We start from the raw sequence: 50,949 nt of genomic DNA on the forward strand, positions 1-50,949 counted from the left end.
GCAAGAAAGCGGACTGGACTTCCGGCTACGACTCGTATTTCAACACCGGCGCGTTAGGTGATTATGCGATGCCTGATTTTGTCGATAAACAGACGGTGGACCTGGCGAGAAGCGAAGCCGACGCACAATCTTTGCAGAGAGAACTCTAAAAATGAACATCGCTAAACTTGCCCTGATTCTAAGCGTCGCTGCGTGTACCGCGTGCGTTTCCGATGCGGAGCGCTCGCGCTATTCGGGACCGCAACCGGTTCCGCACTATGACGTGCCGGCACAGGTGATTTACCGCATCGATGACCATCGGTTCATCTCGCTGGAAAACTACAGCGACTGCCACCACGGCGACACGTACTACAACGACACAAAGGAAAGTATTCGCAAGAAACTCGGTCGCAACGCAATCGAGAACTTTCAAGGCCGGTTGATTAATGCAGATCCCAATGGAAAGAACATCGTGATTCCGTCGTCTCAACCGCCGGAACGTGCTTGCAGTGACCGTGGCTGCTCAATTTCGCTGATCTATTCAACCGACAGCGGACGGACGTTTCATGGAATGGTGTACATGAAGAGTTTCGATCCGTTTAAGGATTCGAGTCGATACACAATTGCCGCTGTAAGTGACGCACTTTTTGTAGTGAAGAAAGCTCGCTTCGATGCGTACATTCGAAAGTTCCCCCTCGTCAAAGATATCGACCTAAAACGACCCTACCCCGAAGGACTGCGTGACGAGGTAGCGTGGGCTTCCGAAGAGCCACTAATGCCTACGGGACTACACTCCCCCTCCGGCGACGAGCGCTTTACCTGCGACGCCTCCATTCGCCCATCCAACCCACCTAAACCCCAATAACCCAACGACCTGTCTGCATGATCTTGTCGGCAAACAATAGATTGGACCTGGCGAGAAGCGAAGCCGACGCGCAACTCTTGCGGAGAGAACTCTAAAAATGAACATCGCTAAATTTGCCCTGATTCTATGCGTCGCCGCGTGTACCGCGTGCGTTTCCGATGCGGAGCGCTCGCGCTATTCCGCACCGCGACCGGTGCCGCACTATGACGTGCCGGCACAGGTGATTTACCGCATCGATGACCATCGGTTCATTTCGCTGGAAAACTACAGCGACTGCCACCACGGCGACACGTACTACAACGATACAAAGGAAAGCATTCGCAAGAAACTCGGTCGCAACGGAATCGAGAACTTTCAAGGCCGGTTGATTAATGCCGATCCCACTGGAAAGAACATCGTGATTCCATCGTCTCAACCACCCGAGCGCGCGTGCAGTGACCGTGGCTGCTCAATTTCGCTGATCTATTCGACCGACAGCGGACGGACGTTTCATGGAATGGTGTACGTGAAGACCTTCGATCCGTTCAACAGATCGAAGGACTACACAGTGGCCGTAACCAATGACCGATTTTACTTGGCAGAGAAAATACAAGATGACGCATACGTCTTGGAATATCCACTCGTTCAAGGTATCGACCTAAATCGACCGTATCCACCCGGTGTCCGTGGTAGCAGCTTTACAGCTTCTCGAAAACCTACTTATCTGTCTGGACTTCGCTCCCCCTCCGGCCAAGAACGCTTCACCTGAGACACATCCATTCGCCCATTCAACCCACCTAAACCCCAATGACCCAACGACCCGTTTGTTTCGGCGACTCGACCACGCACGGCGGCAAGGTGATCGAAGCCACATCGACGTTCTCGCTGGACGGAAAAAAGGTCGCGCTCAAAGGCGATCTCGTATCCTGTCCCGAGCACGGTGATAACCCGATCATCGAAGGCGGAAGCGGCTACATCGAGAACGGCCGCGCGCTGGTAGTTCACCACTGCCGCACGCAGTGCGGAAGCCTCGTCATCGCACGGGATAACGCTGGGATGACTATTGCATGAGCATGTCGTGGAAGACGCCCGACATACCGGAGCACGAGCACGGCAAGCCACCGTCCGTATGGTTGAGTGTCGTCGCTTTCATCGTTACCCTGGCCGCGGGAATCGTCTTCATGGTGCTGACATGGGAACACGGCAAGTCCGCCATCTCAGGCCCGTTCTTCGTGCAAGTGCTAATACTGCTGCTGGCATGGGGCACGGCATGCGCCTTGATGTATGTCAGGTACGAGAATTGGATCGATGAGGTTGACTGGTGGAATTACCTGTGCAAGCTGACACGCGCTCACTGGCGGTACTGGGCGCAGGCGCACCTGTCAATGGTCGGCAGTGTCGCGCTGACGCCCGAGGCAGAACTGGCCGAACGCCTGCTGGGCCTCGAAGGCAACGCGCCGGTGAATCCGGGCAAGGTCCTGCCGCTGCCCGCCGGCTTGGTGGCTACCGAGCAGTCGCGAATTGAATTCGTCCTTGAGCAACTGGTGACGCCGTTTGCCGGACATCTGTCCCGCTTCGCAGGCGTCCATGCGTTCCATATCGTTTTGCAATCCGGCAGCGAGCAGGATGAATCAGAACTGCATGCGGTGCTGCAAAAACTGAAGCTGCGCAACCTTGACCTCGTGAAGGTTCTACGAACCGAGCCGGGAACAGAGCAAGCCATGTTCGAGCAGTGGCTGTCGGGCAACGGCATGCCCGACTTCTGTCTGCTGCTCGGTTGCCAGTTGCACGAGGAAGGACAGGAGCCGTCGTGGTCCGAAGCGGCGGTTGGCATCCTGTTTGCGTCCGCTGCGATGCTTACGCGGTACGCAGACAAGCTGAAGCTCCAGGCAAGATTGTTCCGGCCGATTTCGTCGGCCTCCGATTCAGTGAACGACTCGCTGAACACACTGCTGGCGGCCGTACAGACGCCAAAGGAGCGGATCAAGCATCTCTGGCTGAGTCGTCTGCCCCGGCAGGCGCGTCACGCGACACTTGCCGCGCTCAAGGATGCCGGGCTGGAACTCCCGGCACACGACGTCGATCGTGCAATCGGAAAGCCGGGGCCTGTGAATTCGCTGTTGCTGCAAGCCCTCGCCGGGGAGATGGTGCAGCACGGCCAAGGCACGCAACTGGTTGCTTTGCCAGACTCGGAGGGCGTCATGCTCAATCTCGTCGGAGTCCAGACCGCACCAGTTCCAAAGGTCGAACCGGTCTACTTCGGAGGCCTCAGTCTGTCGGTTTCGGTCGGCGCCAGCTGCACCTTTGTAGCGCTGCTCTTCATGCTGGAGGCTGTCGGCGCGCGCAGTGGATGGTTCTGGTGCGTGCTTGTCGGCTTTTTGCTGTTGATCCCCATCCAGTTTGGCGTCTCGATACTGAAGCGGCGCCTCATGGAGGATGATTTCTACCAGCGCCTGCATGCTCAAACGACGCAGACGAGCACATGAGGGCGCGTCAGATATGAAACCGGGTCTTGACTATCCACCGGGTAGATATTTTTTGTTGTTCCGGCTGATCGATCCTACATTGCGCCTGATCTGGCTCGGCATGTTGTTATCAACTGCCTGAGCATTGGGCGTCGGTTGGCTGGCGGCACTCGACACTGGATTGCCCATCTTTCTGCAGGCAGGATTGGTCATGCTGGGTGCGACTCTCGGCGATATCGGCGCAGAATTGAACCATCAGTGGCGCTATTACATGGTTCGCAAGCTATACATCGAGGATATCGTCGATGGACTTTGCCTCGATCGTGGAACGGCCATAAACGAACCCAATGCGTGGAGATGGTATCGCCAGCGAGGTGCGCCTTGGCGCATCGATCCCAATCGCGAGCGACCCCGTGTGCGAGTGGTGGTGGCGCTGGCACGACTGGAAGACATCAAGCGGGCGTTTCGCGACTGAGGCGAGCGAAACGACGCCTTGAGATCGAGCGCGTTCGATCGGCGTGTTGCGTTCTCGATGTAGAGAAAATGATCGGATTCCAGCCAACCGAGCCGATCGGCGATGACAATTCGGCCTCAGGAGATGCCGAATCAAGCCGACAGTTACGTCACTCAACGACATGCGTCACGTCTACCAAGCGGTGTTGCGCACTGGGTGCGCATTTGCCGCCGGTTTGCCTCACATGTGCCTCAAAAGCAAAGAAGAAACTTTATCCCTTGAAGATCAAATTGTGGAAAGACTGCAGATAAAGGCTGACATGCGACGGTCTTTGCTTGCACTGTCCTCTTCGGGACGAACTCACGCTCCTTACACGGCATTTCACGCTGGGCGTTTCCAGCACCTAAGACCGTTCGATACGCTTGTCTCTTAAGCGCATCGAAACGGCGCAGCGCAAAGGTCTCAAGTCACCGGCGCCGGATTAAACAAAACCAGCGCATTGTGCAGCTTCAACTTCTCCGCGCAAGTCTGCTTGCGTCCGCTCGCGACTTCGAGCATCAGCCTGAACAACTCCCAACCCACGTCTTCGATGGAAGACTCGCCGGTCGCGATCGTCCCGGCGTTGATGTCCATCAGATCGTGCCAGCGGCGCGCGAGATCGGAGCGCGTCGCGACCTTGATCACCGGCACTTCCGCGAGGCTGTAAGGCGTGCCGCGACCGGTGGTAAATACATGCAGGTTGATCCCCGCCGCCACCTGCAGCGTGCCGCAAATAAAGTCGCTAGCAGGCGTGGCAGCGTAAATCAGCCCCTTCTGCCTGACTTTCTCCCCCGGCGACAACACGCCCGAAATCGCCGAATTGCCCGACTTGATGATCGACCCCATCGCCTTCTCGACGATGTTCGACAGTCCGCCCTTCTTGTTTCCAGGCGTCGTGTTCGCGCTGCGATCGGCGCTGCCGCGCTTCAGGTAATCGTCATACCACTGCATCTCGCGGATGATCGCCGCCGCCACGTCCGGATTCGCCGCACGGCTCGTCAACTGATCGACGCCATCGCGCACTTCCGTGACCTCGGAGAACATCACGGTCGCGCCCGCGCGCACGAGCAGATCGGTGGCAAAACCCACCGCCGGATTCGCCGTCAGCCCTGAAAACGCATCGCTGCCGCCGCACTGCACGCCGATCACGAGGTCAGATGCCGGACACGTCTCGCGACGGCGGTTGTTCAATCGTCTGAGGTGATGTTCGGCCATCTTCATGATCGACTCGATCATCGACTGGAAGCCGACGTGCTCCTCGTCCTGCAGCACGACGACGTCGCCGTTCGCATCGGCGCCGGAATCGCCGATGTCGGCGACGTCGTCCGCAGCGGTCGTCGCGATCGGGATCGTTCCCGGCGGCATCAGGCGCTCGGGCTGCAGCTTCTCGCAGCCGAGGCTCACCATCATCACCTCGCCGCCGAAGTTCGGATTCAGGCTGATGTTGCGCACGGTGCGGATCGGCACCATCGCGTCGGGCGCGTCGATCGCGACGCCGCAGCCGTACGTGTGGCCGAGGCTCACGACATCGTCGACATTCGGAAAGCGCGGCAGCAACTCGCTCTTGATGCGCGCGACCGCGTGTTGCACGACGTCGGCGACGCACTGCACGGTCGTCGTGATCGCGAGGATGTTGCGCGACCCGACGGTGCCGTCCGCGTTGCGATAGCCCTCGAATGTGAAGCCTTCGAGCGGCGCCATCTCGGGCGCCTTCACGGTCGCGATCGGCAAGCCTTCCAGTCCCGGCGGGCTCGGCATGCGGATCACGTGCTCGTTGATCCAGCTTCCTTTCAGCAGGTTCTTCAGCGCGTAGCCGATCACCACGTTATAGCGAATGACTTCGTCGCCCTCGGCGAGATCCTTCAGCGCAACCTTGTGCCCCTGCGGCACGCGCTCTCGCAGCACCAGGCCGTCGGCGAACGTGGCGCCTTCGGGCAGCCCGCCGTCGTTGACGACGATCGCGACGTTGTCTTGCGGGTGAACGCGAATGTAAAGAGGAGACTGTTCCATGTGACCGGTCCTTGATTGTTCGTCCGACAGCTTTGCCATGTCGTTATCATACGTCATCCTACAACTATGCGTTTTGTGATCGACGTAAGCATTTACCCTTAAATACCGGCTCAAACCTACATTCACGGTTGTACGAGTCGATTGTACGTTGTACGATGACGTATCAGCTAGGCACCCAATTCACCCCGCCGCACTTGGACATTCAACCATGACGACACCGCAAGAACTCAAGCAAATCGTTTCCGAAGGCCTGCTCTCCTTCCCGATCACCGATTTCGACGCCAACGGCGATTTCCGCGCCGACACCTACGCTGAACGCCTCGAATGGCTCGCCCCTTACGGCGCGACGGCGCTGTTCGCGGCAGGCGGCACGGGCGAATTCTTCTCGCTGACGAAGAGCGACTACTCGAACGTGATCCGCACGGCGACCGAAACCTGCAAGGGCAAGGTGCCAATCCTGGCGGGCGCGGGCGGTCCGACGCGCGTCGCGATTGAATACGCGAAGGAAGCCGAACGCCTCGGCGCGAACGGCATCCTGCTGATGCCGCATTACCTGACCGAAGCGTCGCAGGAAGGTATCGCGGCGCACGCGGAAGAGGTTTGCAAGGCGGTCCCGAATATCGGCGTAATCATCTATAACCGCGCGAATTCGAAACTGAACGCGGACATGCTGGAACGCCTCGCGGACCGCTGCCCGAACCTGATCGGCTTCAAGGACGGCGTGGGCGAAATCGAATCGATGGTGACGATCCGCCGCCGTCTGGGCGACCGTTTCTCTTACCTCGGTGGCCTGCCGACCGCGGAAGTCTACGCAGCGGCCTACAAGGCGCTCGGCGTGCCGGTGTATTCGTCGGCGGTGTTCAACTTCATCCCGAAGACGGCGATGGACTTCTACCGCGCGATCGCCGCCGATGATCATGCGACCGTCGGCAAGCTGATCGACGAATTCTTCCTGCCGTACCTCGCGATCCGCAATCGCCGTGCGGGCTACGCGGTCAGCATCGTAAAGGCGGGCGCGAAGCTCGTCGGTCACGATGCGGGCCCGGTGCGCGCCCCGCTGACCGACCTGAACGACGAAGAACTGGCGCAACTCGACGTGCTCATCAAGAAGCTCGGCGCCCAGTAAGTAGTCAAGCGGCGCCGGCATCCGCCGTCGCCGCTCATTACGATTTTCGGAGACAAACCCGCCATGCAGACGACCCACGTTGCCAGCGCCGCCGGCGTAGCGAAACGCACGAGCGTTCGCTATTCGATCCTGCTGATGATCTTCCTCATCACGACGTTCAACTACGCGGACCGCGCGACGCTTTCGGTGACGGGCTCCGCGATGCGCGGCGAGTTCGGCTTCGACGCGATCAAGATGGGCTACATCTTCTCCGCGTTCAGTTGGGCGTACGTGCTCTCGCAACTGCCGGCGGGCTGGCTCCTCGACCGCTTCGGCGCGCGCCGCGTCTATGCGGCGAGCATCTTCCTGTGGTCGCTCTTCACGCTGCTGCAAAGCGCGATCGGCCTCGCGGGCAGCGCGGCCGCGGCGGTCACCACGCTGTTCGTGCTGCGCTTTTTGATGGGGGCGGCCGAATCGCCGGCGTTTCCGGCAAACGCGAAGGTCGTCGCGAGCTGGTTTCCGACGGCCGAGCGCGGCACGGCATCGGCGATCTTCAACTCGGCGCAGTATTTCGCGGCCGTCGTATTCACGCCGCTGATGGCGTGGGTCACGCACCGCTTCGGCTGGCATCAGGTGTACATCATGATGGGCGTCGCGGGGCTGCTGCTCGCGCTGACGTGGCTCAAGGTGATGAAGAACCCCGCCGATCATCCGCGCGTGAACAAGGCGGAACTCGATCACATCGAACAGGGCGGCGGCGTCATTACGGCGAAGAAATCGGCGTTTCCGTCGGCGACGGCGCAACCGCGCAGCACCGCGAGCTGGTCGCTCGTGCGCCAGTTGCTCGGCAACCGCATGCTGCTCGGCGTCTATCTCGCGCAGTACTGCATCAACGTGCTGACGTACTTCTTCCTTACGTGGTTCCCGATTTATCTCGTGCAGGCGCGCGGCATGACGATCCTGCAGGCGGGCCTGATCGCCTCGCTGCCCGCGATCTGCGGCTTCACGGGCGGCGTGCTCGGCGGCGTGATCTCGGACGGATTGATCCGGCGCGGTTTTTCGCTCACCGTCGCGCGCAAGTTGCCCATCGTGGGCGGGATGCTGCTGTCGTCGTGCATCATCGGCTGCAATTATGTTTCGACCGACTGGATCGTCGTCGCACTGATGTCGCTCGCGTTCTTCGGCAAGGGCATCGGCGCGCTCGGCTGGGCCGTCGTCGCCGATACGTCGCCGAAGGAAGCCATCGGCCTCTCGGGATCGATCTTCAACATGTTCGGCAACGTCGCGGGCATCGTGACGCCGATCGTGATCGGCTATCTCGTCGCGACGAGCGGCGGCTCGTTCAACGGCGCGCTCGTCTTCGTCGGCATCAATGCGCTGCTCACGGTTTTCAGCTATCTCGTGATCGTAAAAGACATCAAGCGCGTCGAACTCCGTCCGGTGGCGCAGTGAACGGAACGCGTCTGATGACTTACGACTGCTCGCGCCGCGCGCCAATCGCGGCGTGCTCCACGGGCAAATCCGGGTCCGGCCAGTCGTCAGACAACGCTATAATGAATCGACCTATCTCACCGCAATCACCGATTCAAGGAGCGTTCTGATGGCTGCCCAATTCACCGTCGCCGCGCCGCGCCGCGCGCGCAATCTCGCGGAGTCCGTCGTGACTTACGTGAAGGAGCAGATTGCGGCCGAGGCGCTCAAGCCCGGCGACAAGCTGCCGACCGAATCGGAACTGATGGTCGGGCTCGGCGTGAGCCGCACCGTTGTGCGCGAAGGCATTTCGCGGCTGCAGGCAAGCCTGGTGATCGAGACGCGCCACGGCATCGGCAGCTTCGTGCTGGAGCCGAGTCGCGAAAGGCTCGGCATCGAGATGGTGCCCGCCACCACTTTGCGCGACGTGCTTTCCGTGCTTGAACTGCGCATCAGCCTCGAAACCGAGAGCGCCGGACTCGCCGCGCAGCGCGCGCAGGCCGAGGACCTCGCGCGCATGCGCCAGGCGCTCAACGCGATCGAGCAGACGAGCCGCATGGGCGGCGACAGCGTCGCGGCCGACTTGCAATTTCACATCTCGGTCGCGAAGGCGACCGGCAACCGCTATTTCGTCGACATCCTCACGCAGATGGGCAGCGCGCTGATTCCGCGCAACCGCATCGATTCGGCCGGCATCGCGCATTCCGATCCGAAGGCGTATGTCGCGCTCGTCAATCTGGAACACGAAAGCATCCTCGATGCAATCTCGCGCCACGACGCCGAAGGCGCACGCGCCGCGATGCGCATGCATCTGTCGAATAGCCGTGAGCGTCTGCGCCGCGCGAACGAGCTGACCGAAGCAAAAACCTAAGCGAAGACGCAAGCGCACCCTTTCGTGCGATGGCCCCGGCGGCACCCCTTTATCAGGAGAAACACATGCAAAAGGCAGGATTCATCGGACTCGGGATCATGGGCAAGCCCATGGCGGCCAACCTTCGCAAGAACGGCGTCGAACTGGCCGCGTTCACCCGCAGCGGCGTGCCCGACGAGCTCACGCAAGAAGGCGTGGTCGCCTGCGACAGCCCGGCGGCGGTCGCATCGCAAGCGGACGTGATCTTCATCATGGTGCCGGATACGCCGGACGTCGAGCGCGTGCTGTTCGGCGAGAACGGCGTCGCGGAGAACCTGCGCGCGGGGCAGATCGTCGTCGATATGAGCTCGATTTCGCCGATGGCCACGCGCGACTTCGCGGCCCGCGTGCGCGAGCGCGGCGCTGAATACATGGACGCGCCTGTGTCCGGCGGCGAAGTCGGCGCGAAGGCCGGTTCGCTGACGATCATGGTCGGCGGCTCGCAGGCGAGCTTCGACACCGTCAAGCCGCTCTTCGACATGATGGGCAAGAATATCTCGCTGATCGGCGAAGTCGGCGCGGGGCAGGTCTGCAAGGTGGCGAACCAGGTGATCGTCGCGGCGACCATCGAGGCGGTCGGCGAGGCGTTGCTGCTTGCGTCGAAAGCGGGCGTCGATGCCGAGAAGGTGCGCACGGCACTGATGGGCGGCTTCGCGTCGTCGCGGATTCTCGAAGTGCACGGCGAACGGATGACGAAGCGCACGTTCAACCCGGGCTTCCGCATCGAGTTGCATCAGAAGGACTTGAATCTGGCGCTTTCGACCGCGCAGGCGCTCGGCGTGTCGTTGCCGAATACGGCGACGTGTCAGCAGCTCTTCAACGCGTGCTCGGCGAACGGCGGCAAGGCGTGGGATCACTCGGCAATGGTCCGCGCGCTCGAAATCATGGCGAATCATGAGATCGGGCAAGAGGCGAAGTAAGGTTTTTTTGAGAGGCTTCTGGCAGTGCGAACGCTCTCTCAGCGGACGCTAATGTGTAAGGGCGGGGACTCAGGTCTTCGCCCTTGGCGTTTTGCTTCACGCCCTAAGGGTTCCGCCGCCAACTCGAAAAACGGCCAAAACGGACGGTGGGCCTCGAATTAACCTCACTACAATCGAAATCGACGCATTTTTCTCAAGATATCAATAAACAACTCGAAATCGAGCTATTTTTTAGCGCTTTCAGCCTGATTGAAAGCCTCCCGTACGACACTTTCGATACGGTCGAGAACGCACTTCGGCACGTGGACATACATTTGGATTTTGATGATAGTTATCGAAATTGATCAACTTCCATCGTCCTCCGTAGACCGCCTCCAGTCCAACGTCCGAGCAAGCCGGTTTCACTCCCCGGGTGTACCATTCCAGCCCTGCTGTCCCCGGCCGATGCATCGATCACGCGCTCGAGTTTAAAAAGCGCATCGCAACGATGATCATGTGCGGCCGCCCCATCGCCGCCGAGTCTCGCATCAAAGCGCGGCGCCGAACCGAACGCACGAGAAACATGACGCCCACTCAGCCTGCTTCAAAACGCGCCTTCGTCATTGCCGCAGTCATGGCATCGATGGCGATGGTCGCCATCGAAGCGACCATCGTCTCCACCGCGATGCCGCAAATCGTCTCGCAGATCGGCGACATCCATCTCTATAGCTGGGTCTTTTCGTCGTTCCTGCTTGCGCAGACTGCGATGACCGTCATCTTCGGCAAGCTCGCCGACCTCTACGGCCGCAAGCCGATCATCCTGTGCGGCATCGCGATCTTTCTCGTCGGCTCGGTGCTCGCCGGCTTCGCCTGGTCGATGCCCGCGATGATCGCGTTCCGGCTGATCCAGGGTATCGGCGCGGGCGCGATCCAGCCGGTGACGCTGACGATCGTCGCGGATCTCTATCCGGCGCGCGAGCGCGGCAAGGTGCAGGGCTATCTCGCGAGCGTCTGGGCGATTTCCGCCGTGCTCGGGCCCATGGTCGGCGGCATGATCATCCACCAGTGGTCGTGGGCGTGGATCTTCTGGCTGAACGTGCCGATCGGGCTCGCGTCGGCGGCGGGTTTCATCGTGTATCTGCGCGAAGCGCCGCGCAGCGCGAGACCGTCGATCGACGTCCTCGGTGCGATCCTGTTCACCGTGGCGATCGGCGCGTTCATGATGTCGCTGACGTACTGGGGCACGTCGAACGGCGAGGAGGCGGCGTTGTCGGGCATCGCGTGCGTCGTTTTCGCGGTGCTCTTCGTACTGCAGGAACGGCGTGCCGCCGAGCCGATGATCTCGTTCGGCCTGTGGAGCCGGCGGCCGATCGCGGCGGCGAACGCGGCGACGGTGGCGAGCGGCATGGTCCTGATGGGCGCGACGACCTTCCTGCCGATGTACGTGCAGGGCGTGCTCGGCCGATCGCCCGTGATCGCGGGCCTCGCGCTCACGATGATGATGGTCGGCTGGCCGACCGGCGCGACGATCGCCGCCCGTTCGTTCCATCGCTTCGGGCTGCGGTCGATTCTCGTCGCGGGGAGCGTATTCGTGCCGCTCGGCGTGCTGTTCTTCGCGCTCCTGACGCCGCATTCGTCGCCGGTGCTGGCCGGGCTCGGCTCGCTGGTGGCGGGTTTTGGCATGGGGTTATCGAGCGTGAGTTCGCTCGTGCTGATCCAGGAAATCGTCGATACGGATCAGCGAGGCAGCGCCACGGCATCGAACCTGTTTTCGCGCAATCTCGGCAGCACGCTCGGCGCGACGGCATTCGGCGCGGCGCTCAATTACGGCCTGAGCCATTCGACGCTCAGCAAGGCGATCACGTCCGACCAACTGCGCCAGCTTCTCGACGCGCGGCGACTCGCGGAAGTCAGCGAGCCTGTCGTGCGGTTAGTGCTGCATGCGTCGCTGCATTTGACGTTCTGGGCGATGCTCGCGATTGCGGTCCTGATCGTGCTGTTCTCGACGTTCGTGCCACACGTCGCGCTCCGGCGCGGGCCGGCGCCGGCGCTGGAGCCGGTGAAGGAGTAAGCCTGCTTTCTTGAAGTGGTGGTCGCACCGCCAGGCGCGTCCTCGTACTCGCCTGCGTCGATCGCGGCTCGACGCGCCGCCATTCGAAGCGCGACGGCGTCAGAACGCAGACGCCAAAGCCGCGCTGTTCGAACGATCTTCTGCTACGCGCCGTATTGCAGCTTCGGATACCAGTCCGTGCCGCGTCCGCCGGGCGTCATGTCGAGCACGGTCCAGAGCGGCATCGCGTCGGGCGCGCCGCGCGGGTCCTGGCCGGGATCGGCGGTCTCCGGTCCCATTTCGTCGCCCCAGGTGTGACGCACCACCCCGTTCGATCGAACGAAGACATTGAAACCTGCGTTGTCGCCGTGCTCGGGGTCTTCGTCGGCGTAGTCGCGGTTGAACGTGTTGCCGCCCGACGAGTACAGCCGCAGGAATCGCCAGCCGCGCTCCTTCTTGAAGACGGCGAGGCGCTCGATAGGCGATCGCGCGATCACCGCGAACGCCACTCGCTGGAGGATATCGGGCATCTCGCCGTCGAGCGACGCAAGAAACGACGTGCACATCGGGCACGACCGCTGGCGCTGCGGGCCGAACATCCAGTTGTAGGTGACGAGCGTGTGGTGCCCGCCGAACATTTGCGACAGCGTCACGGGGCCGCTTTCGCTTTCGAACCGGTAATCCTGCGGCACCTCGCCGCCCGGCGGCAGCGCGCGGCGCAATTCGGCCACGCGCTCGATGTGGCGCCGCAATTCGATTTCCTCTGCGAGCAGCGCGTTGCGCGCGGTGCGGTACTGCGGGTTTTCGCCGGGAAAGCGGCGTGGCGACTGCGCCAGTTGTTCGGCGGGTATCAACTGCTGTGGGTCTGCGGATGGCATCGATCGTCTCCTTGCTCGGTGAAAGTGAAACTGCTCACCTTTCACGACGATCGGAACGCCCGCAAATCGACAGCGCCGACCCGCTTATTAAAACATCATGCGGGAGTAGAATTTGCTGATCAAAGCCCGTGCCACGACACCCCTATTCCGATGAAACCGACTTCCGACAACGAGCGAACCCGCTGGCGTCCTTCCCCGCTGCTGCTCAATGTGCTCACCGCGCTCATCGGCATCGTCACGTTGCTCGCGGGGATCGGCTGGCTCGTCTATACGTGGATCGTCCACCTCGAAGTGCCCTATTTCGCGATACCGCTCGTCTTGACCGTGCCGGTGATCGCGGCGGTGGCGTTCCGCAATTGCTGGGATTAGCTTCCGGCCGCCTCAGATGCGATACAACGCGCTCGCGTTGTCGTGAAAGAGCGCGAGCCGCTCGCGTGGCGGACGATCCGCCACCATCGCCTTGAAGCCGCCGCAGAGTTCATCCAGCGTCACGACCACGCTATCCACCGGAAAATTGCTCGCGAACATGCAGCGCTCCCAGCCGAAGATGGCGAGCGCGTCGCGCACCACCGGCCCGTTGCGCTCGACGCTCCAGCGCACGCCAGCCTCGCCAAGCCCCGATATCTTCAGCCACACATTCGGACACGCTGCCAAGGCTTCAAGCGCCGCGCGCCATCCTGCAAGCCCTTCGTCGCTGCGATCGGCGGGCAGTCCCGTATGGTTCACGATCATCGCGACGTCGGGAAAATCGCGCGCCAGTTCCGCCGCTTCGCCGAAGTGCCACCACGGCGCCTGCAACTCGAACATCAGGCCGCTTTGCTCCAGCAACGCATAGCCGCTGCGCCATCGCTCGCAACGCATCGAACCCGGCGCCGCGAACGATGTCGTGTGCTCGCTTCGCGGCATCGCCTTAGGTTTGTGGCGAACGCTGCGCACGAGCGGCATCGACTTGAACTCGTCGAGCACACCTTTGACATCGTCGCGATCGAGCCACACCTGCCCGACGATCGCGTTCGGAAAGCCGCTGCGCTCGCTGAGCGCTGAAGCCCAGCGCGCTTCGCCGAGCGGATCGCGCGGGTCCCACTCGCCTTCCATCATCACCGTCTTCACCACGCGATGCGAGCCCGCCTGCGCGAAGTAATCCTCCGGCAGGAAATCGCGGCAAATCGATTCGTAATCGCCGTAGCGAAACGCGATGCGCGGACGGTCGCACAGCCAAGGGTGATAGTTCTGCCGCAAATCCCAGAAGTGATGATGGGCATCGACGATCGGCAAATCCGCATCGTCGCCGGTGGCGAGAAAGCGCTCGCGCAGCGCGTCGATCGGCGCCTGCATGGCGTCAGCGCAGCCGGGCGGACGCCATCTGCGTCACGATGTCAAACGCCTTTTGCGTCGCGCCGACGTCCGCGCGCCCCTCGCCGTGGATGTCGAACGCGGTGCCGTGCGCGGGCGTCGCGATCGGCACGGGCAAGCCGCCGTGCACCGTCACGCCGCGCCAGAAGCCCATCAGCTTCATCGCGATCTGGCCCTGGTCGTGATACATCGTGACGACGCCGTCGAACGCCTTCTGGTCGCGTGCGCGCACGAAGATCGTATCGGCGGGGAACGGGCCCAGCGCGTCGTAGCCGAGCTTCTGCGCCTCCTCGACGGCCGGCGCGATCACGTCGATTTCCTCGCGACCGAAAGCGCCGTTGTCGCCATTGTGCGGATTGAAGCCGCACACCGCGATGCGCGGCTTAGCGTTGCCCGCCCGCTTCAGGCCGTCGTGGATCAGCCGCACCGCGCCGATGATCCGCTCGGGCGTGAGTCTCGCGCTCACGTCCTTCAACGCGATGTGCGAAGTGACGCGCGACGTCCACAATTCATCGAGCACGTTGAACTCGCAGAAGCTGCCTTCGTAGCCGAGCTGGCGCGCGAACCATTCCATCTCGTCGCCGGTTTCCATGCCGGCCATGTGCAGCGACGTCTTGTTGACGGGGGCGAAGAGCATCGCCTGCGTGCGGTTCGCCTGGGTCAGCGCGAGCGCCTGCTTGAACGCTTCGAGGCTGTAACGGCCACCGCGCTCTGTCGATGCCGCGCGCTCGTAGGGCGCGTCGTCGGGCAGGCGGAAGTCGATGAGCGAGGGGACGCCGCTATCGGTCGCAGCGGCGTTCGCGTCATCGACGACGGTGTAGTCGAAGCGCTGGCCCGCGATCTCCATGCCGCGTTCGAGTTCGCGCCGGTCGCCGATGATCAGCAGATCGGCGCGCGCGCGATTTTCGGGCCGCGCGAGAAGCCGCGCGATCAGTTCGGGGCCGATGCCGGCCGGGTCGCCGAGGAGGACTGCAATGCGTGGTTTCATCGTGTTTGCCTTGATTCAGAGTTCAATGCGTACGGCGCAGATCGATCGCGATCGAGCCGACGATATAGACGAGCGCGCAAGCGCTGTAAAACTGCAGCACGACATCGAACGAGCCAGTGCGCTGCAGGATGAAGCCGGTGATCAACGGAATCGAAATCCCGCCAACGCTGCCCGCGCAATTCATGCACGCACCGAGCAATCCGACGCGCCGCGGACTCGCGAGCAGCGACGGCAGGCTCCAGTAGAGGCTGCCCCACATCAGCACGAAGGCGGCGCCGCACAGCACGGCGACGGCCATCACCGCCGACGTGATCGACGGCAACGTCCAGAATACGGCAAGCGTCGTGAGGCCGGAGACGGTGATCATGCCCTTCACCACCTTGCCGCGCGAGAAGCCGTGATTGCAGAGCGCGTCGCAGAGGAAGCCGCCCGCGAGCGAACCGAGCGCGCCCGAAAGAAAGATGAAGAACGTAGACGTGCCGATCTGCTGGAGGGAGAGGCCGCGGGCCTGCGTCAGGTAGCTCGGTCCCCACGTGAGCAAGCCGAAGAAGATCATTGCCCAGCTCATCCGGCCGACGCACATGGCGACCGCCGAGCGCACTGGGAACGCGGGTTCATCCTCGATGGCGCCAGCGCTAGCACTCGCAAGCGACGGCGCCCCACCGCGGATATGGTCCAGCTCCGCCGCGTTCACGCCGGGGTGCTTCGCCGGATCGTCGCGCAGGTAGCGCCACGCGAGCCAGCCGCACGCGATCGTCGCGAGCCCTGCCGCGATGAACGCCATGCGCCACGAGCCGAAAATCAGGATCAGGTTCGAGATCGCGAGGCCGCCGATCGCAGCGCCGAGCGGCGAGCCCGCGTCCATCAGCACAGCGCCGCGCGCCCGCTCATGTCGCGAGAGCCATAGCGCGTTGAGCTTGCTGCCGGCCGGAAAGAGCGGTGCTTCCGCGCCGCCGAGCCCGACACGCAGGAACAGCATCGACAGGCCGCCGGACGCGAAGCCGAGCAGCGTCTGGAACAGGCCCCAGAGCACGGTTGCACTCGCCACGACGCGGCGCGGCCCGAAGCGGTCGATCAGCCAGCCGCCCGGGATCTGCAACAGCGCATACGACCAGAAGAAGCTCGACAGGACGAGACCCTGCATCGCCGGCGACAGCGCGAACTCCTTCGCGATGGTGGGCATCGCGATCGAAAGCGAGATGCGGTCGACGAGATTCACCAGCGTGATGAGGAACACGACGCCGAAAATGCGCCATCGCACGCTGGTCGCACGTTCTGCGTGGACGCCGGGTGCGGCGCGTGCTTCCATTTGCGTTTGCATGACTGTCTCCTGATTATCGTGTTGTACGCGCAGGAAAAGCGCTCTATTCGATGATGTCGAAGTCGGCGAGATGCTTGTCTGAAAGGGTGATGCCGAGGCCCGGCGTCTCGTCCGAAAGTTGCAGATAGCCGTTCTCCGGCTGCGGCTCGCCGTCGAAGATGTAGTAGAAAAGCTCGTTGCCCACTTCGACGTCGAACACCGGGAAGAACTCGGACATCGGGCTTGCCGTGCTCGCCATCGTCAGGTGATAGTTGTGCATCTGGCCCGCGTGCGGGATCACCGGCACCGACCATGCCTCGGCCATCGCGTTGATCTTGCGCGCCGCCGTGATGCCGCCGACGCGGTTCGTGTCGTACTGGATCACGTCCACCGCGCGGCGTTCGAGCAGGTCCTTGAAGCCGTAGCTCGTGTATTCGTGTTCGCCGCCCGACACCGGGATGATGTTCATCTTCTTGAGTTCCTGATAACCCTCGACGTCATCACCGATCACGGGCTCCTCGATCCAGCGCGGATTGAACTCCGCGAGACGCGGCAGCATGCGGCGCGCGTATTCGAGCGTCCAGCCCATGTAGCACTCGAGCATGATGTCGATGTCGTCGCCCGCGAGTTCGCGCAGCAGGCGCACCTGTTCGAGGTTCTTCGCCATGCCCTTCGGACCGTCCTTCGGACCGTAGCCGAAGCGCATCTTGATCGCGGTGAAGCCCTGGTCGAGATAGCCTTGCGCCTCGCCGAGGAACGCGTCGCGGTCGTCGTTGTTGTAAAGCTTCGACGCGTAGCACCAGATCTTCTCTTTCGTGCGGCCGCCGAGCAGCTTGAACACCGGCTTCTTCGCGGCCTTGCCCATGATGTCCCACAGGGCGATATCGACCGCCGAGATCGCCGCCATGCCGATGCCCTTGCGACCCCAAGCGAGCGTGCGGCGATACATCTTCTGCCAGATGTATTCGTTGTCGAACGGGTCTTCGCCGATCGCGATCGGCGTCAGGTATTCGTCGACGATCTGCTTCGCGATGCGTGGCGCGAGCGCGCAATTGCCGATGCCGATCGTGCCGTCGTCGCATTCGATTTCGACGACGAGCCAGCCGTGAAAGCGGAACGAGCCCATCGCATCGCCGCGTTCATAGAGGATGTCGACGGCGTTCGTGCAAAAGTGCGCCTGCGGCGGCACGACCTTGCCTTTCCATTCGTAGACGCGCGTGCGGACGTGCTTGATCTTCATGTTCGTTCTCTCCTCGGTGATGGGCGGTATGCGTGTGGGAGCGCTGCGCGAAGGCTCGCGCCGCTGGATTGTGTGACGTTGTCTCCTGCCTGCAGGCTTCCCCTGGCGGGAGCCGTGCGTCGTTTTGATAGCTCGTAGTGTGCGAAAATATGCGATAACTGACCATTGAATAATTCGAATCGCTCGATTCCCTGGAGTTATCGCTCGAATGATCGCGCCCGCTTCAAGCATCCGCAAACGCCTGCGCCTGCGCCATCTGCAATTGATGGTCGCGCTTTCCGAAACCGAATCGCTTAGAAGCGCCGCCGACGAACTCGCGATGACGCAGCCCGCCGCGACGAAAGCCCTGAAGGAACTGGAGGACACGGTCGGCGTGTCGCTCTTCGTGCGGCACGCGCGCGGCATGGAGCCGACCATCTACGGCGAAGCGGTGATGCGCTATGCGCGCGTCGTGTTCGAGGATCTCGACGAACTGCGCGAGGAGCTTGCCGCGATCGAGGCCGGCGATATCGGCAAGGTGCGCATCGGCGCGGTGATGGCGCCCGCGCCGGATCTGCTGACGCGGGTGATCGTCGGGTTGAAGGAGGCGCATCCGCGGCTGCAGATCAGCGTGCAGATCGATACGAGCGACGTGCTCGTGCAGGCGTTGCAGCAGGATCAACTGGATATCGTGGTCGGGCGCATTCCGTATGGGTTTCCCGCGCTCGATCTGAGCTTCGAGACGTTGTCGGAGGAGGCGCTGTCGATCGTCGCGCGGCCGGATCATCCGGTGGCGGGCGCAGCGGTGCGGCCGAAACTTGCTGATCTCGCGCATTATCCGTGGATCGTGCAGCCGCATCCGAGCCCGATGCGGCAGGTCATCGATCAGACCTTTCGCGAGTCGCGCGTCGCGCCGCCGGTGAGCACGGTGGAGACCTCGTCGATCCTCACCACGCTCTCGCTTTTGCGCGACTCGGACATGCTCGCCGTGCTGCCGAGTTCGGTCGCGCAGTACTACGCGGCGCTCGACACGATCGTGTCGCTGCCCACGCCGCTGCGCGGGCGGCTCGCGCCGTACGGGCTGATCCTGCGCAAGAACCGCCGGATTACGCCGGCGACACAGCTCGTCATCGATGCGATACGGGCGGCTTGAAACACGTCAATGACCGAGCCGTTCCGCGAGTTCGAGGTCCGGCTCGCGCGCGACCTCCGTCGACCCGATACCCGGATCGAGCGGAATATCCGGCCGCATGAAGAACGTCATCCCGATGCCGATCGCGAGCAGACCGAGCGAGCCGGCGAACGGCAGCGTCCAGCTTCCCGTGTGATCGACGACGAAGCCGAACACGATCGGCGAGAAGATGCCCGCGATGGCCGATCCCGCATTGACGAGCCCGCTTGCGATGCCGACGTGCTTCGGCGTGACGTCCATCGGCACGGCCCAGATCGGGCCGATCGTCATCTCTAGGAAGAAGAACGACAGGCTCATCGACGCCGCCATGATCGGCAGCGACTTCACGAACAACACGGGCGCGAGGAACACGAGCGCGCCGAGGAACGCGACGATGATCATGTTGCGCCGCGCCTTCACCACGCTGCCCGTGCGCCTGAGGATGCGGTCGCTCAGCACGCCGCCCGCCGTGTTGCCGACCACGCCCGAGAGAAACACGCCCGCTGAAAACAGCGCCGAGCTCTTGAGGTCGAGGCCGCGTCCGTGCATGAAGAAGGTCGGCAGCCAGGTGAAGAACAACCAGCCGGTCCAGCCGTAGCAGAAGTAGACGATCATCGTCGGCCCGATGCGCTTGAGGAGCCGCTTCCACGGTGTCGGCTCGCGCGTCTTTTCGATCACGACCTTGCCCGCGGGCGGCAATTCCGCTTCCTCATCGGCGGTCATGTGGCGATGCTTGCGCGGATTGTCGGCGAAGTACCACGCGTAGACGACGACCCACACCGCCGTCAGCACGCCGACGAGAATGAACGACGCGCGCCACGAAGCGAACGCGACGATCAGCGCGATCAGCGGCGGCGTGACCGCGTTGCCGAGCCGCGAGAACGAATGCGTGAGGCCCTGCACGAAGCCGCGCTTGCTCGCGGGGAACCAATTCGTGAGCGCTCGGGCCTGTGCGGGCAGCGCCGCGCCCTCGCCTACGCCGAGCAGCATGCGCGCGCAGAAGAGCGACACGACGCCGCCCGCGAAACCGGTCGCGACCGTCGCGACGATCCAGATCGATGCGCAGACCATCAGCGTCACCTTCGCGCCGAAGCGGTCGCTGACCCAGCCGCCGATCACCTGGCAGATCGCGTAGGTGTAGGCGAATGCCGCGAACACGAGGCCGACGTCGGTATTGGTGAGATGCAGGTCGTCGCGGATCACGCCGGCCGCCGCCGACAGGTTTACGCGATCCAGGTACATGATGAACGACATCGCGCACATGATCGCGAGTATCGAACGGCTGACCTTCGGTCGTCGGAACATCGTCTCCTCCTTGCGCCTCGGGGCGCTTGTTGATCTTCGATCTGGTCAAACGTCGTAGGGAAGGGACCGAAAATCCCGCTCCGTGGAGGCAAAGTCTCTTCAATTCAGCGATATCCGTCTATTGAATTTACTTGATGGGGCGATTCGCTGTGGTTATCGCTCGGGGGTCCGCGATGTGCGTTTGCCTGCCTCGCGGATTACCATGACGCATCGCGACATGTGAAGGCCGTGCCTCATGACTCCCTCCTCCGAGAACCTTGCCCGACAGTGCGCGATCATCGAAGCGTTGCGCGTCTCGACTGACTTCGACGCCGAGACCGAACGCGAGCGCCGCGTGCGTTTTCTCGCCGATTACCTCGCGTCGCAGAACCTGCGCGCTTATGTGCTCGGCATCAGCGGCGGTGTCGATTCGAGCGCGGCGGGGCGGCTCGCGCAACTCGCCGTCGAGCGGCTGCGCACGGGCGGCTACGATGCGCGCTTCGTCGCGATGCGCCTGCCCTACAGCGAGCAGCGCGACGAAAGCGACGCGCAGCGCGCACTCGCGTTCATCCGGCCGGACGAGACGCTCGTGGTCGACGTGAAGCCGACGTCGGACGGCATGCTTGCTTCGCTGCTGGAAGGTGGCTTGTCTTTCATCGACGACGCCAGCCAGGACTTCGTGCTCGGCAACATCAAGGCGCGCCAGCGGATGATCGCGCAATACGCGGCGGCGTCGGCGCGGCGCGGGTTGGTGATCGGTACGGATCACGCGGCGGAATCGGTGATGGGCTTTTTCACGAAGTTCGGCGATGGCGGCGCGGATCTCCTGCCGCTCTACGGGCTGAACAAGCGGCGCGTGCGGGCGCTCGCCGCGCACATGGGCGCCGACGAAGCGATTTGGCGCAAGGTGCCGACCGCCGATCTCGAAACGCTCACGCCGCAAAAGCCCGACGAGGACAGTTACGGCATCGCGTACGAAGACATCGACGATTTTCTCGAAGGCAAGCCGGTCAGCGACGAGGTCTACGCGACGATCTTTCGCTTCTACGATTCGACGCGACACAAGCGCGCCCTGCCAGTAACCATTTACGGATGATCGGGCGTTCGGGTCTGCAGATTGCGGTCGAGGTGAACTACTCTCGCCGAGACGCATATGACTGATCCTTGCCGCCCCGCACTACGCTCGACTGTTTCAAAGGCCTGAGCGTGCTCGCCATTGTCATCCCCGCGCATAACGAGGCCGCCTGCATCGGCGCGTGTCTTGCGGCTGCTCGAGCGGCGGCGACTCATCACGCGCTGCTGGGCGAGGCCTCGCGCGTGATCGTCGTGTCCGACGCCTGCACCGACGACACCAGCGCCCTCTCACGCGCGGCAGGCGCGGATACTCTGGAAGTGGCGACGCGCAATGTCGGTTTTGCCCGCGCCGAAGGGGCACGCTTCGCGCTCGCGCTCGGCGCGCGCTGGCTCGCCTTCACCGACGCCGACAGCCTCGTCGCGCCCGACTGGCTCGCCAAGCAGCTCGAATGCGCGTCGGATGCTGTATGCGGCGTGGTGAGCGTCGAGGATTGGGGTTGCCATCATCCGCAGGTCAGCGAGCAGCTTCGCGAGCACTTCGCGCTCAGCTATTCCCGCGAAGATGGCCATCGCCACGTGCACGGCGCGAACTTCGGCGTGTCGTCGGAAGCGTATTTGCGCGCGGGGGGGTTCGCCGCGATGCACAGCGGCGAGGACTCGGCGCTCGTCGCCGCGCTGATCGCGAGCGGCGCAAGCGTCGCGTGGAGCGTCGGGCCGCGCGTGGTGACGAGTTCACGCACCGACTTCAGGGCGCCCGGCGGCTTCGGCGCGATTTTGCTCGATGTCACGCGGTCGTATGAGGCGGGGGAGCCGGTTGGTGGGTTAAGTCGGCAAGATTTGCCGTTGTTGCGGTGAGCTGGATCGATTGTGCAACGGGTTGCTGCACGAATTCCGGTGCGCACTTTCGCCTCAGTTCATCGCCCCGTCACCAACTCCAGCGGCGTCGCGATGTAAGGCGACAAATCCCGCTGTTTCCTCCCTTCCGCTAACGCTTTCAACGCGACGTCGATCCCGAAAACCGCCTGCTTCGCCGCAAACTGCTCGACGGTCGCGAGCACCGATCCATCCGCGAGCAACGGGCGAACCTGATCGATATTGTTGTACCCCGTCACATAGACCCTTCCCTTCTTCCCCATCGCCCGCACGACCGCCGCCGCCCCGATCGCGATATTGTCGTTCGCGCACAGCAGCGCGCGGATCTCCGGATGCGCGTTCAGCATCGCCAGCCCGTGCACCCGGCCGCTGCCGACGCTCCAGTCGCCCGACTCGACCGCGACGATCCGCACCCCCGCCGCCTCCAGCGCCTCCCGGAACCCCACCGTACGGTCCCTCGAATTGCGATCGGCGGCAGCGCCTTCGATGACCCCGACCTCGTCCCCACGCGTCAGCCGCTGCGCCAGATACTGCGCCACGAGCCGCGCGCCCCGGCGGCTATCGGGCCCGACAAACGGAATGGATACGTTCGCCGCGTCTTGCGCGGCATCGTCGAAAGGATTGTCGATCGCGATCACGATGATCCCCGCCGCGATCGCCTTCGCGACGACCGGGACGATCGCGGTCGAGTCCGTCGGCGCGATGACGATCGCGTTCGTCTTCGCGCCAATCAACTCATCGACGATACGAATTTGCTGCGCCGTGCCGCCTTCCGTCGCGGTACCGCTCGCCGTGAGGTCGAGTTGCGACGCGTAGTGGCGCTGGTAGTTCTTCGCGCCATCGAGCATCGCGACCACGAACGGATCGTCGAGCGACTTCATGACGAGGGCGACGTCGAACTTGCGGTCGGCAAACGCTCGGGCGCGCGGCACGATACCGATCCCGAGCGCCGCGATGGCAGACGCGGCGAGCACGCGGCGGCGAAGAATGCATGTCATGTGGGGGCCGTATTGTCGTACTTCGCCTGCCAGACGCAAAAGCTCACTGTCCCACCCCGCAACAGCGGTGTTCCATTCTGCAACAGCAGTGCAACACCCGCGTCAGGCGTCCCCATCGCCCGCCGGCCGCCCGGCCGAGACCCTGCGATAAATCGTATTGCGCGAGATTCCCAGCGTGCGCGCCGCCGCCGACACGTTGCCGTGGTGCTTCGCCAGCGCCGCCGTGATCGCGGCGGCGGTGAACGCGTGAAGGTCCGAATCGGCGGCGACGGGCGTCGTCGCGCAAGTTTCCGCAGACGCGGCGACCCGTCCCCGGTCGATGTCGTCGAGAAAATCGTCGGGCAGGTGTTCGATGCGAATTTCGCCGTCCGCATCGACCATTGCGGCTGCCGTGCGCAGCAGGTTGCCGAGCTGCCGGAAATTGCCCGGCCAGCGGCATTGCTCGAAAAGACGCATCACGTCGGGCGCAATCGACAAAGGCGCGCCGCACGACTCCGTTTGCAGCATCCGCTCGACCACGGCGTGCAAATCGGAGCGTTCGCGCAGCGGCGGCAGCTTCACGACGAGTCCGTTCAGCCTGTAATACAGGTCCTCGCGGAACCGGTTCGCGGCGATCATTTCGCGCAAGTCGCAATGCGTCGCGCAGATGATCGCGATATCGACCGGTATTGATTTCGCCGACCCGAGCGGATTCACGAGCCGTTCCTGCAACACGCGCAGCAGGCGCACTTGCAGCGGATACGGCATGTCGCCGATTTCATCGAGAAAGAGCGTGCCGCCGTTTGCCTGTAAGAGCTTGCCGGTCGCGCCCTTGCGCCGCGCGCCCGTAAAGGCGCCTTCCTCGTAGCCGAAAAGCTCGGATTCGATCAGCGTCTCCGGAATCGACGCGCAATTCACCGCGACGAACGACCCCGACGCACGCGGCGAATCGTGGTGGATCGCCTGCGCGAGCAACTCCTTGCCGGTGCCGGTTTCGCCGGAAATCAGGATCGGGATGTCGCGGTCGATCACCTTGCGGACCTTCGCGATCACCGCCGCGACGCGCGCGTCGCCGGTATCGAGCCGGGCGAGGCCGCCACCTTTCACACTGCTCGCAGGCGCCGATGCAGCCGGACGCGGCGCGGCTTGCGGCGCGCGCACCGTGGCGCCCGAGGCCACCGTTTCGCGCCGATACTCGACGTTCGCGCTGACGACGATCCCGTCGGGGAGGCACAACGAGATGGGCCGGCCGTGGCTGCTGCGCATGCGGTCGATCAGTTGCGACACAGTCGTGCCAAACAGCGACGACATCGTGTGCGCGCGCAGCGCCGCGAGCGGCAGGCCGAGCTGGAACTGCGCGCTGCGATTCGCCGACAGGAACCGCCCGTCGCACGTGAACGCGACCATGCCTTCCATCAGCGTGCCGAGAAACTCGGCGCGTCCGTGAAAACCGATGCGCAGCGTTTCCCCGAACGTGCTCGCGAACAGATGGTTTTCGATCATTTGCACCGACATTTTCGCGAGCGCCATCGTGTGCTGGTGATAGCTGCGGTGATCGCCGGTCACGTCGAGCACGCCGATCAGCTCGCCGTACGGATCGAGGATCGGCACGCTGGAGCAGGTCAGGAAGCGGTTCGCGGCGAGGTAATGCTGCTCGCCGTGCACGACCATCGGGCTCCGTTCGGCGATTGCCGTGCCGATCGCGTTCGTGCCCTGCCGGTCCTCGGCCCAGTTGGCGCCCGGCCGCAGCGCGACTTTCTCGGCGCGGCGCAAGAATTCGTCGTCGCCTGTGGAATGCAGGACGAGCCCTTGCGCATCTGTCAGCACGATCATGCTTTGCGTGTTGACGATCTGCTCCTGCAACGTCGCCATCACGGGCAGCGCGTGCACGCAGAGCACGCGGTTCTGCTCGAGCTTCAGGCTCAGCTCGGCGATGGGCAGGATATCGTAGTCGGGCGCGCCGGACGTCGTCAGCCCGAAGGCCTCCGAGCGCTGATGCGATGTGCAGATCAAAGGCGCAAGCCACGCGGACTCACCCAGCGCGGCGACGTGATGGCCGGCATCGTTATGCATTGTCTCCTCCAGCTTTCTGGATTTCGGTCTGGCGCCAAAATCGTCTGAAAGCAATCAAAAGCAAGTTGCACGCCATCGGGCGGTGGGTGCGGTCGGGCTTTGGCTCGTCTTGCGTGGGGATTGCGTTGTGCTCGAGGCAGTGTAGCGCGCCGGGTGGGATGGCGCGATCGGGGTAAAAACCCGTCAGCGCGTGTCGGCGCGCCGCCAACAGTCGGCGGTGAGTGTTGGCACAGGCACGCCACATTCGGTCTGCACCGATTTTCCAGCGAACCTGAATACTGAGCAAAATCAATCGCTTACGGATCGTCACTAAATTGGCACGGCCTGTGCACTGTCTGTCGCAAGCCGGCCTTATGTCTGAATCGCACCGGCAGCCATATCGCCGGGAGTTCACATGCCGCTTGCTCGACTGTTCCGCTGTTTGCTCCTGCTCCTGCCCCTGGCCGCGCCCCTTACGGCAAACGCGACGGCGGCGCACAGCGAATCGTCTGCAAGTCCGCTGGAAGTCGGCATCCGCCGCCTGAATGCCGCCACCTGGTGGGAAGCGAACCGCAAGATCCGCCCGGAACTTGCGCAAGTCGGCGACATGATGTTTCTCCTGCCCCTCGCCGATGAAAAACTCCAGCCGTCATCCGATGCCATCGGCCGCGTGCAGCGCCTGCGCGATGCGCTGCGCACGCATCTGACGCGGCGCCCCGCTGGCTGGAATCTGCTCGTCGCGCAAGTCCGTGATCAGCGCGCAAAAGCCGGCGACGCCGCCGCGGCGCTGCTCGCAAATTCGCTGATCAACGAGATGCGCTACCGCGACGGCACCGACGGCACGTACTACGCGCCAGCGCGCTTTTTTGCGGAAAGCGGCGTGTGCAAGGATTTCGCGGTCGCGAAGTATTTGCTGCTGCGCGATGCGGGCGTCGAGATCGCCCGGCTGCGGCTCGTGTCGCTCGCGCCGCGCTACAACAACACGCCGGACGACTGGCATGTGATCCTCGTCGTCCAGGCCGAAGGGCAGAGCGAGCCGCTCGCGCTTGATTCGCCGTCGTCGGCGCCTGCCCGGCGTCCCGGCGAAGCGAGCGCGGAAAGCGGCCCGTCGGCGCTGCTCGGCGCGATCCTCGCCGGCCGCAAGCCCGCCGATGCCGTGTTGCGCGCGCCGTCGGGTCCCCTGCTCGCAACGCTAAGCCGCTCGGGCCAGGCCGAACGCCCGCTCGCGACGGTGTTCAACGAGCAAGGTAGCCGCTCCTTCGAACGCGATGCCCCCGGCGCCGCGCCCCGGCCTTCGGGTGCGGCGCGCAACGCCCGCCCGACGTATGTCGATGGCCTGGGCCAGCCGTGGCGCGTGGACGGTTCCGGCACATTCCCGAAGTGGCGCGTCGCCACCGACGGTAACCCGACGCTCCTGCGCGTGGCGTCACGCTGATCGCGCTGATCGCGCTAATCGCGCCCTCAGACCGAGCGACGGATCTCCGCCACGCCGAACGCCGCGAGCGCGAACCCCGCGACCCGGTCGATCAGACGCCGCACGCGCGCGCCGAGCGCATGGCGCGCGCCCGACACCATCGCGACCAGCACGCACCACCACGCGATCGAGCCGCAGAACACGCCGAGCACCGTCGTCAGCGCGATGCCGGACGAGAACGGCCCGCGCGGCGCAAGTGTCGCGAACAGGGCGGCGAACATGATGATCGTCTGCGGATTGGTGAGCGTGAGCAACAGCGAGCTGGCGAACGCGCGCGCCGTGCCGGCGGACGCGCCGTTCACGGCGGCGGCATCGTCGGCGGGTTTTTGCAGGAACGTGCGGATGCCCAGATAAAGCAGAAAGAGCCCCGCGACGAGATGCAGCGGCTTGTCGTAGGCGAGCATGAATTGCGAGACGCTGACCATCCCGAGCGCGGCGACGAGCCCGTAGATCGCATCGCCGCACGCGATGCCGAAGCCGATCGCAAGCCCCGCGCGCGGCCCTTCGGCGAGCGTGCGGCGGATGCACAGCATGCCCATCGGTCCGACGGGCGCGGCGACTGCGAGCCCGACGCCCGCAGCGGTGAAAAAGAGACCTGCACCGGGCATGGGCGCTCCTGATAGTTCTTATTGATGATCGCGGCGCTCAGGCCGCGTCCGGCTCGATGCCGAGTTCCTTCGCCATCCGCTCGACCATCGCCTGCAAGCGGTCCATTTTCGCGGAAAGCTGCTTCTGCTCGCTGCGCAGTGCATCGATTTCTGCGAACGAAGCGGCGGCATCGTCGGAAGAGGATGAAGCCGAAGCGGCGGCGCGTTCGCGCAGTTCCTCGATGTTCACCTCGCCGCACAGCAGATGCATCCAGCGGCTCTCGCGCTCGCCCGGCACGCGCGGTAGCTTGATCACGTACGGCGGCTCGCGCTCGGCGAGTTCGTCGAGAAAGCTCTCGACCGACGAGACATCGGCGAAACCGTGCAGGCGCGTCGTAGCGGTGCGCAGTTCGGCGGCCGTCTGCGGGCCGCGCAGCAGCAGCGCCGTGAGCAGCGCGACCGCCTGGCTCGGCACGCCGAGCACGCGGCCCATGTTGTGCTCGAAGCGCGGCACGCGGCTGCTGCTGCCTTCCAGCACGAGGCTCACACGCTTGAGACTGTCGATGGCGGCGACCACGTCGCTCTCGGTCACGTTCATCACGGGCGAACGCGCCGTCTTCTGGTTGCAGCCGGACGTCAGCGAGTTCAGCGAGAGCGGATAGGTATCGGGGACGGTGAGCTGCTTCTCGACCAGCACCCCGACGACGCGCCCTTCGAGCGGTGTCAGCGGGCGGATCGCGCGGGGGGAATAAGTGTCGGCGGTGGAGTTCATGTCGGTTCGATACGGGCGGGGCTGCGGGCTAATATGATAGCCGTCGCAGACGGGAAAGCGGCTCTGGAAAGTACCGGGTTGGGCGATTGGATGTGCGGCGGATCGATGGTCTGCTTCTTCGTGGCTTGGTCGTCTGATACCGCGTCGCGTTGCGCGGGTTGTGGCCGCACGCGATGCTCGGAGGGTCTGCCTCGCCGGGACCCGCGTCCGTCGCGCTGGATGCGGCGTCGCGCGATGCCGGAAGGCCCAGCGCCGAGGCAAATCAGCCCCCGGCGCGACGAAGTTCATGCAGAAGCCCTTTTCCGCCCGGGATTACGCCGAGCCACCAGTGAACCTCAGGACTCCGCCCTTGGCCGTCGAGGGCGCCATTCGGCGCGGGGGCGGCAACGTCGCCGATCAGTGCTCGGTGCCCGATGCCGTCGTTTTCCGCGGCCGACGCGCACGCGACGCCGATTTGCGCGCGGGCTTGGCGGCTTGCGCAGGGGCGGCGTCGGCGTCGCTGGACTGCGGCACTTCGGCTGCCGCCGAAGCGGATGCGGCCGGCTGTGCCGCCGCGTCCGGTGCGTGCGACGTCTCGTCCGAGCGCGCGGCGGCCTTTTTCGCCGCCGTCTTGCGTCCACGACGCGCCGCCGCTGGTTTCTTCGCCTTCTTCGGCTCCTCGGCGGGTCCCGCTTCTCCCGGCGACACCTCCCGTTCCTCGCCCTCCTGCGCAGCAAACACCCAACGCTCGTCGGCCTGCGCTACCTGAGGCTCTTCCTCTTGCTCCTCGAAAACCCAAGGCTCCGCACGCGCAACCCGAGGCTCTTCTTCCGCCGCGAAGACCCAAGGCTCCTCCGTCTCCGGTTCGGGCAGATCGGTCCAAGCCTGCATCGTGTCGGTTTCATCTACTGGCTGGGGCGTATCACTCTCAGCCGCGACCGGCTCTGGAACGACCTTCGCCTGCTGCCGCCCATCCCGCCCCTTGCGCCGATTACCGCGCTGTTCTGCTTGCGGCTGCGCGCCGCCCTCGTCTTCGAACGTCGCGGCCCTCGGTGCTTCCGTGTTCCCATCGCGCCCGTTTCGCCGATTACCGCGCTGCTCCTGCGCACCGCCCTCGTCCTCCGCCCGGGGCACGTCCGCCCGCCCGCCGCGCCCTTTCCGCCGATTCCCGCCCTGCTCCGCCCTCGCCGCCGCGGCATCCTCGACATCCGCAGCCGCCTGGCGCGCCGGCTCCGTTCCGCCCCCGCGATAGACGAAAGCGCCCGACTTCTCATCCCGCCCCACTTCGAGCAGCCCGCGCGCCTGCGCCTCGTCGAGCAGATTCCCGAATGCACGGAAGCCAAAATACGATTCGCTGAAATCCGGCTTGCGCCGCTTGATCGCGCTCTTGAGCACCGACGCCCAGATCTTCCCGCTCTCGCCGCGCTCCGACGCGAGCGCGTCATACGTCTCGACGGCGATCGCGATCGCCTGCGCCTTGCGTGCTTCGATCTCGTGCTTCTGCTGGCGGTTTTCGTCGCCGGTGCGCTTGGCGCGCGCGTTCGCATCGCTGGCTTCGCGCGCCGCGCTCGCCTCGCGTTTGGCGATCGCGCGCTGCTGCTCGCGCACGAGGTCGTCGTAGAAGATGAATTCGTCGCAATTGGCGACGAGCAGATCGGACGTCGAATTCTTCACGCCCACGCCGATCACCTTCTTCGCGTTCTCGCGCAGCTTCGAGACGAGCGGCGAGAAATCCGAATCCCCGCTGATGATGACGAACGTATCGACGTGCGACTTCGTGTAACAAAGATCGAGCGCATCGACGACGAGCCGGATATCCGCCGAATTCTTCCCCGATTGACGCACGTGCGGAATCTCGATCAGCTCGAAACTCGCCTCGTGCATCGACGCCTTGAAGGTCTTGTAGCGATCCCAGTCGCAATAGGCTTTCTTCACAACGATGCTGCCCTTCAGCAGCAGCCGCTCCAGCACTGGCTTGATGTCGAATTTGTCGTACTTCGCGTCGCGCACGCCGAGCGCCACGTTTTCGAAGTCGCAAAACAGCGCCATGCTGACGCTTTCCTGAGGTGAGGGCATGAGTTCTCCAGCCGTGGGCCGCGCTGCCGCCGCAAGTGCCCGATTTGTGTCTGCGCCATGCGCCGCACGGATCGAACCCGGGCGCCGCGCATCTTGAAATTGCGCTCATGATAGCCCCTTGCGCATGTCGCGCTGAGCGGGCGCCGCGTCGGTGGAGCGGTGATGACGTGTATCATCGCGTCCATCCCGCATTTTTTCCGCCTTTTCCGCGCGTCGCGCGGCGGCCTTCGCGTGTTTGCTCCGCACCGGGCAGCGAGCCTGCCTCGCGCGAGCGCGCCGGGCGGACGAACCCACGTTTTCATCGACACCATGCCAGTCTCCGAACTCAAACGGCGCCGCACGTTCGCGGTCATTTCCCACCCCGACGCGGGCAAGACGACGCTCACCGAAAAACTGCTGCTGTTTTCGGGCGCGATCCAGATCGCCGGCACCGTGAAGGGCCGCAAGAGCAATCGTTACGCGACCTCCGACTGGATGGACATCGAAAAGCAGCGCGGCATTTCGGTCGCGAGCTCGGTGATGCAGTTCGAATACGGCGGGGCCGTCATCAACCTGCTCGACACCCCGGGCCACGAGGACTTTTCGGAAGACACCTATCGCGTACTGACGGCCGTCGATGCCGCCGTGATGGTGATCGACGGCGCGAACGGCGTCGAAGCGCAGACGCTCAAGCTGCTCGAAGTCTGCCGAGCGCGCCGCACGCCGATTCTCACGTTCATCAACAAGCTCGACCGCGAAGTGCGCCAGCCGCTCGAACTGCTCGACGAAATCGAGCAGCATCTGGGCGTCGCCGCCGTCCCGTTCACCTGGCCGATCGGCATGGGCAAAGACTTCCAGGGCGTCTACGACATCCAGCGCGATCAGGTGCGTCTGTTCCGTCCGGGCCAGGACAAGGCCGGCGGGGAAGTCGAAACCCTGCAGGCGCTCGGCGACGAAGAGGGCGAACGCCGCTTCGGCCCGGCCTGGGCGCGGGCGAAGGAAGAAATCGACCTGATTACGGGCGCCACGCACGCGCTCGATCGCGCGGCATTTCTCCAGGGCCAGCAGTCGCCGGTGCTGTTCGGCTCGGCAATCAACAATTTCGGCGTGAAGGAGATTCTCGACGCGCTCGTCGACCTCGCGCCGCCGCCGTCGATGCGCATGACCGTCCAGCGTCCGGTGCTGCCGGAAGAGCCGAAGTTCACGGGCGTCGTGTTCAAGGTGCAGGCGAACATGGATCTGGCGCACCGTGACCGCGTCGCGTTCATCCGCGTGTGTTCGGGCCGCTTCGAGCGCGGCATGGCGCTGAAAGTGACGCGCTCGGGCAAGACTTTTCGCGCGAATAACGTGGTGACGTTCCTGTCGCAGCGGCGCGAGACGGTGAGCGAGGCGTATCCGGGCGACATCATCGGCATCCCCAATCACGGCACGCTGCGCCTGGGCGATACGCTCACCGAAGGCGAGGAACTCCAGTTCACCGGCCTGCCGTTCTTCGCGCCGGAAATCTTCCAGACGGTGGAAGTCGTCGATCCGATGCGCGCGAAGCAACTCGGCGAGGCGCTCAACCAGTTCGGCGACGAAGGCGCGATCCAGGTGTTTCGCCCGGTGCTCGGCGGCTCGATCATTCTCGGCGCGGTCGGGCAGTTGCAGTTCGAAGTCGTGTCGCATCGGCTCGCGGCTGAATACAAGGTCGACGTGCGGATCATGCCGGCGCGTTATCGGATGTCCCGCTGGGTGACCTGCGACGACGCCGCCGAGCTGCGCCGCTTCACTGATGCGTATTCGGCGCGCATCGCGCTGGATGCATCGAATGCGCCGACCTACCTTGCGTCGCATATCTCGGAAATCGAGGTCGCGCAGAAGGCGTGGCCGAAGATCGTGTTCAACGAGTTGCGCGAGCACTCGGGCGCGCCGTTCCGCAAGGCGATGTAAGAGACTCGTTCACCGGAAAAACGGGGGAAGCGGCTAGGAAAGCGCTTCCCCCGTCAGCTTTTGAAGTGCAACGAATCGAGCAATTCGGACAGTCCGAGCCAAAGAATCTGCACGCCGATGCAGAAGATCACGAAGGCGAAGAGCCGCATCGCGACCTGCGTGCCGACGGTGCCGAGCAGCCGTTCGAGGTGTCCCGAAAAGCGCACGCACACAAAGATGCTCGCGCACAGGATGACGAGCGCGACGCCTACGCCGATCAGATGCACGGGCAGCAGCCCCTCGCGCGGCGAGCCGGTCCCGAGGGCGATCGCCACGGCGATGGCGCCCGGCCCGACGGTGATCGGCAGCGTCAGCGGATAGAACGACTTCGCGCGTATCGATGCGCTGCGGTTCGGCGTGGGCGTCGGCTCGGCGTCCTGTTCGTCGGGCGCCTGGAGCAGGTTCCAGCCCGCCATCGCGATGACGATGCCGCCCGCGACGCGCAGCACCGGAATCGAAATCCCGAAGAACGACAGGACATAAGCGCCCACCGAGAGCGACGCGAGCAGGATCGCGAAACTGTTGATCGAGATGCGGCGCGCGATTTCGCTGCGCTCGGCTTCGGTCGCGTGCGGGACCATGCTCAGGACGATCAGCGCGGTGGCCGGCGGATTGATGATCGGAAAGAGTCCGGCGACGATCACGAGGACCGTCTTCGTGAATTCGTTGAGCATGCGGTTTTTCCTTGTTTTGCGTTTGTTCGACGCCCGTTGAGGCCCACGTATCAAGCCACCCGCACGATCATCCTCTGCACCCGCTTCCCCGACGACGCGCTCGTCTCGTCCTTATCGAACAAAACGACCGCGCCGGCCGGCAACGCGTCGAGCACGATCTGCTTGTCGAACGCGGCATACAGCCGTCCGGCCGAATCCCGCTGCGACGCTTGCTCCGTGACCCGCCAGCTCAGAAAAATCGTCCCGCCCGGCTTTAGCAGCGCGAGGAGATTCCGAACGGCCCAGCCAATCACTTCCGGCTCCAGATGCATGACAACCGTCTCGCAAAGCACATTCTCATACCTTCCCCGCTCGACGCCCTCCAACTCGGGCAGCGTGGCCAGTTCGAAAGAAAGTGATGGATACGCCCGCCGCGCCTCGTCGAGCAGACTTTCGGAAGCATCGAAACCGCGCGCATCGAAACCGTTCGCCGCGAGCCACGCCATATCGCGACCCGCTCCGCAGCCGATATCCGCCGTCGGCCCCGGACGGAAAAAGCGAGTCAACAGCGCGTACATGTCGTGCGGCGCGGGCTGCTCGCGCCATTGCCGGGCGTAGCCGGACGCATCGGCGCCATAAGCCTGAAGGGTGCGCGTATCCATCTCGTAATGTCCTTTCAAAACAAAACCGATACCGCCGACAAGCAATATAGCCGCGCCTCCCCGCCGACGCCCACATCGATAGCTTGCTAACGAATTTATCTCAAAATATAATGCGCGCCATGCAAAATTCCGACGCATTGCGCCTCGCCGTGAGCAGCACGCTCGTCATGGCGGCCCGTCAGTGGCGCCGCGCGAGCCACGGCCTGCTCGCCGCCTACAACGTCTCCGAGGCGTGCGCGGCGCCGCTTTTGATCGCCGGACGCCTCGGCGCGAGCGTGCGCCAAGTGACGCTCGCGGAGCACGTGGGGATCGAAGGGCCGTCGCTCGTGCGCCTGCTCGACCAGCTCTGCGCCGCCGGCCTGATGCGCCGCGACGAAGACCCCGACGACCGCCGCGCGAAAACGATCTCGCTCACCGACAAAGGCCGCGCGATCACCGCGACCATCGAAAAGGAACTGACCGGGCTGCGCGCCGAAGTCCTCGAAGGCGTGAGCCGCGCCGATCTCGAAGCGACGCTGCGCGTGCTGAACCTGTTCAACGCATCGAAACGCGTCGCGACACCCAAGCGCGCCGCCGCCGCCCGCGACGACAGCGCAGCCGCTTCCAAACGCCCGGGCACCGCACCATGACGCTCCCGTCCGCGCGCGACTGGCTGTTTTCGCTCAAGACGTTCACCGCAGCGATGCTGGCGCTCTACATCGCGCTGCGGCTCGAATTGCCACGTCCGTACTGGGCGATGGCGACGGTCTATATCGTGTCGAATCCGTTCGTGGGCGCGACGCGTTCGAAGGCGCTCTACCGCGCGCTCGGGACGATGCTCGGCGCGGCGGCGGCGGTGCTTTTCGTGCCGCCGTTTGTGGAATCGCCGTATATCTTCAGCTTCGTCGTCGCGATGTGGACGGGCACGCTGCTCTATCTCGCGATTTCCGACCGCACCGCGCGCAGCTACGTCTTCATGCTGGCGGGCTACACGCTGCCGCTGATCGCGCTGCCCGCCGTGACGAACCCGACCGGCGTCTTCGATCTCGCCATCACGCGGACCGAGGAGATCCTGCTCGGCATCGTGTGCGCGAGCGTCGTGGGCGGCGCGGTGTTTCCGAACCGGCTCGCGCCGTCGCTCGTCGAGCGCACCGACGCCTGGTTCCGCGACGCCGCGTTCTACGTGAAGGAGACGCTCTCCGGCCGCATCGCGGGACAGGCGATTTCGGCGAGCCGCCAGCGGCTGGCGACGATGGTCAATCAGCTCGAATTCCTGCTGAGCCAGCTCGCGTACGACCACACGCGCCCCGATATCCTCGTGCGCGCGCACGCCTTGCGCGGACGGATGCAGTTGCTGCTGCCGATCGTCTCCGCGCTCGCCGATCCGCTGATCGCGCTGCTCGGCGGCGCGCATGCGCGGCCGGCGGGGCTGGAGGCGCTGCTCGCGGACGTCGTTAGATGGTTCGACGCCCCGCTCTCCCAGGACGACGATGCCGGCGCCGACCGTCTGCGCGAACGTATCGCCGCGCTCGAACCGCAGGCGGCCGAACTCACGACGTGGGAAGGCGCGCTGCTTTCGAGTGCGCTCTGGCGGCTGCGGCAGGTGGTTGACGTGTGGCAGGACTGTCGCGCGTTGCGCTCGCTGATCGCGCGCGAGGCAGGCGTGTGGCGTCCGCGCTTTCGGCACTGGCGGCTCGGCGGCTCGGAGCGCTATTTCGATCGCGGCATGCTGCTGTTTTCGGCGGGATCGGCGGTGGCGGCGATTTTCGTCGCTTCGAGTGTGTGGATCAGCTCGGGCTGGCAGGACGGCGCGGCGGCGGTATCGCTCGCGGCGGTCGCATGCTGCTTTTTCGCCGCGCTCGACGAACCCGCGCCGCAGGTCTTCGCGTTCTTTGTTTGGACGTGCGCGAGCGTCGTGCTGGCGGGACTCTACCTCTTCGTGATCTTGCCGAACGTGCACGATTTCGCGATGCTCGTCGTTATGTTCGCGGTGCCGTTCATTATTGTCGGCACGCTGATTCCGCGCCCGCAGTTCAATCTCGCGACGATGCTCGTCGCTGTCAACACGGCGTCGTTCATCAGCATCCAGAGCGCGTACGAGGCCAATTTCCTGACGTTCCTGAACAGCAATCTCGCAGGGCCGGCGGGGCTGTTGTTCGCGTTCATCTGGACGCGCGTGACGCGTCCGTTCGGCGCCGAGCTCGCGGCCGCGCGGCTGATGCGATCGAGTTGGCAGGACGTGGCGCTCGCCACCGCGACGCCGCCCGGCGGCGATCAGCGCAACCTCGCCGCGCGCATGCTCGACCGGCTGATGCAGTTGATCCCGCGCCTCGCCGCCACCGACGACCATCGCCATCCGTCGATCGAGAGTTTTCGCGACTTGCGCGTCGCGTTCAATGCGCTCGATTTGTTGCGCGTGCGGCGGCGTGCGGGCGATGAGGTGGGGGCGTCGATCGATAGCGTGCTTTTCGGCGTGCGCGAGCATTACAACCGCTGCGCCGCGCGTCGAGCGCGGCAGCCGGTGCCGGAGAGTTTGCAAGCGGCGATCGATGCGGCGATGGCGCGGGTTTCGCGGGCGGAGGTGCGCGGGGAGACTGTGGCGCCATCACCGGACGAACCTCCAGCACCCGCAGCGCCTGCTCGACCTTCGGCGCCCTCCGTGCCTGCCGCGCCTGCCGAGCCTGCCGAGGCTGCCGCACCTGCCGAGCCTGCCGCACCTGCCGCGCCTGCCGCGCCTGCCGAGCCCGCCGCCCCTGCCGCACCTGCCGCACCTGCCGCACCCCCGCCCCTCCCCACCCGCTACCTCCGCGACGCACTCCACGCGCTCGTCGGCATGAGACTGTCGCTGTTCCCGCAACTGAGCGGCGTGTCCGGCCCCGGTCGTCCGGAGGCGCAGGCATGACCCGCTCGCGCAAAAGCCAAAGCACAAGGACCGCCCGATGATCGGCGAAATCGATATCTTCGGCGTCTTCGTGCCGGCCGTGCTCGTGCTGATGCTCGTCGCCTATCTGGTCAATCTCGCGATCCGCACGGTCCTCACGCGTACCGGCTTCTACCGCTTTGTCTGGCATCGCTCGATCTTCGATCTTGGCATTTACGTGCTCGTGCTCGGCGCTGTCGTCGTTCTTTCCCACCGGTTCATGACGTGAATAAAACCTGGCTCTCCGTTGGACGCATCCTTCTTACGCTCGTCGTCGTGGCGGCTGCGGCATTCGTGCTGTGGCGCCTCGTCGGCTATTACATGTTCGCGCCCTGGACGCGCGACGGCCACGTGCGCGCCGATGTCGTACAGGTCGCGCCGGACGTCGGCGGACTGATCGTGCAGGTCGATGTCGTCGATAACCAGGCGGTCACACGCGGCCAGACGCTCTTCGTGATCGATCAGGCGCGCTACGCGCTCGCGCTTCGTCAGGCGCAAGCGACCGCGCAGCAGCGTCGCGCGACGCTCGACCAGGCGCGCCGCGAGGACGCGCGCAACCGCACGCTCGGCGATCTCGTCGCGCGCGAGGCGACCGAGGAGACGCGCGCCCGCGTGCAGCAGGCGGAAGCGGCGCTCGCCGACGCGGAAGTCGCCATCGATACCGCGCGGCTGAACCTGCAGCGCACGACGATCGTGAGCCCCGTCGACGGCTATCTGAACGACCGCGCGCCGCGTGCCGGCGAATATGTGACGGCGAGCCGGCCGGTGTTGTCGGTGGTGGACATGCACTCGTTTCGCGTCGATGGCTACTTCGAGGAGACGAAGCTGCGCGGCATCGATATCGGGCAGCCGGTGGATATCGAGGTGCTGGGCGAGCCGGGCGTGCTGCGCGGGCACGTGCAGAGCATCGTCGCGGGGATCGAGGACCGTGACCGCACGCAGGGGTCGAACCTGCTGCCGAACGTGAATCCGGCGTTTAGCTGGGTGCGGCTGGCGCAGCGGATTCCGGTGCGCGTCGCGCTCGATGAGGTGCCGGCGGATTTCAGGATGATCGCGGGACGGACGGCGACTGTGTCGGTGCGGGGACTTGCGCCTTCGTTGAGCGGCGGGCGGGGTGCTTCGGCGGTCGTGGTGGCGAGTTCCGCTAGTTCTGTCGGGTCGGCGGGTTCTGCTGGTTCTGCTGGTTCTGCTGGTTCTGCTGGTTCTGCTGGTTCTGCTGGTTCTGCTGGTTCTGCGGGTTCTGCGGGTTCTGCGGGTTCTGCGGGTTCTGCGGGTTCTGCGGGTTCTGCGGGTTCTGCGGGATCGGCTGGCCCGTCCGGCTCAGTGGGTTCACCGGGTCCGGGTGGCTCGACGGGCTCAACGGGTTCGGCTGGCTCGGCAAGTTCGGCAAGTTCGACCGGCTCGACGGCTTCGCCAAGCCCATCGGCTCCGGCCAGCGCATCGGCCGCCCACGCCACCTCAGCCCAACCCTCCCCGGATCTCAAGCGATGAACGCCCCGCGCGCCCTCGCCCTCCTGCCGCTGGTGTGCGCGCTCGCCGCGTGCATCACGGTTGGCCCGGACTACAAGCTGCCGCCGGACGCAGCGATCAACGCGCCGCTCGCCAACGCCCCGCTCGACGGCGCCGGCAACAAGGTCGTCGCCCAGCAGCAAGCCGTCCCGCCAATCTGGTGGCGCCTCTACGACGACCCCGTCCTCGACAGCCTCGTCCAGCAGGCGATGCAATCCAACACCGATTTACGCGTCGCAGCGGCGAACCTCGCGCGCTCCCGCGAGGCGCTCGGCGTCGCAGAAGCCCAGGGCGGCTTCTCCGGCAGCGCGTCGGCGGCCGTCAAGCGGGCGCAGGAATCGGGCGAGCAATTCCTGATCTTCGAAAAGCTGCCGGTCGCGAACGAAGGCGACATCGGCATCAGCGTGGCGTACGAAATCGACCTCTTCGGCACGTTGCGGCGCGGCGTCGAGGCAGCCGAGGCGGACCACGAGGCCGTGCAGGCCGCCGCCGACCTCGCGCGCATCACCGTGGTCGCGGACGTCGTGCGCGCCTATGTCGAAAACTGCTCGGCCGCCGAGGAACTGGCGATCGCGCAGCAATCGCTCGACTTGCAGAAAAAGCGCGTCGCGCTCACGCGCCGCCTGCGCGACGCAGGCCGCGGCAACACGCCCGACGTGACGCGCGGCCAGACGCAGGTCGAGACGCTCAACGCCGACATCCCACGCTACCGGGCGCGCCGCCGCATCGCGCAATACCGGCTCGCGATGCTGCTCGCCCGCGCACCCGCCGACCTGCCACCGGCCGTGCTTGCGTGCCACGAGACGCCGCGCATCAAGAACGCGCTCCCCGTCGGCGACGGAGCCGCGCTCCTCAAGCGCCGTCCCGACGTGCGCGAAGCCGAGCGGCGCCTTGCGGCATCGACGGCGCGCATCGGCGTCGCGACCGGCGCGCTCTATCCGACGGTCGCGATCGGCGCGTCGGCGGGCCTGACCGGCCTGGCGGGCGACCTCGGCAAGCCGGAGACGCAGCGCTGGGGCTTCGGCCCGCTGATCAGCTGGCAGTTTCCCGCGAACGGCGCGCGCGGCCGCGTGCGCGAGGCTCGCGCGGGTGCCGACGTGGCGCTCGCCCGCTTCGACGGCGTCGTGCTCAACGCGTTGCGCGAGGCGCAGAGCAGCCTCGCGACCTACGCCGCCGACTACGAGCGGATGGAGTCGCTGCGCGCAGCGCAGAAGTCGGCAGTGCAGTCGGCGAACGAGACGCATCGCTTCTACATCGCCGGGCGCGAGTCGTTCATCGCCGATCTCGACGCCACCCGCACGCTGACGTCGACCAACGCGCAGCTCGCCGCGGCCGAAGGACAAGTGGCGCTCGATCAGGTCAACCTGTTCCGCGCGCTCGGCGGCGGCTGGGAAACGCCGACGGCCTCGGCGGCATCGAAAGAATCCCCCGCCGTCGCGCGCAAATAATTTGTCAACGTTTGTGTATAGTCACGCGTTGTTAGAGCGTCGTGTAAGCGGAGTGAAATAGCGCGCGAAGCGTGCACCACAAAGCTGCAGGGCACTTGAGCGTCCCTTTCGAAAGTAACGTTTCCACAGCCCTACACCGCTTGATAAAAGGAGTTTCGAATGAAACGAACAAAGAGCATCGCAGTAGTTGGCGCGTTGGCATTTGCACTCTCGGCGCCGGTTTTTGCACAAGGCGGCGGTTCGAACAGCGAAGGCGGCAAGCCGTCCGGTCCGGATTCGGGCCTCGCGGCATCGGCACCGCATCACGCGAAGCACAAGGAAAAGGGCACGGGCGGCACGACGCTGCATCAGGAAAACAAGGCGAACAAACTGAAGGGCGCATCGGCGGCGAAGGCAGCCTCCGCGCTCGGCACCAATGACAAGGGCGCACCGCAGTAAGTTTTCGATCCTTGCAAAAAAACCGGCCGTTCGATTTCTCGAACGGCCGGTTTTTATTGGGCGTCCGCTTTGGCCTCAACGCACGCGCTGTATCGATGGCGACTTCCACCGGTCGTTCAGCAGTTCCGGCTTTGGCCAGTAATAACGCATCGTCACCATGAACGACCCGTTCGGCGCCGGCAGCCAGTTCGCTTCCTTCGCCTTGCCCGGCGACGTACTCTGCACATACACCGTCAGCCCGCCGTCCTTGTCCTTCTTGAGATTCGCCAGCATCGGCGAGTTGATCAGGTAGCGGTTCATCGGGTTCTTCACGAGCAATTGACTCGGCAGGGCGTACATCGTCATTGACCAGAACGCGTTCACCGGCGGCAGCTTGCCCTTCGCGAACCTCAGGACGTAGCGGTGCTTGCTGCCGTCGAGCGGCTCGCCCGACGCATCCTTCTCCAGCACCGGATACAGCGCCTCCTCGCGCGAATTCGCCCCGATGCCCACCTGCGTCCCCGTCGCGCGCGCGACGTAGTCGTTCTTCAGATACTCGCGTGTCCCGAAAAGCGTGTCGGTCTTGCCGTTGAGCGTGGCGCGCTTCGCATCGATCGCCTTTTGCCCGTCTTCCATGCCGCCGCGAAACGCGGCCTTCTGCTCGTCCGACAGCGCGCCCGGATCGAAGTGCCTGCCCGGCACGATGCCAATCTGCTCGAAGCGGCGCCGCAAGTCGGCTTCGGCCGGGTTGACGGGCGCGAACTGCAGCAGGAACGCGAGGCGATCGAAGAATTCGAGCGACGTCCGCGCGCTGGCGGGCGCGAGCGGCGCCGGCCACTGCACGTCGGGCGCGGCAGGTGGCGGCGTGCTCGACGTGAACGCGGAAAGCGTCTGCACCTTGTAGCCGGACTGGATGCGCTTGACGTTGTCGAGATCGGCGGGATTGAAAAGCTGCGTGCGCCCGACGACGTTCACCAGTTGCGTCTCCGTGCGAATCACCTGCGTGATGCCGGGCGGCATCGTGCCGTTCCAGCCCGGCCCGGCAATCAGGTAGTTGCCGCCGCGGTTGCCCGTCGTACGCGTGCCGATGTAGGCAAAATTGAACGTGTACAGGTCCATCAACTGGAAGACGAAGTAGCGCTTCGGCTCCATCGGCGGGATCGTGATGACGACGGGTTCCGCCCGCAGATCGAGGCCCGCGAACGAGTACGGCGTGTCGGAGTTGGGCGTGACGAAGGCAGTGTCGTCGGGGGTGAAGACGCGCGAGATGTTGAGGATCGTGTTGAACGGGCCGCGGTATTGCGGGCCGCTCTTGTCGAGGGAATACGCGTAGATGACGGCGTAATCGTCGACCATCGGCGTGCCGTAGATGTACGCGTCCTTCGCGATCGAGCGGATGTCGGCGGCGTTTGCCGTGACGGGCGGGCTTTTCGGCGCCGTGCGGCAGGCGGAAAGGGCGAACGCGACGCCCAGAAGCGCCACGAAACATGCTCGTTTGATGGACATTGCGCGTCTCTCTGATAGCCGCGCGGACGCTCGCGCGGCGTGGATGGGATCGAGCTTCCCTTCTTAGATATCAGATCGGCCGCGCTATGGGTAGGCGCCTTTCAGCAGACGAATCCGCTCACGTCGATCCCGCCATCGAAGGCGACGTCCGCGCGCCCGCCTGATACGCGCTTGGGCAAACGCCGAACTGCCGCCGAAAAATGCGGGTGAAGTACGAAAGGTCGTTGAAGCCGACCGAATACGCCACTTCCTTTACGAGTGCCCCAGGATGCGCAAGCCGCTCGCACGCGCGCTCCATCCGAAATCCCAGCAGATACTGGCCGAAGCTCACGCCGTGTTCCTGCCGAAACGTGCGGCAAAACTGCGACGGACTCAACTGGCAGATCGCCGCGACATGATCGAGCGCGATCCGGCCGTCGAAATTCGCGCGGACGTAAGCGATCGCGGGCTGCGTCTTCTGCCGCTCGCGTGGTTCGAAGGCAGGCAGCGGCACGCTGCGCTCGGCGGCGCGCGACGGCGTGTCGCTCGCGCGCGTCAGCGCCGCGAGCGCCAGGATGCTGCGGCACAGTTCGCGCAGCGGCACAGGCTTGATCAGCAGGTCCCAGACGCGCAGGCGCAGCGCCCACATCGCGATCGCCATCGAATTGCGCCCCGCGATCACGAGCACGGGCAGCGCCGGATAGTCGCGACGCACGCGGGTGAGTGCGTCGATGCCCTGCGCGTTCGGCTCGTCGAATTCGAAGCACACGAAGGCGGGTGTGCGGCACCGGATGGTATCGGCGACGCGCGCGGGCTCGTCGACGCGATGGATGTCGAACGCTCCGTCGAGCGATTCCGCAAGCGATGCCTGCGCGTTGGCCGTCAAATCTACCCACACGAAACGATAGTACGGTGATGCACTTGCTGGATCGAATGAATGTGACATGGATGGTTCGCTCCTTGTCGCCACAAGCCTTCGGCCCGGTCACGATGTTCCGTGTATCGCGGTGGCTTCGTGGGATGCGTCCAATGTCGTTCATCCTGAAAATTCGGAATACCCTGATTGCGCGGGGGACGGTGCCCCCGCTTGCGGGGTCATACGCCAAGCGCGCGCCGCGCACTTTGTGTATCGTCTGCGTGTTCCGCGAGAGGCGGTTTTCTACGAGAGTGCATGCGATGCTGACAATCTGGGGCCGGGCGAACTCGGTCAATGTGCAGAAGGTGCTGTGGTGCTGCGAAGAACTGGGATTGCCGTTCAAGCGTATCGACGCTGGCATGCAGTTCGGCCGCAACGACCAGCCCGACTACCTCGCGATGAACCCGACCGGGCGCATCCCGACGCTCGTCGACGGCGATTTCGTGCTGTGGGAATCGAATTCGATCATCCGATATCTTGCGCTGCAATATGGATCGGAGAGCACACTCTATCCCGCCGATCCGAAGCTGCGCGCGAGTGTCGACCGCTGGCTCGACTGGACGATCACGACGCTGCAGCCGGCCGAGCGCCCGGTGTTCTGGGGCTACGTGCGCACGCCGGCGCCACAACGCGATACCGCACGCCTCGCCGCCGATAGCGCCGTCGTCGCGAACCTCTGGCGCATCATCGATACGCAACTGCAAGGCCGCGACCATCTCGAAGGCGACAGCTTCACACTCGCCGATCTCGTGCTCGGCGCGTATGCACGGCGCTGGTACGGCCTCGACGAATTGCACGACCGGCCACGGCTCGCGAACCTCGAACGCTGGTACGCGCGCATCGGCGAACGCAAGGGCTTCCTGCAATACATCGCCGCGCCGCTCAGCTGAATTCCACGATAAATCGCTCCCATGACCATCACCCTGCACACCTGGAACACGCCGAACGGCCGCAAGATCAGCGTCGCGCTCGAAGAAATGGAACTGCCTTACACCGTGAAAACGGTCAACATTTCGAAGGGCGAGCAGCACGCCGCCGACTTCCTGCGCATCAGCCCGAACAACCGCATCCCGGCGATCGTCGATCCGGACGGCCCCGGCGGCCAGCCGATCAGCGTCTTCGAATCGGGCGCGATCCTGCTTTATCTCGGCGAGAAAACGGGCAAATTCCTTCCGGCGAGCCTGCGCGACCGCGTGCCCGTCCTCGAATGGCTGATGTGGCAGATGGGCGGCTTCGGCCCGATGCCGGGACAAGTTCACCACTTCCGCCTGGTCGAGTCGGAGAGTGACCGGCGTTATGGCCTGAAGCGCTATTCGGATGAGACGCGCCGCCTCTACGGCGTGCTCGACCGGCGCCTCGGAGAAGTGGAATACGTGGCGGGCGATCTCTCGGTGGCGGATTTCGCGATTCTTGGCTGGGCGTGGCGACACGAGCGCCATCAAGTCTCCCTCGATGATTTCCCCAACGTGAAGCGCTGGTACGAAGCCCTTCTCGCGCGACCGGCCGTGCAGCGCGGCTTCGCTGCGAAACTCGACGACGCGGCCTGATCTCGGCCGTTGCGGCGGCAGCTACACTTGACGTGTCCCCGCGCTGCCTGTCGGCGCGGCCGTCCTTGCAAGCGCAACCGGGCGTTCGCTCTCGGCACATGGTCAACGACCTCTGGTACAAGAATGCGATCGTGTATTGCCTGTCTGTCGGCACCTTCATGGATGCGAACGGCGACGGCATCGGCGATTTTCAGGGCCTGGTGCGACGGCTCGATTACCTGCAAGGGCTCGGCATCACCACGATCTGGCTGATGCCGTTCCAGCCTTCCCCCTGCCGCGACAACGGCTACGACATCTCCGATTACTACAGCGTCGATCCCCGCTACGGCACGCTCGGCGACTTCACCGAATTCACGCATGCATGCCGCCAGCGCGGCCTGCGCGTGATGATCGATCTGGTCGTGAATCACACGTCGGATCAGCATCCGTGGTTCAAGGAAGCGCGGCGCGACCCGGAGTCGAAATATCGCGAATGGTACGTGTGGTCGAAGAAAAAACCCGCCAACGCGAAGGACGGCGTGGTTTTCCCCGGCGTGCAGAAATCGACGTGGACCTACGACAAGGAAGCACGGATGTGGTACTTCCACCGCTTCTACGACTTCCAGCCGGACCTCAATACCGCGAATCCGTACGTGCAGGCCGAGTTGCTCAAGATCATGGGCTTCTGGATCCAGCTTGGCGTCTCGGGGTTTCGCATGGACGCGGTGCCGTTCGTCATCGCGACCAAGGGCGCCGACGTCAAGAAGCCCGTCGAGCAGTACGACATGCTGCGCATGTTCCGCGAGTTCCTGCAGTGGCGCGAGGGCGAGGCGATCATCCTCGCCGAGGCGAACGTCTTGCCGCACACCGACATGAAGTACTTCGGCGAAGCGGGCGAGCGGCTGCAGATGATGTTCAACTTCCAGGTCAACCAGAACACGTTCTACGCGCTCGCGAGCGCCGATACCGGGCCGCTCAAGGACGCGCTCCTCGCCACGAAATCGCGCGCGGCGACCGCGCAGTGGGGCGTGTTCCTGCGCAATCACGACGAACTCGACCTCGGGCGGCTCTCGCCTACGCAGCGCGAAGCGGTCTTCGCCGCGTTCGGCCCCGAGCCCGGCATGCAGCTCTACGAGCGCGGCATCCGCCGCCGTCTCGCGCCGATGCTCGACGGCGACCGGCATCGGCTGGAACACGCTTACAGCCTGATGCTGACACTGCCGGGCACGCCCGTCGTGCGCTACGGCGACGAAATCGGCATGGGCGACGATCTGCGTTTGCCCGAACGCGAATGCGCGCGCACGCCGATGCAATGGTCGACCGAACCGCAAGGCGGCTTTACGAAGAGCGCGCGGCCGGTGTCGCGCGTGATATCGGGCGGGCCGTACGGATTTGAGCGCGTCAATGTTGCGAGCCAGCGGCGCGATCCGAACTCGTTCCTGAACTGGATGGAGCGCATGATCCGCATGCGCAAGGAAGTGCCCGAAATAAGCTGGGGCGATTTCGCGATCCTGCGCGTCTCGCGCGAGGACGTGCTCGCGCTGCGTTACGACTGGCGCAACAACTCGGTCGTGTGCCTGCACAACTTCAGCTCGGCGGCGTGCACGGTGAAGTTCCGCGTCGGCGCGTCGGCGGGGGATTCGAGCGCGCTCGTCAACCTGCTCTCCGACGATCACAGCCACGCCGACTCCGGCGGACGCCACACAGTGGTGCTCGAACCGTACGGGTATCGGTGGTACCGGGTGGGCGGGCTCGACTATTTGCTCAAGCGCAGCGAAGTTTGATTATTGCAGACACTTCGCTCTAAATCTGTTGGCTCTACAGCAACATATACGGCTTTTCATAAGCACATAAAATCGCTGAAATGGCCACCCGATAAGGCCCCGCCAAGTTTGGCACGCTAGATGCAATGGATGTTTGTTGCCAACATCGGCCAAGCGAGGTGTGTCGTGTCCAGCATCGAACAGCAAGCAGGCGGAAGCGCTCCGCTGCGTTTCAAGGTGACTCCCGGCGCGATCTGGCTGTGCGTGCGCGCCGCCGGTCCGGTCGTCGCGCGCTGGCTCCCGCTCGGACTGCGCGCAACGAAATGGCTCGCCGCCTCCCCCGCCGACTGGTCAGGCTGGCTCTTCCATTGGGCCTGCATCGCGTTCGGCATCCCGTTCTGCTACATGGTCGCGACCGCCGTCCTGACGCCGCAGCTCTTCATCCCGCCCATCGACGCGCCGCAATCGCTCGTCAAGCGCGGCTACAGCGCGCCGTTCCTCGCGCAGCGCATCACGTCGAGCATGGACGAGATCGGCCGCCAGGCGACGGTATCGATCCCGCACGAAGTCATTACCGGCAACGACGAGCAGCCCGAGATCCAGGTGCCGGGACAGGAGCTGTCGTATACATCGACGGTGTATTTCCTGAAGAAGGTCGTGAAGCGGCCGGACGTCGCCGTGCACGTCGGGATCACGGAGCAAGGCGATTCGTATGTCGCGCATGTACAGGTCGAAGGCGGCGCGTTTCACAATCGCCAGGGCACGGTCAAGGCGGCATCGCGCGACGACATCGACACGTTCATCCGCGACATCGGCACCGAAGCGATGCGTCTCGCCGAGCCGAACATGCTCGCGAGCTATCTGTTCTCGTCGGTCGAGAAAGGCGGCTGCGATCGCGACAAATGCGACTTCCGGCAAGTCGAAAGCATCTACGACGACGTCCTCAAGCTGCCCGTGCCCGAACAGGCCGAGTGGGCGCTCGCGGGCAAGGGTCTGATCCTTCTGACGAAAGGCTACTGGAAGTCCGCCGAGGAGCAAAGCCGCCAGGCCCTCGCGATGCACGCGCATTCCGCCGTGCTGCGCGCGAACCTCGCGGTGGCGCTCGAGCAGCAGCAAAAGCACGACGAGGCGCTGAAGGAGTATCGCGCGAGCGCAACGTCCAAGTCGCGCACGGCGGAAACGCTGCGTCTCTGGGGCGATGCGCTCCTGCACGCGAACCGTCCGGACGAGGCCCTGAAGCGTTTCGCCGAAGCGGCGCGCATGCGGCCGGATTTCACCGACAACCTGCACGACTGGGGCGAAGCGCTCGTTCAACTCGGCCGCTATGACGAAGCGATCGAGAAGCTCTCGCGCGCGGCGGCGCTCAATCCGGAGTTGGCGCCGTCGTATATCGAGTGGGGTCGCGCGCTCGAAGGCAAGGGTGATCTGCGCGGGGCGGCGTACAAGTACGCGCAGGCCGCCGATCTCGATCCGCACAATCAGTCGGCGCGCGATTCGCTTGCTGCGGTGCGGGCGAAGGAAGCGGGCGATGCGGGCAAGGCGACCGTGCGGGCGCGGCCGGCTCCGCTGCCGCAGGAGGGGATCATCAGCGTGAGCGCCGTTTCGGCTGATCTCGAGTAAGCCGGCAACGTTCGTTTAAAAGGCCGCTGCGGAGCGATCCGCAGCGGCCTTTTTGCGCCCGGGTCAAAGCGCGCCGCTGTCAACCACGCGTAGTATTGAGCGAATCTTCCAAAACACAAAAGATGGGGACGCGACATGAACACCGGCATGTATGAAGAAGGACTCGACAAGACCGCCGCGAACTTCGCGGTCCTGACGCCGCTCACGTTCATCGAGCGCGCGGCGTCCGTGTATCCGCAGCGGCCCGCCATCGCGCACGGCGCCGTGCGCCGCACCTGGGCCGAAACCTACGCGCGCACGCGGCGCCTCGCGTCGGCCTTGAAAGCGCGCGGCATAGGCGAGGGCGACACCGTCGCCGCGATGCTGCCGAACATCCCTGAAATGGTCGAGGCGCACTTCGGCGTGCCGATGCTGGGTGCCGTCCTCAACACGCTCAACACGCGGCTCGACGCGAACACGCTCGCGTTCATGCTCAATCACGGCGAAGCAAAGGCCGTGCTGGTCGATCGCGAATTCTCCGGCGTGATGCGCGAGGCGCTGGCACAGGCCGATCACCCGATCCTCGTGATCGATATCGACGACAGCGAGTACACCGGCCCCGGCGAGCGCATCGGCGAAATCGACTACGAGAGCCTGCTCGCGAGCGGCGATCCGGAATTCGCGTGGTCGCCGCCATCGGACGAGTGGAACGCGATCTGCCTGAATTACACCTCGGGGACGACGGGCAATCCGAAGGGCGTCGTCTATCACCATCGCGGTGCGTATACGAACGCGGTCAGCAACATCCTCGAATGGGACATGCCCAAGCACGCTGTCTATCTGTGGACGCTGCCGATGTTCCACTGCAACGGCTGGTGCTTTCCGTGGACCGTCGCGGCGCGCGCGGGCGTGAACGTGTGTCTGCGGCGCGTCGACGCGAAGACTATCTTCGATCTGATCCGCAGCGAAGGCGTCACGCATTATTGCGGCGCGCCGATCGTGCAGAACCTGCTCGTCAACGCGCCCGAGGAGATCAAGCAAGGCATCACGCAGCGCGTGCACGCGATGGTCGCCGGCGCCGCGCCGCCTGCCGCGATGATCGAAGGGATGGAGCGGCTCGGATTCGAGCTGACGCACGTCTACGGGCTGACCGAGGTGTACGGCCCGGCGGCCGTGTGCGCGCAGCAGGCCGAGTGGAGCACGCTCGACATCGGCGAGCGCGCGCGGCTGAATGCGCGGCAGGGCGTGCGCTATCACCTGCAGGACGCGGTCCGCGTGCTCGATCCGCTGACGATGGAACCCGTCCCCGCCGATGGCGAGACGATCGGCGAGATCATGTTTCGCGGCAACATCACGATGAAGGGCTATCTGAAGAACGCGGCGGCCACGCAAGAGGCGTTTCGCGGCGGCTGGTTCCATACGGGCGATCTCGCGGTCGCCTACCCCGACGGCTACGTGCGCATCAAGGACCGCAGCAAGGACATCATCATCTCGGGCGGCGAGAACATTTCGAGCATCGAAGTGGAGGACGTGCTGTACCGGCATCCGGCGGTGCTGGCGGTGGCCGTCGTCGCGAAGCCCGACGCGCGCTGGGGCGAGACGCCCTGCGCCTTCGTCGAGCTGAAAGCGGGCGCCACGGTAAGCGCCGCCGATCTCATCGCGCATTGCAAGAACCATCTGGCGGGCTTCAAGGTGCCGCGCGCGATCGAGTTCTGCGAGTTGCCGAAGACATCGACGGGCAAGATCCAGAAGTTCGAGTTGCGCAAGCGCGCGGGGTCGGTGACGGCCATCGACGTCTGACGGAGCGGCCGCATGAACGAAGCAATTTTGCTCACCGAGCGCGACGCGTACGGCCTGCCCGGCGTCGTGCGTCTCACGATGAACCGTCCCGCCGCGTTCAACGCGCTATCCGAAGCCATGCTCGACGCGTTGCAGCGCAGTCTCGATGAGATCGCTTCGTCGGAGGCGCGCGTCGTCGTGATCGCGGGTGCGGGGCGGGCGTTTTGCGCGGGGCACGACCTGAAGGAGATGCGCGCGGAGCCGTCGCTCGATTATTACCGCGCGCTCTTCGCGCGCTGCTCGCGGATGATGCTCACGATCCAGCGCATGCCGCAGCCGGTGATCGCGCGTGTACACGGCATAGCGACGGCGGCGGGCTGTCAGCTCGTCGCGATGTGCGATCTCGCCGTGGCCGCGAGCGACGCGCGTTTCGCCGTATCGGGCGTGAACTTCGGCCTCTTTTGTGCGACGCCGAGCGTGCCGCTCACGCGCAACGTGTCGCGCAAGGCAGCGTTCGAAATGCTCGTGACCGGCGATTTCATCGATGCGTCGACTGCGCGCGAGCGCGGCCTCGTCAATCGCGTCGCGGCGCCCGATCAACTCGACGATGCCACGCGTGCGCTCGCGGCAAGCATCTGCGAGAAGCCGCGCGCGGCCATCGCGGCGGGCAAGGGAGTGTTCTACCGGCAACTGGAAACAGGCATGGAAGCCGCGTATCAGCTCGCCGGCGACACGATGGCGTGCAACATGATGGAGGACGCCGCGCTCGAAGGCACGCAGGCGTTCATCGAGAAGCGCGCGCCACGGTGGCGCGACGGCAAGCCGTAGTCAGGTTTTCAGCACGACTCGAAAGCGCGCGGCGCCGCTCATCATGCGGTCGTAGGCTTCGGCCGCTTGCGCGAGCGGGAATTCCTCGATCATCGGCTTGATGCCCGAGAGCGCGCTGAACGCGAGCGTGTCCTCCGAATCCGCCGACGTGCCCGACGGCCAGCCCTGCACCGAGTGGCGCCCCATGATGAACTGCGCGATCGGCACCTCGACAGGCTCTTGCGAAATCCCGACCATGATCAGCTTGCCGTTGAGGCCGAGGCCGCCGAGCGTCGCGCTCATCGCCTTGCCGCTCGTCGCGGTCGCGAGGATCACTTTCGCGCCGCCGAGCGCGGTCAGCGCTTCCGCGACGTTCTCGGAGCTGCTGTCGATATAGCGGTGCGCGCCGAGTTCCTTCGCGAGCGGCTCCTTGTCCTTGCCGCGCGCGATCGCCACGGTGTGAAAGCCCATCTTCTTCGCGAACTGCACGCCGAGGTGCCCGAGCCCGCCGATGCCAAGAATCGCGACAACGTCGCCCGCGCGCGCGCCGCTGTTGCGCAGTGCGTTGAAGGTGGTGATGCCGGCGCAGAGAAGCGGGGCGGCATCGACGTCCGAGAGATCGTCGGGGATGCGCGCGAGCGCTTGCACGGGCGCGGCCATGTATTCCGCGTAACCGCCGTCGTAGCTGATGCCCGGCACGAGCGCGGTCTTGCAAAGCACGAAGTCGCCTCGCCGACAATGCTCGCAATGGCCGCAGTGTCCGCCATGCCAGCCGACGCCCACGCGCTGCCCGACCTTCCACTCTTCGACGTCAGGTCCGATCGCATCGATGACGCCCGCGATCTCGTGTCCCGGCACGCGCGGAAATTGCAGGCCAGGCCACTGGCCTTCCTTCGTCAGTGAATCGCTGTGGCAGATACCGCACGCCTGCACCTTGATGAGGACGTGTCCGGGGCCTGGCTCGGGCACGTCCTTTTCGACGACTTCCAGCGGGCCGCCGGCCTCGCTCACTTGCACCGCCTTCATCTTTCTCATCGCTTGTCTCCGAGTGATAGATGCGTTTTGCAATCTACCACTACGGAAATTTTCAGGCAGCGACCGCTACGCGTGCTCGACGGGATGCTGTTCGAGCCATGCCCATTCGGTGTCGTCGAAAAGACGCGAGCGCGTCAGAAATCGCAGACCTGTGGGCCGCTCCAGCGAAAACATGCCGCCATTGCCCTTCACGCAATCGATGATCAACTGCGTGTGCTC

At 64.6% G+C, this 50,949-nt stretch carries 45 protein-coding genes and 1 pseudogene; 28 read left to right on the plus strand and 18 right to left on the minus strand.

Annotated elements, in window-relative coordinates; all coding sequences use genetic code 11:
* Nucleotides 1–151 precede the first annotated feature (151 nt).
* The 5 genes from AWB67_RS24720 to AWB67_RS24735 all read left to right on the plus strand — a co-directional run bounded on the left by AWB67_RS24720 (nucleotide 152) and on the right by AWB67_RS24735 (nucleotide 3,763).
* On the plus strand, nucleotides 152–844 hold the full coding sequence (locus tag AWB67_RS24720; RefSeq protein ID WP_087658854.1) for a T6SS immunity protein Tli3 family protein: 693 nt from the start codon (nucleotides 152–154) through the stop codon (nucleotides 842–844).
* 97 nt (nucleotides 845–941) lie between these two features.
* Entirely contained in the window at nucleotides 942–1,592 is a 651-nt protein-coding gene (locus AWB67_RS39665) for a T6SS immunity protein Tli3 family protein (protein WP_125477659.1), read from the plus strand.
* Between the two features lie 38 nt (nucleotides 1,593–1,630).
* Nucleotides 1,631–1,894, plus strand: coding sequence for a PAAR domain-containing protein (locus tag AWB67_RS24725; RefSeq protein WP_087658855.1), 264 nt, complete (start codon nucleotides 1,631–1,633; stop codon nucleotides 1,892–1,894).
* On the plus strand, nucleotides 1,891–3,309 hold the full coding sequence (locus tag AWB67_RS24730; protein WP_087658856.1) for a KPHS_23130 family T6SS system protein: 1,419 nt from the start codon (nucleotides 1,891–1,893) through the stop codon (nucleotides 3,307–3,309). Before AWB67_RS24725 ends, AWB67_RS24730 begins: the two co-directional genes overlap by 4 nt.
* Nucleotides 3,310–3,499: 190 nt before the next feature.
* Nucleotides 3,500–3,763, plus strand: a complete 264-nt coding sequence (locus AWB67_RS24735) for a hypothetical protein (protein WP_087658857.1) — start codon at nucleotides 3,500–3,502, stop codon at nucleotides 3,761–3,763.
* A 441-nt stretch (nucleotides 3,764–4,204) separates the two neighbouring features.
* Here AWB67_RS24735 and garD read toward each other — a convergent pair whose 3' ends face one another.
* Nucleotides 4,205–5,791 (minus strand): galactarate dehydratase, encoded by a 1,587-nt coding sequence (garD, locus tag AWB67_RS24740; protein ID WP_087658858.1) that lies wholly within the window; start codon nucleotides 5,789–5,791, stop codon nucleotides 4,205–4,207.
* A gap of 208 nt (nucleotides 5,792–5,999) precedes the next feature.
* Here garD and kdgD point away from each other — a divergent pair, with 208 nt between their 5' ends.
* From kdgD to AWB67_RS24765, 5 genes are all read left to right on the plus strand, one after another.
* A complete protein-coding gene (kdgD, locus tag AWB67_RS24745; protein WP_087658859.1) occupies nucleotides 6,000–6,917 on the plus strand; it encodes a 5-dehydro-4-deoxyglucarate dehydratase in 918 nt (305 codons plus the stop codon).
* A gap of 63 nt (nucleotides 6,918–6,980) precedes the next feature.
* The gene (locus AWB67_RS24750) at nucleotides 6,981–8,348 is read left to right on the plus strand and encodes an MFS transporter (protein WP_087658860.1); all 1,368 of its coding nucleotides are present in this window, start codon (nucleotides 6,981–6,983) and stop codon (nucleotides 8,346–8,348) included.
* Between the two features lie 148 nt (nucleotides 8,349–8,496).
* Nucleotides 8,497–9,237 carry a FadR/GntR family transcriptional regulator gene (locus AWB67_RS24755; RefSeq protein ID WP_087658861.1) on the plus strand — a complete coding sequence of 247 codons (741 nt, stop codon included), beginning with the start codon at nucleotides 8,497–8,499 and terminating at the stop codon, nucleotides 9,235–9,237.
* A 29-nt stretch (nucleotides 9,238–9,266) separates the two neighbouring features.
* Nucleotides 9,267–10,196 (plus strand): 2-hydroxy-3-oxopropionate reductase, encoded by a 930-nt coding sequence (locus AWB67_RS24760; protein ID WP_087658862.1) that lies wholly within the window; start codon nucleotides 9,267–9,269, stop codon nucleotides 10,194–10,196.
* Between the two features lie 562 nt (nucleotides 10,197–10,758).
* Nucleotides 10,759–12,246 (plus strand): MDR family MFS transporter, encoded by a 1,488-nt coding sequence (locus AWB67_RS24765; protein ID WP_235025295.1) that lies wholly within the window; start codon nucleotides 10,759–10,761, stop codon nucleotides 12,244–12,246.
* A gap of 143 nt (nucleotides 12,247–12,389) precedes the next feature.
* On the opposite strand, the gene AWB67_RS24770 is transcribed toward AWB67_RS24765, so the two are convergent.
* Nucleotides 12,390–13,103, minus strand: a complete 714-nt coding sequence (locus AWB67_RS24770) for a DUF899 family protein (RefSeq protein WP_087658864.1) — start codon at nucleotides 13,101–13,103, stop codon at nucleotides 12,390–12,392.
* 150 nt (nucleotides 13,104–13,253) lie between these two features.
* Here AWB67_RS24770 and AWB67_RS24775 point away from each other — a divergent pair, with 150 nt between their 5' ends.
* On the plus strand, nucleotides 13,254–13,472 hold the full coding sequence (locus tag AWB67_RS24775; RefSeq protein WP_087658865.1) for a hypothetical protein: 219 nt from the start codon (nucleotides 13,254–13,256) through the stop codon (nucleotides 13,470–13,472).
* A 12-nt stretch (nucleotides 13,473–13,484) separates the two neighbouring features.
* Here AWB67_RS24775 and AWB67_RS24780 read toward each other — a convergent pair whose 3' ends face one another.
* The 4 genes from AWB67_RS24780 to AWB67_RS24795 are packed head-to-tail and all read right to left on the minus strand — an operon-like array spanning nucleotide 13,485 to nucleotide 17,984.
* Entirely contained in the window at nucleotides 13,485–14,438 is a 954-nt protein-coding gene (locus tag AWB67_RS24780) for an amidohydrolase family protein (RefSeq protein WP_087658866.1), read from the minus strand.
* Between the two features lie 4 nt (nucleotides 14,439–14,442).
* Nucleotides 14,443–15,444 carry a 4-hydroxythreonine-4-phosphate dehydrogenase PdxA gene (locus tag AWB67_RS24785; RefSeq protein WP_087658867.1) on the minus strand — a complete coding sequence of 334 codons (1,002 nt, stop codon included), beginning with the start codon at nucleotides 15,442–15,444 and terminating at the stop codon, nucleotides 14,443–14,445.
* Nucleotides 15,445–15,466: 22 nt separating this feature from the next.
* The gene (locus AWB67_RS24790; protein ID WP_235025296.1) at nucleotides 15,467–16,765 is read right to left on the minus strand and encodes an MFS transporter; all 1,299 of its coding nucleotides are present in this window, start codon (nucleotides 16,763–16,765) and stop codon (nucleotides 15,467–15,469) included.
* Between the two features lie 43 nt (nucleotides 16,766–16,808).
* Complete coding sequence (locus AWB67_RS24795) at nucleotides 16,809–17,984, minus strand: L-rhamnonate dehydratase (protein WP_087658868.1); 1,176 nt, start codon at nucleotides 17,982–17,984, stop codon at nucleotides 16,809–16,811.
* Between the two features lie 208 nt (nucleotides 17,985–18,192).
* Between AWB67_RS24795 and AWB67_RS24800 the strand changes: the two genes are divergently transcribed.
* A complete protein-coding gene (locus AWB67_RS24800; RefSeq protein ID WP_087658869.1) occupies nucleotides 18,193–19,116 on the plus strand; it encodes a LysR substrate-binding domain-containing protein in 924 nt (307 codons plus the stop codon).
* 6 nt (nucleotides 19,117–19,122) lie between these two features.
* Here the strand turns inward: AWB67_RS24800 and AWB67_RS24805 are convergent, their stop codons facing one another.
* Nucleotides 19,123–20,439: an MFS transporter gene (locus AWB67_RS24805; protein WP_143328420.1), complete on the minus strand. Its 1,317-nt coding sequence runs from the start codon at nucleotides 20,437–20,439 to the stop codon at nucleotides 19,123–19,125.
* Between the two features lie 235 nt (nucleotides 20,440–20,674).
* Between AWB67_RS24805 and nadE the strand changes: the two genes are divergently transcribed.
* Entirely contained in the window at nucleotides 20,675–21,514 is an 840-nt protein-coding gene (gene nadE, locus AWB67_RS24810) for an NAD(+) synthase (protein ID WP_087658870.1), read from the plus strand.
* A 110-nt stretch (nucleotides 21,515–21,624) separates the two neighbouring features.
* A complete protein-coding gene (locus AWB67_RS24815) occupies nucleotides 21,625–22,347 on the plus strand; it encodes a glycosyltransferase family 2 protein (RefSeq protein WP_087658893.1) in 723 nt (240 codons plus the stop codon).
* Between the two features lie 59 nt (nucleotides 22,348–22,406).
* Here AWB67_RS24815 and AWB67_RS24820 read toward each other — a convergent pair whose 3' ends face one another.
* Together AWB67_RS24820 and AWB67_RS24825 are read right to left on the minus strand one after the other, a co-directional pair.
* The gene (locus tag AWB67_RS24820; protein ID WP_087658871.1) at nucleotides 22,407–23,363 is read right to left on the minus strand and encodes a substrate-binding domain-containing protein; all 957 of its coding nucleotides are present in this window, start codon (nucleotides 23,361–23,363) and stop codon (nucleotides 22,407–22,409) included.
* Between the two features lie 102 nt (nucleotides 23,364–23,465).
* On the minus strand, nucleotides 23,466–25,415 hold the full coding sequence (locus tag AWB67_RS24825) for a sigma-54-dependent Fis family transcriptional regulator (protein WP_087658872.1): 1,950 nt from the start codon (nucleotides 25,413–25,415) through the stop codon (nucleotides 23,466–23,468).
* A gap of 394 nt (nucleotides 25,416–25,809) precedes the next feature.
* Between AWB67_RS24825 and AWB67_RS24830 the strand changes: the two genes are divergently transcribed.
* On the plus strand, nucleotides 25,810–26,829 hold the full coding sequence (locus tag AWB67_RS24830) for a transglutaminase-like domain-containing protein (RefSeq protein WP_087658873.1): 1,020 nt from the start codon (nucleotides 25,810–25,812) through the stop codon (nucleotides 26,827–26,829).
* A gap of 26 nt (nucleotides 26,830–26,855) precedes the next feature.
* Here AWB67_RS24830 and AWB67_RS24835 read toward each other — a convergent pair whose 3' ends face one another.
* From AWB67_RS24835 to AWB67_RS24845, 3 genes are all read right to left on the minus strand, one after another.
* Nucleotides 26,856–27,476, minus strand: a complete 621-nt coding sequence (locus AWB67_RS24835; protein WP_087658874.1) for a LysE family translocator — start codon at nucleotides 27,474–27,476, stop codon at nucleotides 26,856–26,858.
* Nucleotides 27,477–27,513: 37 nt separating this feature from the next.
* Nucleotides 27,514–28,227 carry a YceH family protein gene (locus AWB67_RS24840; protein ID WP_087658875.1) on the minus strand — a complete coding sequence of 238 codons (714 nt, stop codon included), beginning with the start codon at nucleotides 28,225–28,227 and terminating at the stop codon, nucleotides 27,514–27,516.
* Between the two features lie 396 nt (nucleotides 28,228–28,623).
* On the minus strand, nucleotides 28,624–30,282 hold the full coding sequence (locus AWB67_RS24845) for an NYN domain-containing protein (RefSeq protein WP_087658876.1): 1,659 nt from the start codon (nucleotides 30,280–30,282) through the stop codon (nucleotides 28,624–28,626).
* A 309-nt stretch (nucleotides 30,283–30,591) separates the two neighbouring features.
* Here AWB67_RS24845 and AWB67_RS24850 point away from each other — a divergent pair, with 309 nt between their 5' ends.
* On the plus strand, nucleotides 30,592–32,193 hold the full coding sequence (locus AWB67_RS24850) for a peptide chain release factor 3 (protein WP_087658894.1): 1,602 nt from the start codon (nucleotides 30,592–30,594) through the stop codon (nucleotides 32,191–32,193).
* Between the two features lie 53 nt (nucleotides 32,194–32,246).
* On the opposite strand, the gene AWB67_RS24855 is transcribed toward AWB67_RS24850, so the two are convergent.
* Complete coding sequence (locus tag AWB67_RS24855; protein WP_087658877.1) at nucleotides 32,247–32,906, minus strand: MarC family protein; 660 nt, start codon at nucleotides 32,904–32,906, stop codon at nucleotides 32,247–32,249.
* Nucleotides 32,907–32,956: 50 nt separating this feature from the next.
* The gene (locus AWB67_RS24860; RefSeq protein ID WP_087658878.1) at nucleotides 32,957–33,547 is read right to left on the minus strand and encodes a class I SAM-dependent methyltransferase; all 591 of its coding nucleotides are present in this window, start codon (nucleotides 33,545–33,547) and stop codon (nucleotides 32,957–32,959) included.
* A 119-nt stretch (nucleotides 33,548–33,666) separates the two neighbouring features.
* On the opposite strand from AWB67_RS24860, the gene AWB67_RS24865 reads away from it, so the two are divergent.
* The 6 genes and pseudogenes from AWB67_RS24865 (at nucleotide 33,667) to AWB67_RS24890 (ending at nucleotide 39,841) form a co-directional block, all read left to right on the plus strand.
* Complete coding sequence (locus tag AWB67_RS24865) at nucleotides 33,667–34,176, plus strand: MarR family winged helix-turn-helix transcriptional regulator (protein ID WP_087658895.1); 510 nt, start codon at nucleotides 33,667–33,669, stop codon at nucleotides 34,174–34,176.
* Nucleotides 34,173–36,428, plus strand: a complete 2,256-nt coding sequence (locus tag AWB67_RS24870) for an FUSC family protein (protein WP_087658879.1) — start codon at nucleotides 34,173–34,175, stop codon at nucleotides 36,426–36,428. Before AWB67_RS24865 ends, AWB67_RS24870 begins: the two co-directional genes overlap by 4 nt.
* Nucleotides 36,429–36,465: 37 nt before the next feature.
* Complete coding sequence (locus AWB67_RS24875) at nucleotides 36,466–36,675, plus strand: DUF1656 domain-containing protein (protein WP_087658880.1); 210 nt, start codon at nucleotides 36,466–36,468, stop codon at nucleotides 36,673–36,675.
* Nucleotides 36,672–37,646 (plus strand): annotated as a pseudogene (locus tag AWB67_RS24880) (efflux RND transporter periplasmic adaptor subunit); the annotation flags it as partial. The gene AWB67_RS24875 and the pseudogene AWB67_RS24880, both read left to right, overlap by 4 nt.
* A 287-nt stretch (nucleotides 37,647–37,933) precedes the next feature.
* Complete coding sequence (locus AWB67_RS24885; RefSeq protein WP_087658881.1) at nucleotides 37,934–39,403, plus strand: efflux transporter outer membrane subunit; 1,470 nt, start codon at nucleotides 37,934–37,936, stop codon at nucleotides 39,401–39,403.
* 159 nt (nucleotides 39,404–39,562) lie between these two features.
* A complete protein-coding gene (locus AWB67_RS24890) occupies nucleotides 39,563–39,841 on the plus strand; it encodes a hypothetical protein (RefSeq protein ID WP_087658882.1) in 279 nt (92 codons plus the stop codon).
* A 75-nt stretch (nucleotides 39,842–39,916) separates the two neighbouring features.
* On the opposite strand, the gene AWB67_RS24895 is transcribed toward AWB67_RS24890, so the two are convergent.
* Nucleotides 39,917–41,326 carry a DUF1254 domain-containing protein gene (locus AWB67_RS24895; protein ID WP_087658883.1) on the minus strand — a complete coding sequence of 470 codons (1,410 nt, stop codon included), beginning with the start codon at nucleotides 41,324–41,326 and terminating at the stop codon, nucleotides 39,917–39,919.
* A 118-nt stretch (nucleotides 41,327–41,444) separates the two neighbouring features.
* Nucleotides 41,445–42,251: a helix-turn-helix domain-containing protein gene (locus AWB67_RS24900; protein WP_087658884.1), complete on the minus strand. Its 807-nt coding sequence runs from the start codon at nucleotides 42,249–42,251 to the stop codon at nucleotides 41,445–41,447.
* A 230-nt stretch (nucleotides 42,252–42,481) separates the two neighbouring features.
* Between AWB67_RS24900 and AWB67_RS24905 the strand changes: the two genes are divergently transcribed.
* From AWB67_RS24905 to AWB67_RS24930, 6 genes are all read left to right on the plus strand, one after another.
* Complete coding sequence (locus AWB67_RS24905) at nucleotides 42,482–43,111, plus strand: glutathione S-transferase family protein (RefSeq protein WP_087658885.1); 630 nt, start codon at nucleotides 42,482–42,484, stop codon at nucleotides 43,109–43,111.
* Nucleotides 43,112–43,132: 21 nt separating this feature from the next.
* The gene (locus AWB67_RS24910; protein WP_087658886.1) at nucleotides 43,133–43,768 is read left to right on the plus strand and encodes a glutathione S-transferase family protein; all 636 of its coding nucleotides are present in this window, start codon (nucleotides 43,133–43,135) and stop codon (nucleotides 43,766–43,768) included.
* Nucleotides 43,769–43,866: 98 nt separating this feature from the next.
* Nucleotides 43,867–45,531 (plus strand): alpha-amylase family protein, encoded by a 1,665-nt coding sequence (locus tag AWB67_RS24915; protein ID WP_087658887.1) that lies wholly within the window; start codon nucleotides 43,867–43,869, stop codon nucleotides 45,529–45,531.
* Nucleotides 45,532–45,696: 165 nt separating this feature from the next.
* A complete protein-coding gene (locus AWB67_RS24920) occupies nucleotides 45,697–47,130 on the plus strand; it encodes a tetratricopeptide repeat protein (protein ID WP_235025297.1) in 1,434 nt (477 codons plus the stop codon).
* A gap of 135 nt (nucleotides 47,131–47,265) precedes the next feature.
* Entirely contained in the window at nucleotides 47,266–48,909 is a 1,644-nt protein-coding gene (locus AWB67_RS24925; RefSeq protein WP_087658888.1) for an acyl-CoA synthetase, read from the plus strand.
* Nucleotides 48,910–48,921: 12 nt separating this feature from the next.
* Entirely contained in the window at nucleotides 48,922–49,716 is a 795-nt protein-coding gene (locus AWB67_RS24930) for an enoyl-CoA hydratase (protein WP_087658889.1), read from the plus strand.
* Here AWB67_RS24930 and AWB67_RS24935 read toward each other — a convergent pair whose 3' ends face one another.
* Both AWB67_RS24935 and AWB67_RS24940 read right to left on the minus strand, forming a co-directional pair.
* Nucleotides 49,717–50,730: an alcohol dehydrogenase gene (locus tag AWB67_RS24935; protein ID WP_087658890.1), complete on the minus strand. Its 1,014-nt coding sequence runs from the start codon at nucleotides 50,728–50,730 to the stop codon at nucleotides 49,717–49,719.
* Between the two features lie 66 nt (nucleotides 50,731–50,796).
* Nucleotides 50,797–50,949, minus strand: a 153-nt coding sequence (locus AWB67_RS24940; protein WP_125477660.1) for a DUF779 domain-containing protein, incomplete at its 5' end; no start/stop codon positions are given.

The sequence above is a fragment of the Caballeronia terrestris genome (assembly GCF_001544515.1).
Classification (GTDB): Bacteria; Pseudomonadota; Gammaproteobacteria; order Burkholderiales; family Burkholderiaceae; genus Caballeronia; species Caballeronia terrestris.

Coding starts and splice junctions, on each gene's coding strand:
- AWB67_RS24795 (WP_087658868.1), bottom strand. CDS start 17,984: ATGAAGATCAAGCACGTCCGCACGCGCGTCTACGAATGGAAAGGCAAG.
- AWB67_RS24770 (WP_087658864.1), bottom strand. CDS start 13,103: ATGCCATCCGCAGACCCACAGCAGTTGATACCCGCCGAACAACTGGCG.
- AWB67_RS24765 (WP_235025295.1), top strand. CDS start 10,759: ATGACGCCCACTCAGCCTGCTTCAAAACGCGCCTTCGTCATTGCCGCA.
- AWB67_RS24755 (WP_087658861.1), top strand. CDS start 8,497: ATGGCTGCCCAATTCACCGTCGCCGCGCCGCGCCGCGCGCGCAATCTC.
- AWB67_RS24935 (WP_087658890.1), bottom strand. CDS start 50,730: ATGAGAAAGATGAAGGCGGTGCAAGTGAGCGAGGCCGGCGGCCCGCTG.
- AWB67_RS24925 (WP_087658888.1), top strand. CDS start 47,266: ATGAACACCGGCATGTATGAAGAAGGACTCGACAAGACCGCCGCGAAC.
- AWB67_RS24735 (WP_087658857.1), top strand. CDS start 3,500: ATGCTGGGTGCGACTCTCGGCGATATCGGCGCAGAATTGAACCATCAG.
- AWB67_RS24835 (WP_087658874.1), bottom strand. CDS start 27,476: ATGCCCGGTGCAGGTCTCTTTTTCACCGCTGCGGGCGTCGGGCTCGCA.
- AWB67_RS24785 (WP_087658867.1), bottom strand. CDS start 15,444: ATGAAACCACGCATTGCAGTCCTCCTCGGCGACCCGGCCGGCATCGGC.
- AWB67_RS24885 (WP_087658881.1), top strand. CDS start 37,934: ATGAACGCCCCGCGCGCCCTCGCCCTCCTGCCGCTGGTGTGCGCGCTC.
- AWB67_RS24850 (WP_087658894.1), top strand. CDS start 30,592: ATGCCAGTCTCCGAACTCAAACGGCGCCGCACGTTCGCGGTCATTTCC.
- AWB67_RS24890 (WP_087658882.1), top strand. CDS start 39,563: ATGAAACGAACAAAGAGCATCGCAGTAGTTGGCGCGTTGGCATTTGCA.
- AWB67_RS24910 (WP_087658886.1), top strand. CDS start 43,133: ATGACCATCACCCTGCACACCTGGAACACGCCGAACGGCCGCAAGATC.
- AWB67_RS24905 (WP_087658885.1), top strand. CDS start 42,482: ATGCTGACAATCTGGGGCCGGGCGAACTCGGTCAATGTGCAGAAGGTG.
- AWB67_RS39665 (WP_125477659.1), top strand. CDS start 942: ATGAACATCGCTAAATTTGCCCTGATTCTATGCGTCGCCGCGTGTACC.
- AWB67_RS24855 (WP_087658877.1), bottom strand. CDS start 32,906: ATGCTCAACGAATTCACGAAGACGGTCCTCGTGATCGTCGCCGGACTC.
- AWB67_RS24720 (WP_087658854.1), top strand. CDS start 152: ATGAACATCGCTAAACTTGCCCTGATTCTAAGCGTCGCTGCGTGTACC.
- AWB67_RS24860 (WP_087658878.1), bottom strand. CDS start 33,547: ATGGATACGCGCACCCTTCAGGCTTATGGCGCCGATGCGTCCGGCTAC.
- AWB67_RS24730 (WP_087658856.1), top strand. CDS start 1,891: ATGAGCATGTCGTGGAAGACGCCCGACATACCGGAGCACGAGCACGGC.
- garD (WP_087658858.1), bottom strand. CDS start 5,791: ATGGAACAGTCTCCTCTTTACATTCGCGTTCACCCGCAAGACAACGTC.
- AWB67_RS24790 (WP_235025296.1), bottom strand. CDS start 16,765: ATGCAAACGCAAATGGAAGCACGCGCCGCACCCGGCGTCCACGCAGAA.
- AWB67_RS24840 (WP_087658875.1), bottom strand. CDS start 28,227: ATGAACTCCACCGCCGACACTTATTCCCCCCGCGCGATCCGCCCGCTG.
- AWB67_RS24760 (WP_087658862.1), top strand. CDS start 9,267: ATGGCCCCGGCGGCACCCCTTTATCAGGAGAAACACATGCAAAAGGCA.
- AWB67_RS24875 (WP_087658880.1), top strand. CDS start 36,466: ATGATCGGCGAAATCGATATCTTCGGCGTCTTCGTGCCGGCCGTGCTC.
- nadE (WP_087658870.1), top strand. CDS start 20,675: ATGACTCCCTCCTCCGAGAACCTTGCCCGACAGTGCGCGATCATCGAA.
- AWB67_RS24780 (WP_087658866.1), bottom strand. CDS start 14,438: ATGCAGGCGCCGATCGACGCGCTGCGCGAGCGCTTTCTCGCCACCGGC.
- AWB67_RS24725 (WP_087658855.1), top strand. CDS start 1,631: ATGACCCAACGACCCGTTTGTTTCGGCGACTCGACCACGCACGGCGGC.
- AWB67_RS24895 (WP_087658883.1), bottom strand. CDS start 41,326: ATGTCCATCAAACGAGCATGTTTCGTGGCGCTTCTGGGCGTCGCGTTC.
- AWB67_RS24820 (WP_087658871.1), bottom strand. CDS start 23,363: ATGACATGCATTCTTCGCCGCCGCGTGCTCGCCGCGTCTGCCATCGCG.
- AWB67_RS24870 (WP_087658879.1), top strand. CDS start 34,173: ATGACGCTCCCGTCCGCGCGCGACTGGCTGTTTTCGCTCAAGACGTTC.
- AWB67_RS24865 (WP_087658895.1), top strand. CDS start 33,667: ATGCAAAATTCCGACGCATTGCGCCTCGCCGTGAGCAGCACGCTCGTC.
- AWB67_RS24915 (WP_087658887.1), top strand. CDS start 43,867: ATGGTCAACGACCTCTGGTACAAGAATGCGATCGTGTATTGCCTGTCT.
- AWB67_RS24930 (WP_087658889.1), top strand. CDS start 48,922: ATGAACGAAGCAATTTTGCTCACCGAGCGCGACGCGTACGGCCTGCCC.
- AWB67_RS24825 (WP_087658872.1), bottom strand. CDS start 25,415: ATGCATAACGATGCCGGCCATCACGTCGCCGCGCTGGGTGAGTCCGCG.
- kdgD (WP_087658859.1), top strand. CDS start 6,000: ATGACGACACCGCAAGAACTCAAGCAAATCGTTTCCGAAGGCCTGCTC.
- AWB67_RS24805 (WP_143328420.1), bottom strand. CDS start 20,439: ATGTTCCGACGACCGAAGGTCAGCCGTTCGATACTCGCGATCATGTGC.
- AWB67_RS24845 (WP_087658876.1), bottom strand. CDS start 30,282: ATGCCCTCACCTCAGGAAAGCGTCAGCATGGCGCTGTTTTGCGACTTC.
- AWB67_RS24750 (WP_087658860.1), top strand. CDS start 6,981: ATGCAGACGACCCACGTTGCCAGCGCCGCCGGCGTAGCGAAACGCACG.
- AWB67_RS24775 (WP_087658865.1), top strand. CDS start 13,254: ATGAAACCGACTTCCGACAACGAGCGAACCCGCTGGCGTCCTTCCCCG.
- AWB67_RS24800 (WP_087658869.1), top strand. CDS start 18,193: ATGATCGCGCCCGCTTCAAGCATCCGCAAACGCCTGCGCCTGCGCCAT.
- AWB67_RS24900 (WP_087658884.1), bottom strand. CDS start 42,251: ATGTCACATTCATTCGATCCAGCAAGTGCATCACCGTACTATCGTTTC.
- AWB67_RS24830 (WP_087658873.1), top strand. CDS start 25,810: ATGCCGCTTGCTCGACTGTTCCGCTGTTTGCTCCTGCTCCTGCCCCTG.